Genomic DNA, 57671 nt, shown 5'->3' with positions numbered 1-57671 from the left:
TGACAGAGTTAGAGTTTATGGCTGGCGCACATTTCGGATTTGGAATGTGGATGAGAAATAACTGGGGACTCTGGGGAGGTTCAAGGCTTTCCGCATATTTCGCCAAACGGGGAATAAGACATCCTGACGACATGTCCGGTATCATATTAACGAGTTATTATCGGAAATTAAAGGGGAAAGATCCCGATGTAAAATCACAGCTAAAATATTATAAAAAGTATTGGACTCCATAAATATTGACTAATTAGAAAAATGCTCGGAATAAAGCTGACAAAATAATACTTCTTCGATCAATTATTAATACGCGTTAATACAGTATCACAATCCTTATATATCCATGCACGTAGACCTCCTTGTTATCAACTAAAATAGTTAATATTTACTAAAGGTCCTGCTATTTTCAAACAATTTTAGATATTTCAATAAGCTAGTTGAGGAATTTTGATAGTGACGATATTGAATACAAAGCCTTGATGGCAAAAGTCCAGAATATTTACAAAAATTTCTGTAATTTCATCATCAAGCATAGGGTTTTCTTGTAACTGAGTCCCGAAAGCAGGATTTAGTGATTACTACCTTTGTTCAAAATTTTGAAAATGAAAAAAACGTTTGTTTTACCAGTACTTGCTGTAGGATTTTTAATTTGGTTTTTGGCAACGTTGGCTTTTCGTCTTGCGGGACAGTTCTTTTTTATCACAGATTCAACAGCCATACTTACTAGTTTATATATAGTTGTAATCCCTGCATTGATTTTGATTTCAGTCTTAACTTTTAAAAGATTTAAACTTTCAGGTCTTGAAAATATAGTCGCTGGCGTGCTATTGGTATTACCAGGAATGGTTCTCGATACGTTCGTTATTCAATTTTTTGAACAAATCTACCCCAACATGCCGTCAGGCCAAGCTGCAACATTTGGTTCTTGGCTAATGTGGGCATACAGCGTAGTATTACTAACATCAGTCTTTATTGGGTTGCGACAAAATAAAAATATTGACAAAGGTTAAAAACACAGACATGGGCTATGGAAAATATTGACTATAGTGAAGGAGCAGAAAGAAAAGACACAGGAGAAAAATGTATTCGAATTTATACAGAAAGCCATTTTTGATCAAACGGCTTTCTGTATAAAATTGAAACTAGTAAAATTGTATTATACAACTATAGTTTCCATTTTGTAAATTTCAATGTACTATTATTGGGATAATCTATCCAAAAGGCGAAAAGCTCCTTATTCTGAACAAGGAGTTTTTGATAAGCACCCAGATATTCTTTAAAAGTACTCGATACTACCGGCTTTGCTAAATACATTTCCTTCGCCACGGAATAGTTATCGTTTAGTGCTCTGTAGTTAACAGAAAACTTTTGGTCACTGAAATCCGAATAGATACAATGGATACCGCCATCATTGCTAAAGGCAGTAGAAAGAAGATTTCCAGTGGAAGTGATCAGATGTGGGCTAGACCACGACTCTCCTGCATTTTGACTCATGGATAACCATACCTCATTTCGCTGATGTGGATTTTGCCAGCTTAATACAAAATCATTGCCCCGGGTCGTTAATTCCGTCATTTTCAGTCGCTCTTATTTATTTTTTTGCCTTTAATAGATGACTCAGGATAAAAAAAGTGAACACAAACATAATTGCCTGAATGACAAATACCGGGTAAAGTAGGTTCCCTTCGACATAACGATATCCAAAACTTACAATAGTTACCGGAAATGTAAATACAAGACCAACAAGAAACTATTCGTTATAAAACGGGTCGTCAGGATAAATCGAACATACAGATAAAGTACCTATACTGACATAGGCCAGAGCAATAAAAAATGATAATTTTCTTTCTTTTGTGTACCACATATGGTATATCCGCTCAATACTTAAGTCGCTAAAATAGCATCACAGGATTCAACTTTGATCATCCCTTGCGTCGCTGTCATTTCTGACCATAACCAATTGAAATAGACTATCACCTGCTTAGCGGGGATCATTGTTCTGTCCGCCGTCGTATGTCCATCAGAAACTACGGTGATAAAATAATCTCTTGTTAGCGCTGATTTTATCGTGGCATCCACACAGAAATCTGTCGCACATCCGGTCACGATCAGTTCCTTCACTCCCCTACTCTTCAATATCGTCTGAAGATCAGTTTTATAAAATGAATTATTCGTTGTCTTAGAAACAAATATATCTTCAGGACCTCTGATCAATTCAGGCAATAAAGACCAATCTTCTGTACCAGGAAGGAAGCTGTTCTCCTTTGTGCCATCATGTTGTATAAAAATAACTGGGTCACCGCTCTTTCTAAACTGTTGAGATAGTTCGTTGATCCGATCAATGACACCAAAGGTATCATACCGCAGCGTATAGGGCTTAAAACTGCCCTGTTGCATATCTATAATTAATAAGGCCTTCATCCTAAACTCATTTAACGATAATTTGATGGATAAATATAACAAATGTTCATTATCAAACAGCACATTAGATCACAAACGAGATGCAAAACGTTATATATGCGGTTCTATTTCTTATCCTATGCCAAGTCGGTCGAAGAACAAATCTGTTAGATTTGTAAGACTGTAAATGATCAAAATTCAGATAGAATGAAATAGAGGAGTATCAATTATAGGCGATACTGAAAAAGAAAAAAATAACCAAAAAATATAAAGCTATGCAAAAGATAATTCCAAACCTTTGGTTTGACAGCAATGCACAGGAAGCCGCAGAATATTATCTATCGGTTTTCAAAGATGGAAAAATAATCAATATTACTTATTACCCAAATTCAGAACCCGAAGGACTGGCTGATTTCCAGAAGGATTTTGCCGGAAAAGTACTTACCGTAGAGTTTGAGATTTTGGGAATGCGTCTTATCGGGATCAATGCAGGACCGATATTCAAATTTAACGAGGCTATTTCGTTGATGATCCCCTGTAAAGATCAGACTGAAATAGACTACTACTGGGAAGCACTTACATCAGGCGGAGGACAGGAGAGCGTCTGTGGATGGCTGAAAGACAAATACGGATTAAGCTGGCAGGTTTCTCCTGAAAATTGGGAGGAACTGAACAAAAGACCAGGCGCATTCAAAAAAATGATGGGAATGAAAAAGATCATTATTGCTGATTTCTAAAACTAGGTAACGATAAAGTACATGTTCCAGCACTCGTGTAAACTGGAAAAAGTAAACCTCCCGGCAACGCAGCAAACGTCCGGGAGGTTTCACCCATAGATTCAGGATTCCTTACAAATTCAGTAAATCCGTCTCTGATTATTGCGCCAGCCTTTGTCTCATATATTTGGATATAGTCGCCCCCCAACTGATAACTGGAGTTTCAACGGGATCGTTAATCATGAGTCAAGACCTTCTTCAACATGGTTAGGAAGACCCAACGATTCATAAATCTCATCAAGCGAATTGTAAATCTTTTCATAAACAAGACACAAATCTATATATATTTAAATTTAAGATGACGATGTTGAAAAATTATCAATTCAGTAAAAATCCGCTGCATTATGTTTATGCGCTGATCTGGTTGGGCGTGTTCATGACCTTTGCCTTCTACCTTTTCTCAGGGGCGATGTTCAGGCCGGAGAACGGCAAGATCCATATTGTTGCAATTCTTATTGGTTGGGTGGTGCAATATCTTGGCCTAACACTGACTTGCCTGATCATCCTACTTTTAGGAATATACAAGACATTACGAACTGTGTTGGATAAAAAAGAAAATTGATTCCCTATAATCTTTGTATAACATGACAACAGAATAATTCAAGTATAGCCGTATTCACTCAAAATGAAATTGATTATATTAATATGACTGTCTCTTTTGCTCGATTTGATGATATATTAGAAAAGTTTTCATGTATTTTTAGTATTGAAAATAGAACAAGAGTTGAGCAATAATTTATTCAGAAAATGGGATATAGAAGTTATTTATATCTGAGAAAAACCGGCAGAAATTTATACCTCTTTGAGGCAAACAATTCATTGCCATTTTTTTGGATTACACTTATAGACAAAACAATATTAAAAAAATATTTTCAGGATTGGCAAAAGTCTCTAGCGCATCAAGAAGCCTATAATCAACAGAAATTTGAACAATTTTCAGAACTAAATCCCAATAGTATTACAATAAGCGAACAAGCTTTAAATATGAACTCGTCAAAAAGCAGGATATTTTTACAAAAGCATTTTCCAGAAACAATTCCACTATTTGATGATTTTATTACGTATATCAAAGCACAATTTGAAACCGATGACAAGCTGGAAATTGACATAACTCAATTGTCCGCATTTTACAATTCGCTAAATAATTTCTACAACATACTTGACAATGAATTGAATGCAATAGAAGCAGATAATCCGGCCGACATAAAATTTTTAGTAATTAAAGATCTAATCGGACAAGGAACTGGATTTGCGATGGGTGAAAACAAAGAATTTTCATCATTTTTGTCTTATCAGAAAGAACTAAAAAACAGGAATATCGCAGTTATTGTAGAAAAACAAAAATTCAACAAGAAATCATTAATAATTGCCATTATCTTATTTCTGTTATGTCCTGTTTTTTCAATAATTGCATACAAAATGTATAAAGACGAAGGGCTTACAGCTATGATTGCATTGATAGGAATTTTAAATCTAGGGTTTTATTATTTTTCGATTTGGTCTCTAAATAAAGAAATCAATAACTTTCTCGAAAAAAGGACTTGACTTAACCAAATAATGGTTGACCATAGAGGGAGCAGATATTGACCTCTCCCCGAATTTAGGAGTGTTCTAAATAGAAAATCCGTCTGTTTTTCGGGGAGAGGTCAAATTATAATTTACGACAGAAAACACCCAAAAATATACTACTGATTCAATAATCCAGAGACGAATATATTAGTGAAATTCTGTAATTTTATTAAACCATGTAGTAGATCCAGTAAAAATAGGTTCTTTAGGGAAGGGATTGACATGAACTAGACTACCTGAAAGGATTGAATTAACGCAACTTTTTATAACAGTACTATATAAAATATTTATGTTGATAAACAGGAATGAAATGTTAAGGCTGTCCGATGAAATTTCAGACATGCTAATAAAGGAAAACTATAATCATACTCAAGTTATGGCAATGTCACACGAGAAGCTAATTTCATACTCAGAAAAGCTTGCATTGCTTTATGATATGGATGAGTCTATCCGTGATGCTTTCCATGAGGAAGATACATTAGATTATTTTAAGATATTGCTGAAATTTGACGTTGCCTATAAAACCAGATTTCAGAAATAGGATCCCTCAATTTGGCAAGTTTTATTTTTTACAAACGCCAATTAAAATAATACCAACTAATTCTGAATATTGGGTCGGAAATCATTAATTCCTCCTACATGAAAAGCCGTTCAAAAAAAGCTCGTAGCTACATAGTAGATTTCAAACGCCCTTCGTCCGATAAAAGCTGATCCACATATACCCTAATCTCCTTTGGTAACATCAGATATACTGATGTTTTTAAATTCTCCTTTTGCTCGCCCTTCTCAGTAAAAAGACCTTTAAACCCTTCATTAAGCCATTTTCCTTCGTCTTCCAAATAGGCGCTATATCTATTATCCAAAATTTCAATAATGTTTTTACTATTTTTCATTTGTTCGGTTGTTTATTCTATTTATTTATCGTCTTTTTTTCTCGAGTCGGTGGTCTCCTTAGCTACTGTTTTAGCATTGTTAATTGGTAAGGGATCTTTCTTTTCTTTTTGCTTTTCTTTTTGGATTTTTTTTAAATGTAGAATAATGGTGGAAGCGGGAACCTCATATTTCTCTACGGCCTCATGTAAAAATAAATAACCCTTCATTATATCTGAAATTGCACATTGGACCCTCGCTTTATTCGAGATTCTCTTGCCATCATTATTATCTTTTTCCATTGCAGTTTATTTTGGGTTATAACTTATTGTCTACTTCGGATGATGAAATATCTCAAGCAAATGTGGTTCTTTTTATAAAAAAAAAGTATTTTATCTGCCTCTCATTACAAGCTTGTAGACGCCCAATTACAACATGTAGATTTATTTCTACATAGTCATGATTAAAACACACACATTCACACTTCACACATCGGACAATGTTTAATAAAAGTGCAAACATACATGTGTTAACATTAATATTTTTAATGTTAAAATATGCTATATATCTAAATTTGAAATATTAAGTATAAATGAAAAATACAACACTTTGTAGCCATTGCGCTACACTATAGTAGTTTGACAACTACACACAAAACATAACACACTACAAAACAATGATTTTTAACATTTATGGATATAGTTTTGCTCACGTAATAATGACTATGCCAAATAAATCACAATTATCATTAATTAAAAAATTTTAAGTATGAAAAAACAACAAAAACACAAACCTTATGTGGTACCAAGAGTAACCGCTACGGTTGTTGAATTAGAACAAGGTATTGCTGCAGGATCTGCTTCGGTCAACCCAGGTGGCACGTCTAATCCTTCCAGTCCTAAAACTGAAGATTGGTTTGATAACGGCAGTCAGAATTCAGACTTTGATATTTAATCTTAAACAAAAAAAGACAAGATGAAAAGTATAATATCAAATAAATTAAGAAGAAACATTTCCGGAGCGGCCGTATTTTACTTATTACTAGCCAGTTTCACATCCTGCTCTTCGAAAGAAGAACAGATGGCACCAACCGGAGATGGTGCTGTACTGAAAGTTGGTGTGAAAGGAATAGAAGAAGCAATAATCGGTGGAACAGGAAATAACGTAAAAATGTCCAACAAAGGAAATAGCGGCATTAATAAACAATCATTAGTATCATTTGGAAGCGTGGACGCTTTTGTGGACTTTGGTGAAGGTACACTTGGTAACGACGTTCCGGTTGTAACAAAGGCCAGCTCAACTGATACATTGAGCAAAAAAGCCGCATCAGGAACAACGAAAGCGGTGGCATCATCTCAAATGGAAAATGGCACTAAATTCCGTCTTCTGATCTACGATGCTGCTAACGCTCTAGTCGTTAATCAAGTTGTTACTTCAGGAGTGGATCCACAGATCAAGGTGGACGCCAATAAGAAATATACTTGGTATGCCGTATCTGTAAATGAAAAGAATGCAAGTGTTCCTGATGTAAATGGTGCCGGAGTGGTCTCCCGTAGTGGGCTAGAGAACAAAGATGTATTGTATGCTTCGGGCAGTGTCAATACAGTAAATGGTGAGAATTATTTAGAGATAACATTTAAACGCATGACCGCTAGAATTCAGGTGAAATTGAATGTTAGAGGGCTTTTTGCCAGAATAGAAAATAGTACGAGCATTTCATTAGTTAAAAACAGTACAAATACGACTGTTTTGCAAATGGGTGATTTGAATATGCTAACGGGGCAGTTTAATAATGTGGTAAATGTAGACAAAGCGGTATTAGGCTCTTCGATGGTAGAGGAAAGTGGAAATCCTGCTGCTACAGTTAAAGTAGCAAGCTTCTTCACATTGAGCACGGAAACAATTCCTGCCAATAGTTTCAAGATGAAGTTTAATACGTTGAAAGTTACATTGGATGATTCGCGTGTAAGAACATTTACACCATTAACTTACACTTATCCTGGCGCCTACACTCCGACAATAGGCAGTACCTATGGATTGAATATCCGCCTTATTGAATCTCCAGTTAAAGTTAAAGGTGTTTTATGGGCACGATCCAACCTGGTATATAACGCTGCTGAGATGGACAAATATAGATTAAAATCCAATCCAGGAGGATCAACTCCTGCTACTAAGGACACAGAATTCTGGAACTGGAAATCTTCTACACCAACGGGGGCTGCAGGCAGCACGGATCCTTGTGCTTCGGTTTATCCGGAAGGAACATGGCGTATGTCAACAAAACAAGAATGGGAATCCATCGGACAACCTGATGATAAGCAAGAGGTGTTGGGATTATTCTGGGGTGCGCAATATGCATACAAATGGAATAGAGACAGTGATTACCCTAGTAATCCGGCATATGACGACAATGACCTTACCTTATCTTTTGGTGGATACCGTACTAAACCGAGTGCAATTGGTGGCGGAACATCAGTAATAGGGAGCCCGGGCGGTATCGCTTTAGGTGCTTTTGCCTCTGGGGAATGTCATTATTGGACTTCCGACAATAGAGACTCCAATACAGCATTTGCTGTGAAGTCAGCATTTACAAGGGTTGCCTGGCTATTCTCTTGGGGAAATGTAACTTACCCTAATCTCAATAAAGCCGAGGGGAGAAACATCCGTTGTGTAAGACAGATTGTTAATAATTAAATTAATAAAAGCTTTAAATCTATAAGCTTTTGAAATGGCATAAATAGTCACTTGAATTATACCCCGAGAAATAAAATTCCCGGGGTATAATTATTTAAATTAGATCCGAAAATATTCTTTATTGACCTATTTACCTTTGTAGGCCAACAGATTATTCAAATATATAATGAAAATAAGGGACTGTCCTTTGAAAAAATTAGAGGAGAAATAGCAATACCATTGAACTAATAGGTTTTTGGGAAAATATGTATAACCCCAATTTTAAACCCGTCGAATTCGATGGGTTTAAAAACAAGCCAGCCTCAATAGCTTTGTAATGATGATCACTCTCTAAAGGATCTGTTTGATCTTGACTATGGTGAAGAAGCAGAAAGAAAGACTCTAGGGAAAAATGGACACGAAGCAGTTTTGAAAATGAGGAAAAAGAATAAAATAATTTGGTCCTTTAAAAATTTATTAATTTCAGTTCAGAAAATACAAAAGCACATGCCAGTAAAACTTTCTTGCAAATATTGAATTTAGTTATCATTCGATTGCTATTTAATAATTTTGCTCAATTCCTTTTCAATGTCCTCTCCACGCAGGTCTTTTGCGATAATAACTCCTTCCGGATTGATCAGAAAATTACGTGGTATTGCCATGACCCCATATTTTAGGGCCGCGTCATTTTTATACCCTTTTAAATCGCTCAACTGAACCCAGGACATTTTGTCTTCTTTAATCGCTTTTAGCCAATGCTCTTTCTTGCTATCTATTGAAACCGCAACAACTTCGAAATTTTTGTCTTTATACTTTTGGTAAATTTCATTAATAAATGGCATTTCAGCACGGCAGGGACCGCACCAACTGGCCCAAAAATCAAGCAATACGTACTTGCCTTTGAAGGAAGAAAAGGAAACAGGTTGCCCTTTGTCATTGTCCATCACAAAATCAATGGCATGCTTTCCAATGTCAACAGTTTTTTGGGCATTTAACTGTTCTTGAAGAGCCTTCGCTAATGACAAACTGCGGACACCTGTGCTCAACTTATTGAAACGTTCTTCAAACTTTGGGTTTTCAACCCCCATTTGATTGCTGACAATAAGGAGACTGGCAAAAGAATTTGGGTGCGTATCAAGGAACTTGATCTCAGCGTCTTCTACAGCTTTAGCCATGCTGCTGTATTTTGGCCCGAGTTCTTTGTTGGCCTCCGAGTGACCAGCAGCAGCATTTTCCATCATCTGTTTTGAAATCAAATCTGCTTTTTGCTGAAGCGGCTTTACAATATCCGATAAAACCAAATAATCGGTCTGAACAGGGCCACCGGTAATACGGGCTTGCTTGATATCGGGTCCGGTAACATGGAATTCAGCATTTTGAAGCATAAATTCCTGTTGATCCAGTTTATGATAATTTTTCCAGTCTAGCGGATCCAGCTCCTTTCCGACGGCAGTCATATGCAATTTAGCACTTACCATATCACTGGCAAGTATGCCTTTCAATATAAAATTGCCATTTATGACATAGGTCGAATCTACAATAAACTCTTTAAGGCCATTCGGATTCATATAGCGCAAAAAGACTTTATGGCCTTCGTAATTACCCGACAATTTTCCTTTAATAAGGTAAGCGTCTTGAGCGTAACCGTAGAGCCCAATTAGGCTCATGATGGTAAATAATACAATCTTTATCATATGTTTTTATTTGTCGTGTTAAATGCTGAATGCATTATTTTACATCCAAGACCTCAGCAAGTCTTTTGTCAAGTGCTTCTCCTTTTAGTTCTTTGCCAATAATAACACCATCGGGATCTATAAAAAAGTTTTGTGGAATTGCTGTAATGCCGTAAAGAATCCCTGCCTGATTTTTAAGACCTTTTAAATCACTTAGCTGTATCCAGGGAATACCATCTTGTTTAATCGCTTTAAGCCAAGCTTCTTTTTTGCTATCCATGGATACTGCAACGATCTCAAAATTTTTATTTTTATATTTTTCGTATACTTTGATCATATGGGGGTGAAGATCCCGGCAGGGACTGCACCAGCTTGCCCAAAAATCAAGCAATACATACTTACCTTTGAAAGACGATAATGAGATCGGTTGTCCCTGTGTGCTATTTAGGGTAAAGTCCGATGCCCTGTTGCCGACAGCAACAACTCTGGTTGCATTCAATGTGGAAACCAATGTTTTTCCAAGGTCTGAATTTTGAACGCGTGGGCTTAACGCATTAAATTGAGATTCAAAATCTGGATGATCAATACCACCTTTCATTGCAATCAGATAGAGACTAACAAAGGAATCGGGGTGGCTAATTCTAAAGTTATTTTCTATGTTTTCTATTTCGGCAGTAATTGGCTTCATTTGTGGTCGAAGTGCCTCCGCAGCCTTCTCCTGCCCGCTTCTACTAAGTTTTAAAGACTGTTGAGAGAGCAACTGCATCCTCTCCCTCCAGGGTTTTAGTTGTTCATTGAGCAAGTTAAAATCCACTTGTACTTTACCACCTGTTATATGGGCTTTTTTGATCGTTGAGCCTGATAATTGAAAGCTGTCGTTTTCGAGCATAATATATTGCAGGTCTCTTTCATAATATTTCCAATACTCAGAGAGATCTACATTTTCATTGGGCTCACTCAGAATCAATATGGCCTGTTCTACGTCTTTAAATAGCTTTCCTTCAAATTTGAACGTGCCGTTTTTGACAAAAGTGGAGTCTTTTATCAGGTCTTTCAACCCCTCTGGATTAGGATACTGTAAGAGCACTTTTTTCCCGTCATGATGGCCAGAAAGTTGGCCTTGTATGGAGAAAGATTGCTTCGCATTGGCGCAAAGCACAGCCAGGCTAGCTAATGTAGCGATTGTAATTTTTATCATTTTTCAATTATTTAAATGAAACTTATATCTTTTTTTTAAGGGTTATTTTCCATCCCGGGGTTTTGATCCATTACCTTTATGGACTTCGCATAAGAATAGACCGCATCATCACACTCTTTGGAAAAATAGGTGCAGCCCATGATGAATATAGTGCTTATGCGGACGCTTGTATGGATTGTACCGGCGGTTATTCAAAAGAAGAACTGGAGGACATGTAGGCCAGTTATATACTCCAAGGACTAACCAAAGTAGAGTTAAAAAATCATTTTCATAAGTTACTTCTAAAGTATTTTTGTGCCATAAATCAATAGTTCCGAGGCGTGAAAATTCAGTATCCAATCAAACCCAGAAAAAATTCATTAAATTCTTCACCGATGTATTGGTACTTTTACCGATTAAAACAAGCACTTCACCTAAATAACACCAAGATAAGAAATTGGAATTAACTAAGTTAGATGCAGAAAATAATAGTGCACCATTAACATTTAAGCAACATAACTTTAAAAATAGATCCCCAATGCAAAAACACTTATGTATAGCTTATTCTTATCGTAAATCATTAGCTCACTATGCGAAAGAGAGATTACATATAAGCGTAATTTTACTCTTACTTTTTCTATTACTTACTACAACCAACATAATCGCTCAAACTACAGCATACACAGTAAAAGATATAAAATTTAAAAGTAAAGGGATTGAATTGTCAGGGACAATTTTCAATGCTTTAAATTCGAAAATTGGAATTGTTCTGGTTCATGGATCTGGACAAGAACTTAGATATAGTGAGTTTGCAGCGCAGTTGGCAAAAAAAGGAATATCTGTTCTAACTTATGATAAGAGAGGCGTGGGTGAATCAGGAGGGGAATATGCGGGTCCCGAAGTTGGCACGAATAATATTGACTCCGCAAACCTCAATCTTCTAGCAGAGGATGCTAACGCAGCAGTTTTAACTCTCAAAAATTATTTTGGGCAAAAATTAACATATACTGGTCTCCTGGGTTTCAGCCAGGCTGGCTGGATTATCCCTTTGGCATCAATTAAATCAAACAAGGTGGATTTTACGGTCATTTTTAGTGGGGCGGTAGTTCCTACATTAGAACAGCTCCGTTTTCAATTTTTTACTGAAGGAAAGGCAAATTTCTGGACGGATCACACCGAGCAAGAGGTCAGAGATCATATCCGAAACGCGCCCGATAAATATAAATTTATTACAACCGATCCGCAGGTATCCCTTAGCAGCACAGATACACCTGGACTCTGGCTTTTTGGTGGACAGGATGTGCAAATTCCTGTCGGCTTATCAATTGACCATCTCAATTTACTTAAAATTGAAGGAAAACCATTTGAATATTGTCTATTTCCAGAAATGGGACACTTTCTAACAGCTTCGGATTCTTCAGCCCCTATTAAAATAGCCCTAAACTGGATCAAAAATCTAAACGAAAAAACGAGATAAAAGAGGGTGCACTAAAAAGTAAAATTCATGAAATACTAAAATGAACCTGAGAACGCTCTGTTTCAGAAACTTTATATAGCCCAGGGGCGCTTATTGAATTGACCATCTTAATTGCACTACCTAGTTTATATCATTCACTTGCCTTTCATTCAGATCTTCTACAGGTAGCTCTTCCAATTCAGCTATATAATATTTTAGATCCACCACCATATCTTGATGAGGTTTGGCAAATTTTTTAAAAAAGTAGTGATGCACGAAATAGAAAATTAGCCCATAGAGAACAAACCTAAAAAGGACCACAGCGTCGAATATTGAAGCAAGATTAAAGGAATGAATATTCTTTAAAGAGAGTGCCATGATCAGTATGAAATACAGCACTATTCCTGTCAATCTATTGAACCTCAAATAAGCTGAGATAAGCTGTTGTATATTCTTGAAGCGATCAATTAAGGGTAAGTCTTCCTCATAACTCTGAAGAATATTTTTTCGTAATTTGTAGGTTACATAAATCATCGCCGATTCAACCAATGAGCCAAGAACAAAATAGTAGCCCCAGAAAGCGCTGTCATAGTAATACAGAACAATACCAATAGCAAGGATGACAAGCATTGAGCGATACTGCATATTCTTCCCTGAGTTCCGATCGATCAGATCAAGCAAGCTTGCTGATTTTTGTGTTGTTATTTTTTCAATAGTATTTTCAGGTAAGTTAATCACTGTCGATTGGCCATCAATACTATTTTTTTGCATTTTATATTTCAGTTGATCTAGTTCCATGGTGATAGTTGTTTACTTAGTTCCTTCAATTTTGTTTTGATTCTCGATATTTTTACGGCTACATGATTGGGCGTCATACCCATAGTCTCAGCGATATCATTGTAACTATAGTCTTCAAGATAGAGTGCTACCAAGGCTTTCTCCACCTTATTCAACTTACTTATTGCCTGATACATAAGCAAAATTTCCTCATCCTCGCTGTAAATAATTTCGCAGTAGCTTTCTTGATCAAACTGTAATTCTGCGAGATTGTGCCGGCGATCCCGCTTGATATATGTAATAGCCGTATTCAATCCCACTCTATATAGCCAAGTTTGAAATTTGGTATCACCTCTAAAGCTTTTGAATGATTTCCAAGCCTGTAATACGATTTCTTGAAATAAATCTTCCCGATCGGCTTTATTGTCTACATACATGCAGCATATACGATGTACGATCGTCTGATTGGAAGCTATCAACCTTATAAAGTCTCTTTCAATATCCATACTTTTCTGAGGATGTTTTATTTTGTTTCACTTGTTTGTTAGTCTCTAAAAAATTAAAAACATTACAGCACAAGTAAAAAAATCATGCTGATCGTATTCTTTAAAATATCGGATACATTGTACCGCAACTCATTGTGTTTAAAGGATTCTTATTGCTGTTATCCACAAACGATCTTTTGAGAGCTCTGTACAAAAAAAGTATCTTGGGTGTGATTATTTCGCAGTGAAAACTATCACTTGTCCCAATAATTATCCACAATATGTTTTAAAAAGGCTGTGTAAAAATTTAAATGCGAGGGTTGGCTAAATGCAGTGAATTGATCGTGGGTAGTATGGAATCCCATATAGAAAAGCCAAAATCCCAATGAAAGATAGGGCACTGCAGCTAATTCCTCATCCCTAATAGGGCGATTGAGACGATAACCATCTATAAAAATACGATATGATTCATTAGCAGCATGCTGTGTCATCCTTCCGGTGTATACATCTAAGATGAGATGTTGCCAAAAGGTCATGATATCATTCACCAGCCAACCGGAACCCATGAAATCAAAATCAAAGAAAGTCACCGAATCATTCTCGAAATGAAAATTTTTGGGCAGAAAATCAAAATGGCAATAGCCCTTTGAAAACCTCACTATATCAATTTGCGACAATTTTTGTTCAACACGATGAGCCATTTCACAAAGCCAGCTATGTCCTTCGACGTTTTCATTAAATATGGACCTTAGTTTTTCCAGAGGTTTAAAAACTGTTGTTTCAAGATCAAAACTCCATCTTGCTTCTCCCAAACTAATTGTGGATGCGATATTGTGAAAACGTGCCATTTCGCTTCCCAAAACACGGAGCTGATTTTCACTCAATAACTGGACGACTCGACCTCGCGCAAAACTGAACAACACCGCATAACGCTCCCCTTCTACTGCTTCGAGTTTCTGTATTGCTTCTCCAAAAACATCAGTGATTGGATAGGATACGGAGACCTTTGCCTGCTCTAAAGCGTGCAACAATTTCACTTCCTCCCTTATCTGCGGTAAACTTCGATGCGATGAACGATAAATCCGCAATATAAATTTGGCTTCAGAAGCTTCTATGAGATAGGTATCCCCTACCCCGCGAAGCAGAAATTTACATTGAACATTTTCAAGTCTATATTTCTCTGAAATCAGCGAAGATAATGCAGTTGGACATAGTGTCGAATAAGTAGCAGTAAAAACGGATTTCATTTCATAAAGATATCTGAATATTTAGCAGATTACAAATACACATCCATTCCAAAACCAAATATTCCAAAGCACTCATAGCTCTAATATTAGTTTTGGTTATCTATAATTTTACAAGAAAATTCCCCTTTTTTAAATTCCACAGCGTAAATTTATATAAAAGAACACTATAAAGAAGATGGCATCGATTCTACGAAACAGGCAAGTGAAAAAATACTTTTTTTTCCTGGCTTGTATTTTACTCAGTTTTTGTACCTCATGTAAGGATATTGGCGAACTGGCTGATAAGCAAAAATCGAGTTCCTATTTTATCGATTCCAAAGGACAGGTAGTCTATTGTCAGAATGGGAATTGGTTTAGCTTGGGCGTATTGCAAATGCAGGCTGATGCAAAATCGTTTGAGGTTTTGGCAGAAGATATAGGCAAAGACAAAGACTCGGTTTACTTTCGTAATATGACACAGAAACTGGTAGACAAGAATTCCTTTTATGTCGACAATCAAGTTCCTAAAGATCGTTTTCACGTATATTATATTGATCAGGTCTTGGGCTTTAATATCATTGAAGGAGCAGATCCAAAAACGTATGAAATAATAAGCAATCATATCAACTGGGCTCGGGACAAAGACCATTACTTCTACTCTAATGATATGATACAGGCCGATCGGGAAACTTTTGCATTCGTCAATGACTTTTTTCTGAAGGATAAAGATTCTGTTTATGTTTCGCCTAATATCGGAAACTTTAGATCAGTCATGCCTAACACCGGAAATGTTGAAGCCATAAACAAGTATTATATGAGAATCGCAAATACAATATGCTATCCCCCTTTTCAGCAGGGCTCTACTGCCATAACGAAATCATTTGATTCCATACATACCATTCGCATGCTTGATCAGGATATAATTTGTGTGAACAATAAAACCATCCTATTCCGAGGCAAAGATTTTAAATACACAGATGTTGATGCCACCTCTTTTCAGTTATTTCCCGTGGATGAAAAAGGTGGAATATATGAAGACAACCCTTATTCAAAAGACAAGAACCATATATATTATAATCAGGAACTAGTTCCAAATGCGGATGTAAAGACATTTATACCCATCGGTCATGATTTCGGAAAGGACACTAAAAATGTATATTATCGAAAACAACGGCTAGAAGGTGTAGATGCAGCAAGCTTTAAAAAAGACGGTGATTTTTATAAAGACAAACGAGGTAATAAATTCAGCGCTTTGACAGGAAATAAAGTGTAAATAAATATCTCCTCCGAAAGGAGCTCGCTGGAGGAGATATAAGTTACCCGACACAGCACCAGCAGTAGTAAATTGTACTCCTTTCACCTTAATTTATTCGTACAGATGCATATGACCTTGTAATACAAGCTTTAAATTGTGTTCTTTAGAAAGATCAAATACTTGTTTCTAATTTGCAAAGGTATCAAAGAAAGTATAATGTCCCTCCAGCACAAGTTACTTAAAGCTAAACTGTTGCAGCATCTATATTTGAAAAGTCTCCACTAATTCCGAAGTAACATATTGTATGTGGCCAAATAAAACTCATCGATCAGTTGCTTAATTAAAGCATCTTTTTTGCTATCTACGGCCAGTCCGACCCAATTTTTTGTTGGAAGATATTTACTTCGAATCCATTGAACAGACAATTCCACTTGCTTTTCCGTGCGCAGCCATTCTAATCCACACTCGTTAAAATAGATCTTTTCATTAAATAAATCCATAACAACGAATGGTCTTTTCTTAAAATAGAAAATACTCATATCAAGATCAGCAAGCTCATTGAAGCTGATATATTTTTTTAGATGCATATAGGCATTTATTTCGGTCAACATAATGGTCTATTTGTTTTATCGGTTCGTAAAATTATCCATTGGTCCAGATCATTAATCACACCTGATTGATTCGTTTATCAGTTGAAATTAGCTACCAGTTCCCTTCTTGAAATTTGGTTTATAAGTTAGTTACGAATCAAATCTAGGTGAATCGGGGTTGCTCGTTGGGGTAAATTTTGGTCTAATAGGTGGAAAAACGCAATTTTATATTGCCAATTGGTTTTTTAACTGAAATGCATTTGAATATCTTGGCATTTGAAATAGGTAGGATGACAACATCCATTCTAATATGAAAAGCGATGGTGGTATTCTTTAATTCAATTTTTCAGTACAAATTTAAAAAAAATGAATCTCCGCAATCCAAGCAATCCAAAAAGTCGTAAATGCTTATAAGTACAGAAAAATTATAAACTAAAAGACTTTTGTTATGAAAAAGATAACACCACACAATGAGCTACTATTGACCTCCGATAGTGAATTTGAAAAGAGAGATCTCAGACGTAGAGATTTTCTAAAATTTGCAGGCGCCAGTGCTGCCTCACTTGCCATTCTTGGAGTGGCAAGTTGTAAAAAAGACCGTGATGACGATATGGATAATGGTGGTAAAGGCATGTACTTCGGTAGTGGGGATATTGCCATCTTAAACTATGCATACGCACTTGAACAGCTTGAAGCTGCGTTTTACATCCAGTTAGTCAATAATCCTTATTCTGGTATTTCCGATATGGAAAAAGCTTTCTTTACAGATATCCGTGACCACGAGATTGCCCATCGCGAGTTTTTTAAAGTGGCTTTGGGAGCGAAAGCGATATCTAGTCTTGAATTCAATTTGTCAGGTATTAATTTTAGCAGTCGAGCATCCGTCTTAGCCACCGCCAAAACATTTGAAGATCTTGGTGTTTCAGCTTATAACGGTGCCGGTTGGTTGATTAAAGATCCGAACTATCTCCTTTTAGCAGGTAAAATCGTATCGGTTGAGGCCAGGCATGCTGCCTGGGTGCGGGATATGATCGACAATGGTAGTTTTGCTAACCAAGAAGTTGTCGATTCAAATGGGCTTGACCTGGCCAAGAGCCCTAGCGTAGTTTTGAGCGCTGCGGCACCATTTATCAAATCAAAAATAGATGTAAAGGATCTACCCACCTATTAATTCACTTAAAATCTGATTATCATGAATCTCTTAAACGTTTTTGAACAAATAAATGCTGTAGATCCTGAATTTAGTGATCGCATCAGCCCACGTCGTGAAGTTATTAAAAACCTGGCTTCTATGAGCAAAAAAGTAACGTTAGCGGCGCTCCCTTTTTTTATCAGCGAGCTTTTTAAAAAGGCTTATGGTGCCACTGCACCCACTGATGTCAATGGTGTGCTTAACTATGCCTTGACCTTGGAATATCTCGAAGCAGAATACTATACGATGGGTGTTGCCAAAGCTGGTCTTATTCCATCGGGTAGGCCACTTGGTGCCATCACCACCATCCGCGACCATGAAGTTGCTCATGTCAATTTCCTCAAACAGGTACTTGGCAATAAAGCTGTTTCCAAGCCTACATTTGATTTTACCGCTGGTGGTACCTTTGGTAATGTCTTTAGCAATTACGACACCTTTTTAGCTATCGCACAAGCTTTTGAAGATACTGGAGTACGAGCATACAAAGGACAGGCCGGAATACTCCTTGGTAATCGGGTTGTACTTACAGCAGCTTTACAGATCCATTCGGTAGAAGCGAGACATGCTTCCCACATCCGCCAAATGCGACGTGCCCGCGGCGGCGGCGCAGCTGATCAAAAACCATGGATCACAGGAAGCAACGACTCCGGCATCGGTGCAGTTGTAGACCCTATATATGCTGGTGAAAACAATATTACACAAGCTGGAGTGGACATCACAGGCCTCTCTGGCGCTATGGGAAAAATATCAACAAATGCGGCTACCCAGTCTTTTGATGAACCTCTTTCTGCAGAAGCTGTACTTAATATCGCAGGTTTATTTATTAAAGCGTAACAAAAAAAACGTAGTTTATCTGTTTAGCATGTCCTGGTTTGTTTATCGAATCAGGGCATTTTTTTAGATGCCGCCCATCACATAGAGCCAACTAAGCGTAGGCACATCTTTGCCGCCCTCATCCTCGAGCGTAATAGCAAAAGCTTGTGCTTTGGGGATGTCTAGCATTTTGCTTGTACCATCTACGTTTGCATCCAATGAAAATACACCAGCATTCACTGGTTTACCATCAACCATGGCCCACAATTGATATTGCTTACCTTTAGGTGCAACAGGCATCTGCTCAAGATTTAGGTAAACAGCTTTCGAGAGCTGATCCCAAAATAACAAAGCATGGAGATCTGGCTTAGTTTTGGATAATAATTACACAAAGTTTTATTAGTGAATGTAATAAAGGAAAAATTATGCTACCTAAAGTTCTTATTTTGAGTTTAGGGATCTATAGCCTAGTAAGTTGTACTTCCCAAAAGAATGTTAACACATATGGAAAAGAGGCAGAAGGCATAGATCTATTTGAGGGACAACAAAAACTATTGAAAAAGTATCCGTTGCAGATTAAGTTCAACCGTATTATAGAAGAAAGCCGTTGCCCTGAAGGAGTTGATTGTATATGGGCTGGGGTTGCTGTTGCCGAAATTGAAATAACGAGAAAAGCGGCCAAACCTGTCATTTTGAATCTCGCTACCATGGATATGCAAACAAGAGGTTATCAGAAATCTACTAATTTCAACGGATATACCATTGAATTACAAAATGTTGCTCCCTATCCCACTACAGAACGCAGGGCACAAGATTTAAAAGGAAACTACAAGATTTCCATTTCTGTACAAAAAAGTAAAATAAATGATGTTTAATAAGAGAATGATGATCAAAGCACTGTGGAGTAAAAATAAAAAAAACTGTACTCTTTCAAGCTATAATACATATGCGTAAAGAAAATTCGACCAATGCCATCAATGAAAAAGCACTACAACAATATTGCAGTGCTTTTAAAACACTATCATTAATTAGTGGGCGATGGAAGCTTTCCATTTTATTCAAATTGCTTAAAACTGAGACGAGCTATTCGGAGTTCAAACTCCTTCTGCCTGAAATAAGCGACCGGACGCTTTCTAAACAATTGAATGAATTAGTGGATGATGGATTGATTTTAAAGAATAAGAGTAAAGTTTCGTCAATGTATACATTGACAAATAAAGGCCTGAAACTCGAGAAAATTTTAATCGATCTTTCTGCATTTCATGGTCAAGATTAAGATTAACCAAAATCTATTTTTTCCAGAAACTCTATCACTTCCCCATTAGGACTGTATACCAAACTATTTCTCACAGAAACAGTTTTGGTACCATTTGATAAATCCAACTCAAACAAGCCTTGACTTAGGTCTTTGGCTCCATATTCAAGAGCTTGTTTTCTTGCCATATCCGCATCTTTTACAACGAAACATATATGAAGCAAAGCATTTTCAATGTATTCGTCATCCGGTTTTCTTTTTCTACCCTGTGTAGGTATAGCTCCATTTTCATCACATATCTCTAAATAATAATTGATAGCTCTATTATGAAGCATCACACATTTTTCTAAATTGAAATCCGGTAAAGACCAGCTATGTACTATTTCGAAGCCAAAATTCTTATAAAAATCTACAGTATGCTCAAAGTCTTTAGCTTTAATAGATATATGATGAAAACCGATGATATTATTTCTTAAATCCATATTTCTAAGTTTTATATTTCCAAAGGTACCTATCAATAGATAGCAATAAAAGGGGTTACAAAATTGTTAGTATATGTAGTATATGAAAAGAAACAATAAAACATAGCAATCTTTACTTGCTTGGTCGGGGGAGTTCTTTGATCCAGATATTTTTAAAATCTACCGGTTGCCCTTCACTCTGCAAGGCGATAAATCCGCTACTCAACAATTTACCATCAATCTTAATTTTGGGATCATACCCATTTGCTGTCCCCCCTCCGATCTGCGGTTTTGCGTATTCAAGAACGGTATCACCGTTAATAATATGTTTGATCAGTGAATCACCTAATACAATCAATTCACCTTTAACCCATTGATCACCATCATAAGTCTTGGAAGTCGAATTTAAACAGTGTGAAGAAGCGATCTTACCTTGGTAAACCACATTAGTCCCTGGGGAACACATATTACCTGTAGGCCGTGGCTGGCCATCACTTAAACCACCCAAAAGTTGCATTTCCACAGAGATGGGCCAATCTTGCTCTTTCAACATTGTTCGGGGATCTTGTGAATGAAACATGACACCACTATTGCGTAATGTGTATGAAGGTGCTCCTTTATGAAGATCACCCACAAATCTGTATTCAAATTTCAGGTGATAATAAGAAAATGGTGTTTTATAATATAAATGACCAAACTGATCATTGAAATCACCGTATTGATCGTACCTGATCTTAATAATTCCGTCTTCAACCCTAAAGGTATTCCCGTAATTCTCACCAACTTCGTGGTGATGAATTTTGACAAACCAATCATTAATATCCTTTCCGTCAAATAATGGTTTCCAACCTGTCTTATCGGAATTTCCCCTCATTCCTGCACAGCTACCAAACATCAGAGCAGCGGCTAGAATTATATAAATACATTTTTTCATTTGATACTTATTTGGTTTAAATCGAATAGCAATATACGATATATTCCATTAAGCTTCATTGAACAAACCTCCTATCTTCTATAACCTAAGTTCACTTCTATCTTTTCAAACCTCAAATCAGATTTCCCTATAGCCTCTTTTCAAAGATTCTTTTCTTGGAAGGTTTACTTTTTTTGGGACCTAGGAAACTATGGTAAAAATCATAGCCGAACAACTTCTAATAAGAGATACTCCCGAGGTTTTAATCCCGGGAGTTTTTTGCATTAATAAGCGACCAACTTCTCTTCGATTTCTTTGATGGCCTTCACTGTTTTCATAAAGGAATCGGGTGTAACGGAAATTGAATCTATGCCCTCTTCGACCAGAAACTGGGCAAAATCAGGATAATCGGATGGACCTTGCCCGCAGATACCAACTTTGACTCCCTGTCTCTTTGCAGCGCGAATAAGATTCGCAATCATTATTTTGACCGCAGCATTGCGCTCATTATATAAACCGGAAACTAAGGCTGAATCGCGATCCACTCCAAGTACCAACTGAGTAAGATCATTCGATCCAATGGAGAACCCGTCGATATGACGAGCGAACTCTTCAGCGAGGATGACATTGGAAGGAATTTCTGCCATCAGATAAACTTCCATTCCATTATCGCCCCGTTGAAGGCCATATTCCTCCATCACCTGATAAACCCGCAGCAACTCATCCACTGTACGGCAAAAGGGGATCATGACGACGACATTGTCGAGCCCCATTATTTCCCGGACCTTTTTTATCGCTTTACATTCCATCCCAAAAGCCTCCTTATAGGCCGCTGAATAATATCTCGAAGCTCCCCTCCAACCAATCATTGGATTTTCCTCTCTAGGTTCAAAGTGCTTTCCACCGGGCATATTATAGTATTCATTGGTTTTAAAATCTGAAAAACGAACGATTACCTTATTTGGATAATAGGCCGAAGCGATTTTACCAATTCCGTAGGATAGCTTTTCAATGAAATATTGCTGTTCATCTGCATAGCCTGCAATAAGTGAACTAATGTGGTTACTCAGCTCGATATCATTCAATTCCCGATGTTTTAAGAGCGCCATCGGGTGAATCTTGATATAGTTGTTGATAATAAATTCCTCCCGAGCCAAACCTACCCCCTTTGCTGGATACTCCGCATACTGAAAGGCGATATCTGGTGATCCAATATTCATCATTACTGGTGTACTCACCTCGGGTAGGTCAGAAAGGTCATGCTCGTGCTTACTATAAGGAATGCTTCCCTGGTAAATTAACCCTGTATCACCTTCGGCACATGAAACAGTAACTTCCAGTCCAGTAAGCAGTATTTCTGTCGCTCCATCACAGCCTACAATAGCGGGTACACCCAATTCACGTGCAACAATAGCAGCATGACATGTCCGCCCCCCTTTGTTGGTAATTATTGCAGCTGCCTTTTTCATAATCGGTTCCCAGTTGGGATCAGTTATCTCCGCAACCATGATATCACCTGTGTTAAAGTCGATCTCCTGTATATTTTGCTTATTGATTCCCTTGAAATTATGAATTCTCCCAGAGGCAATCTTGTCTCCCACTGCAATGCCTTTTAGCAGAACCTGCGATGACCTGTTTTTCGCATTGATTTTATATTCTGTAATACAATTGGATTTTTTTAGTGAATGAATGGTCTCAGGTCTTGCCTGAACAATGTATAAATCACCTTTCAAACCGTCAAGGGCCCATTCTACGTCCATAGGGCACCATTTTCTTTTGAGAGCAGTATAATACTCTTCAATAATACACACCCATTTGGATAGCTGAAGGATTTGCGCATCGCTTAGACAAAATCGCTTCGTGCTTTCTACTGGTGTATCTATTATCGTTACTGTTTCACTTCCTGAAACACTGTAAATCATCTGTAATTGTTTGCTCCCGAGCTTCTTTTCTACAATTGATGCGTACCCTTTTTTTAACAAGGGTTTGTATACAATAAATTCATCCGGATTCACCATCCCTTGCACAAGAAGTTCGCCCAATCCATAAGATCCATTCATAATCACAGCATCTTTGAAACCACTTTCCGTATCAATAGAAAAAGCGACTCCCGAAGCTCCTAAGTCGGATCGTACCATCTGTTGTATGCAGACAGAAAGTCCTATATTAAAATGTCCAAAATTAAATGCTTCTCTATAACTGATTGCTCGATCCGTGAAAAGTGAGGCAAAACAATTTTTAATCGCTACCAACAGATCTTGCCGTCCCCTAATATTTAAATAGGTATCCTGCTGACCGGCAAATGAGGCATCAGGGAGATCTTCTGCTGTAGCGGAAGAACGGACCGCAACACCAAAGTCCTGTATATTCTCCAAACCGATAAGCTCTTCGTAGGCGGCTAGGATCTCCTGTTCCATTGCCGGTGTGAAAATACCTTGCTGAATCAATGTTCTTATCCTACCCCCACAACTGGTCAGCTCCCGCAGGTTTGTACTGTCAACACCTTTCAGTATATCTTTGATCTTCTGATCCAGTTGATTGTCGGTGATAAACTGAAAGTAGGCCTTACTGGTCACAATAAATCCATCTGGAATATTTACTCCTAAAGGTTTCAAATGCTGTAACATTTCTCCTAAGGAAGCACTCTTCCCTCCTACCAAATCAATATCCTCAATAGAGGCTTCAATCAGGCGCATTGTAAATCTGTTATCGTTCATTATACAATTATTTTACACGAAGTTAGGCTGCATTTTTTGAAGTCATTTGTTAAATATTAAGACAAACTGATATTATTTTAATAACTTTATTTACATCATAAACATATTTATATTTATATTATATAAATGGAAAACTATTTTGGACAGACCATCCTAACGAAAAATTCGATGTTTACCTTGGCAACTGCTGATGTTTACCATGCAGCAAACAGCTTCCACAGCCATCGTGAACTCGAGCTGATTTATATCTGTTCGGGGCAGGGAACTTTTTCAATAGGTCAATCTTCCAAAAGAATTTCCAGCGGTACGATCATCCTAATTGGGGCTAATGCGCCACACATGTTCAAATTCGAAACGAATCGCTATTATGACTATGCAATGAAGCACGGCAGGACACCAGTACCTCTCAAGCTGTTGACATTACATTTTGACCCCAACAAATTAGGGCAAGATTTTCTCAATCTCCCTGAAAACAATTTATTAAGCAAGCTACTAACAGCTTCAAAGGTCGGATTACAGCTAGAAGGACGAACAAAAACGCTTGCGATAAGGAAACTCAAGAAGCTAGAAAGCTGTGAAAGCTACGAACAGCTACCTTTGCTACTATTGCTAATAAATGAAATCAGCGCAAGCCAAGATATTCCCCAGAGCTGCGAAAATGACGATATCAAACCCTTTAAGAAAATAGACGAAACACGTTTGAGCAGGATCTACTTGTACACCATGGACAATTTTTACAAAGACATCAAGCTAAGTGACATTGCAGGCATAGTATATATGGTTCCGAATGCCTTTTGCCACTATTTTAAGTCTCGTACAGGAAGAAGCTATTTTGACTTTCTCATTGAAGTCAGAATCGAACATGCCTGTAAACTATTGCGTGACGGAAATGAGAGTGTTTCTGCAATCTGTACGAGCTCAGGATTTAACAATCTATCAAACTTCAACCGCTATTTTAAACAGCAAACCGGAAAATCTCCGATTGCCTATCGGCAGGAACATCGACAATAAGTAGTATTGTCATAAATAGTTTACTCTAAACATCCATAGGCAAATCAAAATAAGGATTGCAAGGGAAAAACTACCTAAGCCTCATAAGAAAACCTGGAAGTTTGTTCTTCCCTCCAGACATTCTTATATAAAAATACGACAGCTATTTCGTTGAATTGTCTCCAAATAACTTATACGGGCTTATTTTAAGAGGAAAAATTCACTATTCTAGGATAATTTCTAGTTCATCAAATTATTTTAGACAAAAATTAGCACCATCTGATCAAGGGGTAAAGGAACTATTTTGAAAATATCTGGTTCATTCTCTGCCCTGTACAACGAATGTAAGCAGAATACTTGCAAGATATTGCTTAGGTTTATATATTTGCGACATCAAAAGAAATCCTAATGCGGAAGTGGCGTAATTGGTAGCCGCACCAGACTTAGGATCTGGCGCCGCAAGGCGTGGGGGTTCGAGTCCCTTCTTCCGCACTGAAATCCTCCTGAGTTTAAGATCTCAGGAGGATTTTTTTATTTTAAAATATCCTAGAACTATCCGAGCTCCCCCTATACCCGTAGTCTATGTCTTATTCGACCAGATATTTTGAGGTACCATAACACCTGGAGCGCAAACAATTACACAAATAATTCATGATATTAGGATTAAACGGGTGCCCAAAACATAGAAATGCCACTAGGCGAACAGTTTTTCGCTGAATTATTTGCATCCTTTCAGGATAAATTCGACATCGCTTGGATGATCCACTTTGAAGGAAATAAAAAAATGGGAGCTTAAGGAAGCTCTTCAAACAAACCAGCTAAATATATACTGTCTATACTCTATTTCCTGCAAATATATCGCTTGTGGGGAATGGAGTACCAGTTGCTTCGTACCTATTTCGAGATTTAAGATGTCGTCAGACTTTTCTCTGGGCTGTTCCATCAATAAAACCAATATTCTGCAGGCCAAAGAAGATCGGATATGGCGTTCGGCGATGGAGATCTACAAGTCTGAAACTTCTGATGAATATTTTATCGAACGAAGTGGTGGTGATCATCACAAATATTTCGGGAAGGTAACAGCATATTCAGACTATGTCTTTATCATAATGAACAGCAATACATTTATCCGCCAGCGGCATTTTATTTCAAGAATAAAAGACATCAATGAAAAGCTTAAAAACCCAGAATATAAGCTCTTTGAATTGCATTTTATAAGTACATGTATCAGCTTTAATCAGGAACCAATTGCACTATTTGAGATCTTTCAAAAAGCAGAAAGAAAGACGTTTATCTCCGATTCAATCAGCTTCCCAATTGACAGCGATGAAATTCCTCAATCTATTTTAAGGCAGCTTGAAGATACAGACGCAAACAGAATAGATTACAGATAGGTATTAGGAGGGATTCTCGGGTACAAGTTTTTGAACTTTTTGAAACTGCACTAATTAACGTTTGTATCAAAATTGGCATACCAATATATTTTGATATCTAGAAGGTAAAGCCTCAAATTAATGTTCAATACCCTTCTAAAAAAATCAGCATGGAAAATTCCATGCTGATTTTTTTTCAATCATCAATCGCTGCGAGTGTTAGCTCTACAGACTCAAAATTGTTGTTATAATTTAAGCTGACCAGTCGAATGGTTTTGTACAGGGGTCGCACTCAAATTTTAATACCTTACCTAGGCTCTTTGCTTTTTTACCTTTTTTCACAAACACATAAGCTAGGTCTAAATATTCTTCAACTTCCTTTCCACTTTCATCTCTACCTTTTAATATGACAGAATAATATTTTCCTTCACTATCTTTTTTATAAAACACCTCGTTAACGGTAACTTTTTTCGGTGTTTCATTATCACAACAGCTGCACCACAAAACAACAACTGCTTCCTTCTTGAGATATCCAACGGCTTTCTCTGCCTGCACCTGTGTTAATGCAGAAAGTTGATCTGCTTTTGAAAAAAAAGCAGTGCAGAGCAATACAAAAAGTAAAATGGTCTTTTTCATCTATTTAAATTTGTTTTTTTAATTGTGTAGAAAGTTTTCAATTTTTAAAGAATAAGTTAAGCAAATACTATGCCCTTTAATAGTAAAAACTCTTACCCTCTCCCACAAATTAAATATGCATTATTATAATTATTTTTCCCAAACCAAAGCACTCGCTCCGAGAATGGCTGCATCTGCTTCCTCCAGTTCACTGAAAACCAGTTTCACCTTATTTCTAAATAAGGGAAAAAGATTTCTTTCCATGTGCAATTTCGCAGGTTTTAAAATAAAATCACCAGCTTTAATTACACCACCAAACAGCAGAATGGCTTCCGGAGAGGAGAACATCACAAAATTTGCCAATGCTTCACCCAGTTTCTGACCAGTATACCTAAAGACTTCAATGGCAATGGGGTCACCTTTTTCCGCACATTCATGAACAGTTTTGGAATTGATGGCATCTTCGGGGTATTGATTCAGCATTGACTCCGGAAATTCAGCCCTCATTTTCTTCGCAGTAATTGTGATTCCCGTTGCAGAAGCATAGGCTTCCAAACTTCCCTCATAACCTGTGCTCCAATGCTTTCTTCCTCCCGGTTTGACGATCGTATGTCCCAGTTCTCCAGCAAACCCATCATGTCCATAAATAAGCTTTCCTCCAGCAACAATGCCGCTTCCTACACCTGTTCCTAAAGTGATCATAATAAAATCCTTCATTCCTCGTGCTGCACCAAAAAGCATTTCACCATATGCTGCGGCATTTGCATCGTTGGTTATTGTACAGGGAATATTGAATTTGGCAGTCATTAAATCACCAAATCGAATCACGCCTTTCCAGGGAAGATTGGGGGCATGGTCTATTGTCCCAGTATAATAATTTGCATCAGGAGCACCAACTCCAATTCCATCAAAATTCTCTTCACCGCCAAACATTTCGATGAGAGGATAAGCTTTCTCATACAAAGCATCTATAAACTCTTCAACATGCTCATAATCATCCGTCCTTATGCTTCCTTTTTCAAGAACTTCACCCCGATGATTGACTACTCCGAATTTCGTATTGGTACCTCCGATATCTATTCCCAGCGCTACACGTTTTGATAAATCTATTAATGACATTATTATTCTTTGTTTCTAAGTTTTAAAATTATAAAAAAGATAGCATTTTATAGTGAATTAAACAAGGGATTAGTGTACCAGTTTGGATACTGACTGTGCAACAATACAATACAATACAATACAATACAATACAATACAATACAATACAATACAATACAATACAATACAATACAATACAATACAATACAATACAATACAACCATGATCTATTTAAACCGATATTGCAATGACAGCCTGCAATAACGATGTTAGTTCAATTATTGAAGATCATGAGCCCGATTTTATCCGTTCGAATTTGATCAGGTAAAAATCGGGCTCATGTGAAGATCGTGCCTCATGTCTTTAGTTCGTATTTTCTGCATAGTATAGATCTGAAAAGATCTTTGTTAGTTTAGAAGGATCTTCTCGCCAAGTATTATACATCCCTTGTCCCATCTCATCAGGTACAATGTCGAGTTTACCCTCGGCTATATATTCCAATATCTTTAGAGCTATACTATCCGGATCCGGCATATCCCAATCACTTCCTTTGTTCATATCAGTATCAATTGCCCCTGGATTTACAGCATAAACAGCAATTCCTTCTCTTGCCAATTCGATTCTGACAGATTGTGTTGCAGAGAAGAGGGCTGCTTTTGAAGCAGCATATCCGGCAATAGTTGGTAAAGGTGAATAAGCTGCAATTGAAACAATATTGATCATTTTCGATGGTTTATTTTTTATCAGAATAGGTGCAAACGCGCGCATCATCTTTATTGTTCCAAAATAATTTACCTTCATATCGTTATCCATTCCCAATAGGTCGCCTTCCAAAATATTTCCTGCACTTAAAACTCCAGCATTATTGATGAGGATTTCAGTATCCTGCGTGGCTTCGGCAACCATTGCGATTTGCTTATCCTCCGTAATATCCAAAGTCAATGTTACAACCCGATCATCATCAAATATTGGCATTGCACTCAAATCCCTACAGGTAGCATAAATCTTTCTTGCTCCATTGTTTAGTAAAGCTTTTACGAGTGCCCGGCCTATTCCCCTGTTAGCTCCTGTAATCAGGATAACCTTATCTTTAAAAATCTGCATATCACTTGATTTATTAGTTAATACAAATTTATTTGGTTAGCTAAAAAGATAAAATCCGAAACTTGCTACATTTGTCATTCTTCACTTTGAAGTCAATAAAAATTCCTCCCAGAAAAATCTATCATTAAAGATTACAGCACTGATTTTGGTCATTTGCATTTTGTGACCCTATTTTTTAAAAGTCCAAACCTGCGTTTTTTTATCATATTGACCTGCTTTATCATTTTGCTTCAATTCCGTTAGTTTATAATCTCTGCAGGGATCACCTTCATCAATTTTAGCTATATAGCTTATTCTGTCTATTACACCGGGTTTGAGTTGTATATAAAACGTTCCATTTTCCATTTTTTCTAAATTAACGGCAATAAACTTTTGCGCTCTGTTTATCGTAAAAGAAAGGGAAATATGTTGGTCGTTTGGCGCTATTTTATATATTTCGATTCCTTCTACAGGATAAAGTGGGCTGTCACTAAATATTAAATCCTTTCCATTTTCATTTAGGTAATTAATGTTACCCACCATCGGAATATAAATCTCGGCACAGAATACGTTATCGTCATTGCTTTTACAAGCTCCAAGGGTAATAAAAAGCATGGATAGGACGAATAATTTTAAATATTTTTTCATAATTTATCTACTTGATTAGCATAATATCGAACGCCAATCCTCGTTGATTCGCTACATCATGAAGTAACTGACAGATTGCCTATTTAATTAAGGGTAGCTTTTTTAGAATGGATCAGGTGGCACATTCGGAATAGTCTTCGTTATGAAAAAAATAAAATAATAGAGCCGCAGCTTAGTAGCTATTAGCTTCTAATCCCATGTGTAGGATCGGATATTTTTTACCTTGTCCGTCCAATGCGGATCTTTTAAGAACTTTAAATCCCATATGCTTGTAGAAATTCACGGCTTGGATATTTTGCTCATTTACATCTACGTTAGTCACTTCTAAATGTTTTATTGCATGATCAATGAGTTGTTTTCCAATTCCTTTACCACGAAAATCATTGTGAATAAATAACATTTCTAGGTTCTCTCCAGAAATCCCCATAAACGCAACTAATCCCCCATTTTCCTCATACCCCAACAACGTAACATGTTCAAAATAGGTTGGAATTTGCGCCTTATAATAATTAAAATCCTCCTCTTTCAGAAAATCATGTGTATTCAACACAGCACTCTCCCATATTAGAATCAGATTTCGATAATCACTCGTTTCAATTTTTCTAATCATACCTGTAAATTTTGAAGGGCAAAGGCCAGATTTTATTTGTGCAATATACCGCCCAAGTAAAAAAGCACCCCGTACGTTCATTATAATTTAAAATAAAATTTTATAGAATAAAATTACAATTATAGCTATATTTCCTAAAATAAATTATTTCTATGGCAAGATCCACAATATTCTTTCATAAAAAAACTTTATTTTTTAGCTTTTTAACATTTGTTTTTAGCCTAAACACATTTGCGCAACAAGTATCCAAAAACTATTATACCACGCTGTCTGAGGGGTGAAACTTATGAAAGCCCCAGCGAACAAGCAAATATCCTAACGACCGTTACCTAGGGTTCTAAAGTGACCTTCAATAATTCGGATGCAGAAAAGTTGACCATGCTAGACAATTCAGTGGTCGTAAATGGAGCAAGAACTTTTTGGATGAAAGCAACACATAATAATGTCAGTCTACATTCTTCGCTAGGGCAACTTACACCTATAGAATTTTTAATGAAATATGGAAAACAGGAGAATTTCCCAACATTCCAACGAGATAATAACAATAAATTCGATTGGAATTATTTAGTTTTGAATATAGCTAGTTAGAGTGAGAATACATCTGCACTCAAAAAAATGACACTTGGTTATGTGACATTAATTCTATATTTTGAAATATGATAAACCTGAATTACACTATTTTTCCCTTTCTCATCGGTATTTTAGCATACTTTAGCCCAGTAATGGGGAAAGCTCAAATGATATCTTTTTATCAGGTTACACCAGTTGAGATCCCAGGCTATTTTACAAAGACAATATTCCCATTCAATCCAACATTTATGAAGGGGAATAGGGTAAAAAGTGTAACCCTCAAAAGTCAAGAAAATGGAATTTCCAATCATTATACATTTGATTCCAACGGTCTTCTGGAGAACATAACCATGAGCCGATACAATCAAGAAAAAATAGATACAGTTTTTTATACCGCATATCACTATCAGACAAATGGACTTGTTACTAGAGAAGCAAGGATTGATTATCATAGTGGCATCGTAACAATAAAGGTATATGGATATGATGAAAAGAAACGAATTGACAATATCAGAATCTTTTCGTTGAACGCACAAATACCCAATAGAACACAAAATAATGATTGGATGGGAGAACCAGTTCCTGGTTTGGATCAAATCATTCTCAAAGGATCATGGCCTGATGAAAATCTGTTAAATAACATGATCAATGAAAATAAGTTTTCCTCCTGGCGGTATCGTTACTTTACAGAAAACAATTTTGAAGCTGAGGAACGTACGGAATTCTTCGATTTTGTAAAAAATGGAGGTGGTCAAGATACCTGCCACCAAAAGATAACATATTATTATTTTAATAATCATCCTATTGTTCAATTTCTCCATTCTGGTTGCGCAGCTAAGACCATCCCCTCCGAACAATACGAATTTAAAGATGGACTGCTATTAGCAATCAATGAAACCGATGCTAGTGTTGAGCCTAGAAGTGAAAAATATACCTATGACAACAACAAAAATCTGATATTGATGCAAAATAGCTGGAATGGGCAAAAAGTAAGTGAACTGATCATGACCTATAATAAAAAAGGTTTTCTAACAACAATACAACGAAAATCTGAAACGGCTAAAATGGCTCATTATTTTGAAGATCGTAGCCTCGATCTGAATTACACCTTCTTTTGAAAACTTGTACCGATATTCTGGGAATTCTATTTATCGAATTGTAAAAGGGATATCACGGATTGTAAATAGATAAGATTTAATTTTATAGTAGTCATTAATTTTAGACCTATAAAGGCTGATGCTATTTGTTCAGCCCTTTAAACCTTAGGCAAAATGACAACAGCAAACAACGTTCAGGCAATTGCAGAAAAAATTAAATCCTTCGCAATGGGATTTATTGGCGCATTTTTTTTGGCTCTTGGAGTCAGTTATTTTAGTGAGCAATCATCTTATAGAATCCCAAGAATATTACTTCCTGTTTATGAATTTTTAGGAAATATAGGTTTAGCAATCGGCTTACTTATATTGGGAGGTATACTTTTATATAGTGCTTACATCAAATTTAAAAAATACGGTGGCAGACCGGTTATCATGCTGATTGTTCTACCCCTGTTTACACTACTAGCTTTTGGTTTAAATACATTCTTCAACAATAATCAGTCTGGCAAAAAAGGGTACAGTGCGCAAAATAGACAAGCGACAGAACAGGTAGGAAATGCAAATCGTCCCGAGTTAAACAATGAGAAAGCAGAAAAATATTTGGATAAACTGGAAAACCTATTCGCTGAAATGACCAAGGCTAAAGAGGGTGCTGATGAAAATAGGTTTAAGCTCCTGGAGACACAGTTTTTAGATCTGGGTACTGAATTAGCTATTATTATCCCAGAAATGGCTAAAACAGATCAATATCCAAGCTTCATACAGTATAACGCCTATGTATCAAACAAGATCCATAAGATGCGAATGAACTAACAGACTCCTAGCATAGTGATTGAAACGAATAATGTTTCAAACAAAAGTTCTAGCGCTTTCAGTTTAAGATATACATTTTCCTATGCTCCCGACCAGGATGAGAGAAATGATAAATACAGGGATCTTACATTAAAATTAGAACCAGTGTAGGATCTTTTTCGCTAGATGGGATTGAACGACAGATAGACCATGAATTGATCATTGATTAAAACAATACATAAACAAAACCTTCATGCTCTTATAAGCACCAACAGCCATGAAAATCAACTGAAGGTCCTTTCTGACCAATAGAAAACAGACACTTTCACAAAAAAAGGTTTTCAAACGGGGAGAATGAAAACCTTTAAATAACCAATTATAAACCTAAATTATGATAGTACAAATATAAAGATCTAAAATCATAAAAACAAAATATCTACTAAAATAGTAGACATTTTGTTTTCTTTCTGTTTTCATTCATTTACACGCATGCTGTTTTCGAGCTAAAAAGAACAAAAAGCTACGACAGACAGAATAAACGGTTTACATTAAAATATTATTTTCAGCAACAATAGGTTGCGGTAGCGAAGTCTCATCCAACATATCACGCATATCAATTTCGATCATTCGGCTAATTTGCGTAATCGGTATATCATTGGCACTACCTTCAAATGGGTTGACTGAGCTCTCTCCTATGGTATCCAAAACATGAAATGCCCATGCTACGATTGTAGAAAACAAAACATTAAGCCAAATGCTATATCCTTCCAGAAACGTCCCCTCGCCCAATTTATCATACTCCCGGAGCAAACCAAAAGGCAATAATAAAATAAACACAAACATCAGATAAGTCGTAACCGATGCGAAATTGCGCGGATAAGGAAAGTTTTTGATACGCTCGGCTTTTCCCTGATCATCGATCAGCCTGATGATCCCCTGTTGCAGCTCCAACCATTGAATATCATTGATATGCCCCTCTTTTTTTAGGGCTGCAACTTGTTCCGACTGTAATGCCAACAATTGGGTTGCCCTATTCTTTTTGGACAGAATATAAGTGAGTTCCTTTTCTTCCAGGTAGCCCCCCAACACTTCCTCCAACTTGCCATCCCATTCAGGAATACGATAATGTGTACGCAGAAATTCTTGATTGCTCTTACGGCTGGTATTTTCCCAATTACGTGGTTCCCTAAGTTGGTATCGCAATGCGGTAAGCCAGGCAAAGTGCCGGTAGAACACTTGTTTTACAATCGGATCCTGCTTTCCACCGGCTGTATCACGTACCAGAAATGCTAAATTACGACTGTCGTTAATCACGCTGCCATAGATCTGCCTCGCTTCCCAAATACGCCCATAACTCGCATTATTTTTAAATCCGACAATGAAAGCCAACCCTGTTCCCAACAGGGCAAGGGGTTGCCAGGGTAATGCAAGAAAATGCCAGCCAAAATAATATAAAGCGGTAGGGACTGTAGCTATTAAAAGTATCCACAAGGTATCGCGGAAAGTCCATTTGAAAAATTCCTGGGGACTGTATCTTCTTCCAGTATGCATAGTCTATTTGATAATATGTTCTCTTGAAAATACGAAATATTATGCATTAATCAACTGTCATTCATTAAGATCCACTGTCCTTCTACAGCATACTTTATTGAATACAGTTGTACCCGATTCAAGTATTATGATCTATCCGTATAACAGTATAGACGGTTGAAACAACCAATTGTCCCTGTCTTTTTCTTTCGTCCGATAGGATTATTCAGCTGTAAACAGGAACAGCTCGATGCTTGACCGGTATATATTGATCTTATCCTGTTATAAACTCAATCCCAGTGTAAACGCGACACCTTTTGATTGTAAGTCCACATTCCCATATCCTATTCCCGTTAGAGGTATCTTAACAAAAGGTTTTATGCCTATATTGATCTTGTTGCTGATTTTCTTTTCAATCGATATCGAAAAGTCTGCTACACCAAAAATATGCTGGTTCTCTCCATTGACCTCATAGCTTACACTTTTTTTATCTCCGTAACTGCTTTTGGCTTCATAGACTGCCCCCTTTTTGCCTCCATAACTAGCTTCACCTTCATAGTCAAATGTATATTTTTCCTTTAGCATAAAATAACTGGACAGACCAGCACTGACATTAAACTTTACCTTTTTACTTTTCAATACCGTATAATTTGCTGTCAGGGGGACATCGATCACATCACATACGGCACTGACCTGGCTAGGCAACTGTGTCAGTTGTGGTGGATTCGAAGGAGAATAAAAGCTGTATGCTGACTTATAATTCTTCTTGGCATAGATAGCGCCAACAGAAACACTCACCCCTTTAATTAGTGGATAGGAATAAGCCAAACCAACGTTCTGACTTAAGGAAGATTTACCAGCACCTTTTACACTCGTTAGATCAGGTCCTGCCAGAAGTGTTAACACCGACGGTTCTCTTTTTGGCACACTGGGCTCCTCAATCTGCTTCTGATTATACAACGCTGCTAACCGATCTCCTGTTGTTTCAACCGGATCTATGGATAAGTTAAAACGTGGTAGTTTCCCAACTTTAAATTTCATTTTCGGAACTGTAAAATCGGTTTTTGTATCGATCCGCCGCATGATACCATGATTTGTTTCTGGGAGCGCTGCTATCGTATTATTTTGTATCAGCTCCCCACCAGTTTTTTCCCCCAGACTAAAATCAATATCTTCTTTCAAGCCGGATTTTATATTTTCCGTTTTTCCCAGAGGTGTTCTCCGTGAAAGATCATGCTGAATAATCGTATCCCCTACCTGCTTCTCAGATTTATTTATAGCAGCGGATTGACCAGAATTATCCATTTTTTTGCTTTCTACTGGTAGATCCTTATTCCAAATAAAAAAAAGAGCGAGAACTGCGGCGGCTGCCGTAGATAATGCTATAAGGAAATACAATGTTGACTTTCTTTTATTTCGATCATTGTTCAATCGAGACTCCATCTCCTCCCAATGCGATTCATTAAAGTCAAAATTGGCTTCATCGAGACCTTCTCTAAAGATCTCATCAATCTTGTTCTTGTCCTTTTCCATTATGTATTCTCCCCAGTTTTACCTTTTGTCTCCTCTTGACTTTTCACCATTTCAGCAAGTCGTCCACGGGCCTTATGCAAATTGGATTTTGAAGTTCCAACCGCAATACCCAACATGTCACTGATCTCTTCATGTCCATACCCATCAATCGCATAAAGATTAAACACTGTACGATAGGCCGGCGGAAGCTGATGTATCATCAGTAGCAAATCCTCGTAATTCAATTTTTGAGTTATCGTATCATTATCGGCAATAGCATGTTCAACCACAGCAATATCGACCAGGTAACCCTGTCTAATTTTCGCGCGATAGAAATCTATTGCCGTGTTTGTCATGATTTTTTTTATCCAGGCAGATAAAGGCTTTTGATAATCATATTTGATTATATTTTTAAATACTTTAAAAAATCCCTCGTTTAAAATACCTATTGCATCTTCTTTATTATCGGCATATCGTAAACATATACCCAGTGCCAGCGCATAATATGTGGTATAAAGATCTTTTTGAGATCTACGGTCCTCATTTATGCATCCCTTAATAATATGGATAGATTTTTCGTCAACTTCTTTTATCGCCACTCGATATTGTTGCTTTTCTTTTGATAAATATAGTATAAAATGTAGTACGATGAGATAATAGGAAAGGTTGCCTGCAATTAAAAAAAATATTTTTTTAATTGCAGGCAACCTTTTCCAGAGCATGGTCGTAATGCCTAGTATCAACAATTAAAATTTAGTATTATGGAACTCAACCCAAAAAATGTAAAAACAGCCCTAGTGGCCGTCCTCATGTTATCCCTATTTTCGTCTTGTTCTAAAGATGACGATAAAGCTCCTGAGGATAAAAAGAAAGGAATACAGACAGCTGAAAATGTTCAATTTGGTACCATTCTGACTGATGCTAATGGGAAAACGCTCTATTTCTTTTCAAATGATACAAAAGGCCAGTCAACATGTACAGGAAATTGTCTATCCACATGGCCGGTTTATCATAACAATGAGACAAGTTCGGATATGAAGATCGATAAAAGTCTTCTAGGTGAAATTACGAGAGCTGATGGTAGCAAACAAAGTACTTACAAAGGTTGGCCACTATATTATTATGCTGGAGACAGCCAATCTGATGCCGTAAAAGGGGATGCTGTAAATAAAATCTGGTATGTCGCAAAGCCCGATTATCTGCTCATGGTTGCCAATGCACAACTTATCGGGCATGATGGGAAAAACTATTTGGGAGATTACACAGAAGGTACGGGCAGCACCTTGTATTTAACCGACGATAAAGGCCGAACACTTTATGCCTTTAACCCCGACAAATTCAATAAAAATACGTTTACCAAACCCGATTTCAGCAATGATGTGGTCTGGCCGATCTATCAAATGGACAAAGGAGCCTTACCGTCCCTCATAAAATCGGCAGATATTTCGGTTATCGATGTTTTTGGCAAAAAACAATTGACTTTCAAAGGATGGCCTATGTACTATTTTGGTCAAGATCAACAACGTGGTGACAACAAAGGAATTAGCTTTCCTCGCCCCGCAGTATGGCCAATCTTGAATGACAAAACAACTATTGCACCTGCTAGCTAAATTCTAGTTTATGAAGCTACAATGATTTATTCGAATACACGGCCAGGTGAACTGGGTCCGAAGCATTCGGACGAGTCCCTGAATAGCAATAGCAGATAAAAACATGTAAAAAATAAAGCTGATAGCTTCATCAACTTCGAGAAAAAAATGATACAGATGAAAAAACTAAAAATAGCTAGACCACTCATCCCGAACAATAAGTTCACGTTTACTATTGCGACTATTGTTGTAATAGCGATTGCACTTACAGGATGTACAAAAAAACAAGCCGAGGAATTATCTCCTGAACCTCCGGGGCCGGAAGAAGTCACCGTGAACAATGTATCCTATACAAATTTTGCAAAAGCACTTTTTGAAACCAAATGCAGGTCATGCCATACCGCAGGACGACCTGCCAGTGCACGTTGGGAATTTAACGGATATAACTCGGTCAAAGATCATATTACAAAAATTAACAACGTCGTATTGGTGACCAAAACGATGCCCATCGGGGGCACCTTGACAGCCAAAGAAATAGAATTGCTGGATGCCTGGATCAAACGCAATACGCCGGAAAACTAATGCAAAACTCATATGAATAAGATACATATATACAGTATACTCCTGTTTTTGCTCGGGAGTAAGGCGACATTTGCTCAGCAGACAAATTCCTTAGTCTCCAAAGCTGCAACTATTTCTTTTTTCAGCAGCGCCCCCCTGGAAGATATAGAAGCGAAAAGCAGTTTAGCGGGGTCCGCCCTAAATATCAAAACAGGAGAGATTATCTTTCGGGTAAAAATTACTTCATTCCAATTTGATAAAAAACTGATGCAGGAGCATTTTAATGAAAACTATATGGAGAGCGATAAATATCCGCTCTCTGAATTTAAAGGTAAGATCGATGAATGTGAAAAATTAGCCAAAGACGGCACCTACAAATTGAATGTTTCAGGTACTTTACAAATCCATGGTGTCGGTAAACCCTATTCTACCGCTGCGATTTTCAATGTGAAGAATGGTGCAATAAAAGCTATCGCAGCCTTTGATGTCAGACTGGCAGACCATAAAATCAGTATTCCCTCAATCGTCGGAAAGAAAATTGCAGAGGTCGTGAAAGTAAAAATAGAAGCTGCTTATAACTAATAATTATTCCATTCAATTATGAAAAGTATACTAGGCATAGTGCTATCTATTATTTCGCTGAAAGTAGTTGCACAGGAAGATCTCGATAAAATGATCAAGCTTGAAGGGCCAAAGAACGAAAAAGTTACTGCGACATTTAAATCGGGCAACTTAATAAATCTAAAAACTACTGAAACCATTCATCGAAATGAAATGGACTTCAGAGTAGATCACCGGTTTGGAGATATTGGAGGAAGTGCCGGTGGAGCGAAAAATTTCTTCGGTCTTGACAATTCAACAGATATCAGGATCGGTTTTGATTATGGTTTAACAGATAATATCAACATTGGAATCGCTAGAGCGAAAGGCGCCACAGAAGTCAGACAGCTCTATGAAGGTAATATCAAATACCGCTTTGTTGAACAGACTATAGACAATAGTGTGCCTGTTTCGATCGCCTTTTTTGGAAGCACAGTCGTATCCGCGATGGAGGCTTCGGAAGAAAAACATTCGCTGGCAAGTTTCGAACGATTCAGCGACCGTCTGAGCTATGTGACGCAATTGATAATTGCCAGAAAATTCAGTTCGAATTTTTCTCTTACGGTTGTCCCTTCCTACCTTCACCGTAATTATACAGCCTATAATGACCAGAATAATATGTTTGCAATCGGTATTGGTGGTAGGGCGAAAGTCAGTAAACGGATAGCATTCGTTGCCGACTATTTTCTTCCCTTCCGTCAATCCTCGAAAAAGAAATACCGCGAAGAGCTAACTGGCCAACGCTACTACAATGCTTTAGGAGTTGGTTTGGAAATGGACACAGGTGGGCATATTTTTCATCTCAATTTTACAAATGCTACAGCGATACAAGAATCACAGTTTATCAGCGAGACCAACAGTTCATGGCGGAAAGGGCAATTTAGATGGGGATTTAGTATTGCAAGACGTTTTAATTTTAACAAAAAAGAGAAAGGATAAAATCGGTAAACACGCTGTACTATTGTCTGCCATCAACGACATTAGTTTAAAGCTGAAATATTATCCCCCAGACGATAGCGATCTAGGGGATAATATCAATTAGAAACTATTCGACTATTCAATGCAGATGAGAGGCATTCCTTTGAACAGCTACTTAAATATTTTTAAGTGTGGTGTACCATTGGTAGCCACCATTTAGTCTGATTTTTATTTTCTCGGGTTTCGCAGAGCGTATGGTATACTTGATCAATTTACTGTCTTTCCATTTCATGTCGACCGTGTAATTGCCTCTCGCTTTGAGCCCTTTCACTTCGCCATTTTTCCATGCATCGGGCAAAGCAGGCAACAGATCTATACAGCCATCGTGACTCTGCAAAAGCATTTCCGCAATACCAGCTGTAGCGCCGAAATTGCCATCGATCTGAAAGGGAGGATGTGCAGAAAATAGATTCGGATAAACACCTCCACCACCTCCCATATTATTAGGGTCAGCTACGGGTTTTAGCATTTCCCGGATCAATTTGAACGCTCTGTTTCCATTATGGAGTCTTGCCCAAAACAAGGTCTTATAAGCGATAGACCAGCTCGTACTATTATCTCCTCTTACCTCAAGCGTCTTCTTTGCAGCTTCCGCAAGTTCGGGAGTAGATAAAGGCGTGATTAATGGTGCTGGATAAACCCCATATAAATGGGAAACATGGCGATGGGTCGGTTCGATCTCCTTATAATCCTGCAACCACTCCTGTATACGTCCATCTTTGCTGATCACTCCAGAAGGAGGTATCGCCTGTAGCAAATTTTCCAAATCCTGTCTAAACGCATGATCAATTTTCAGCTTTTTAGAGGCTGTGATCACATTAGTAAACAGCTCCCGCACAATCTGATTATCAATGGTTGGTCCCATACAGATGCTCGCTGTCTTTCCGTTAGCCATATAGAAAGTGTTCTCCGGCGAAACTGAAGGGGAAGTAACCATCCAACCTGTTTTAGGGTCTTTCACTAACACGCTTTTATAAAATTCCGCAGAACCTTTCAGCACAGTATAGATATCTTTTAGATAGTTTAAATCATTTGTAAACGCATAATGACCCCATAAATTGCTACATAGCCATCCTGAACCCGCATTTGATGCTCCCCATGACGCACTCTCGCCGGGCTCTGTAAATCCCCAGACATTGGTAATGACATGCGCAATCCAGCCATCAGCATTATAGTAAGCCTTGGCGGTTTTCTTTCCCGGTTCAACGAGACTTTTCACCAATTCAGCAAGTGGCAGATTCAGCTCAGATAGATTGACCACCTCTAGCGGCCAATGATTCATCTGTACATTCACATCCAGGTGATAATCCCCATTCCATGGTGTGTTGATCTCCTGTGCCCACAGCCCCTGTAAATTGGGGGGCAGCAATCCTACCCGGGTGCTGCTGATGCTCAGGTATCTCCCATACTGAAAAAACAAAGTGGCAAGTGACGGATCATTATTGAAATTGTTGTAGAAATTGGCTATCCGACGGTCTGTTGGCAAATCTGCAGCTGTCCCTTCCCCAAGATCAATATAAGCGCGTCTAAAGAGTTTGCTGAATGCAGCTATATGACTGCGTTTTTGCAGATCATAACTTTTTTTCATCGCTGCGGACAAAAACTGACCTGTCTTTTCTTCAAAGGCAAAGCCCTTGAAATCAGTTCCAGCAGAGACGTAAATCAACACCTCAGTAGCATCCTCAATAACCAGATTATTATTTTCCGGACGGATAGTTCCGTCTTTCAATTTCGCCTGTACCCGAGCCAGATACTTCATCCCCTTACCATCGGTACCATTATTGAGCTGGCCGGACATCTGCAATTCGTTGCCCACCGTATTAACCTGATAACGCTCAGGTCTATTCATCGCAATACGACAATTGAGCTGTCTGGGCTTGTCTGCTGTCAACCGAATGACATCGACATCATCGTCAAAACTTGTAAAATACTCTCGTTTATAATTTACACCATTACGTGTAAATGTACAGTTCGCAATGGCTTGGTCCAATAGGAGCTCGCGACGGTAGTTCTCAACTTTTTGTACCTCTCCATGATCCCCCTTATAGGTGAAATCGATTTGCAATGCACCCATTGTTTGAAATTTACCCCACCTTTCTCCTGCTGAGCCTTCGCCTTTACAGACAAAATTGCTGTTTACCAATGCTTGCGCCTCATCATTTTTGCCCTGTAAAATAAGTTGCCGGATAGCCGGAAGACTTTTATAGGCCTCATAATTATTGGCATCCTGTGGACTTCCAGACCATAAAGTAATATCGTTCAAGACTATGCGCTCCTTTATAATACCACCATCAGGTGTCATTCCCAATCTGCCATTGCCCAGCGGTAATGTGGCCTCCCAAATTTCCGCTGGTTTATCATACCACAATTTTAAGGGCTTTTGCTGGGCAGATACAGTTGTAAGAGCGAAGCAGCAAAAATAAAATACAGTTAACAGTTTCTTCATGATATATAGTGTTTCAGATCCCTCATTTTGTTGTAAAAAGCTAGTTAATCTCCATAAACCTTAAATTCATAGATATTGGCAATAGTCTTGTCTTTTGCAGGTAAAACTGTCAATCGTACCCATCTTGCTTTGATATTGCCCTCATCAACAAAACAAGGAATAGATATTTTAGCGTTGTTGGTTTTATCTGCAAAAACAGACCATTTTACATTATCGGCGGAATACTCAATTTTGTATTGTGCACCTTTCTCTACGAAATCCGTAAAGGTTTCACATCTTTTGATTTTCTGTACAGCACCAAGATCTACAACCAGATGCTGCTCGGTACCATCAGCTTTTGGACTCCACTTGGAAAGACTATTGCCATCAAATGCACCAATCAAGCTATGTCCTACCGGATCAGCAGGTGATGTAGCAGGCATCCATCCGGACAGCAATTGACCTGAGGCCGGAGTGTAATTGAGGACAAGGTTGTCGAATCCAGCAAAATTAAAGCCCGATACGTAACCTGCCGCGCCAATTGAATAGGTATCATCCTGTACGTCAACAACGAGTTGGCCGTCTATGTAACCTTTGATATTGCTTCCTTTTCCGGTCAGCTTCAATTTATGCCATTTACTGGCATCCACATTTCCACTTGCAAGTATATTTTTCTTTGTCTGAAGTTTCCATGTGCCATCTTTATAGATATTAAAACGATAGCCGAATGGAATATTTGATTGGTTAGCTTTATCGTAGGCTCCTCTCAAAATTAGCCCGGCATAACCTACTCCATTAAAGGCATCATTTTCTACAAAAACATCAGAGGATATCTCGCCCTGCTCCCATTCCGTATTTTGTGCAACAAACGTATAGGCACATTCATCCGGAATCCAGTGCGTGATATCGTTTACGAGCAGTTGTCTTAAGTATTTATTATTCCCTTCAGATTGCGCCAATTCAAAAGCACCCGAGTTGTCATAAAAGTATTTTGGCGAAAGCGGAGCTCTTTCTAAAGAGTAATTATCAAAATTATCACTGTACTTTGTTGGGAAGGCTTTTTCTTTAGGAATATTGTGCGCTCCCTTTTGCTGACCTGTCGTCGTCGTAATTGTATAAATACTCTCCGGATCAACAGCTAATGTAACTTCTCCGTTGACTACTGAAACATCTTCCTGTTGTACAAACTGGTTTTTGCTGTCCGACTTCCACACATGCAGCTTGTCCTTAGGAAGATCAGCGATATTGAATGTTAATTTCTGCTCCTCTGAACCACTGACCACGACTATACTATAGTCATTGCTGCCATCCATATTTTTATAAGTACAATAAGCACCGTCACCACTGAATTCACCGCAGCCGCTATCTAGGTATTTCCATCCCGGTTTGGCAAACTGGTTAAAATGTGCTACTGCCCAGATCGTTGGCCACACCTCATAATATCCTGACCAAGGTGTAGTCCCTTTCATCAAACCTACATTCGAAAAACAGGAAATATCGGGCATTGAAGCAATCGGACACCACATATTTACTTTCACAATTTTCCATTTGATGTAACACCTTAAAATGTTTTTGGCTAAATAGGTCGTATTTCTCCATGATGCTCCGGGCAATGAAAAGTCTTCACCAGACCATAAGGGTAATTCTGTCAAAACCGAATTCGGATTTGGTTCCTCACCTCTATGTCCCCACATATAGGAGTCCGGATAATGATAGCTGATCGATGAAATTGTATTTCTGAACACCGAGTCTTTGACCAACAGATCACTAATCTCCCATGCTTTGCCAGCACCTTCGGGTGCATTTATTTTAATATCTTTAAAGCCATTTCGATCGAGTGTAGGTCTTAAAACATTGACAATCCAATCTCTGTTATAATCGCGTTCATTCCAACAACCTGAAATATACTTCATCTTGAGTCCCCAGTGTTTTGCACCTTCAATAAACTTGACCAAGTAGTCTGCGTTATCCTGTGACCATACCCCTTTAAACCATCCGGGCATACTCCATTCTAGGGCGTCAAGTTCTATATTCGGATTTCGATTTGCTGCTTCACGCATTAGCCAGTACTCAAATCCACGATTATAATGAGGCTTTTCCATTTCTGCCCTTGTTCGTGCAAAACTAGGCTCCGAGCCACAGGTTGTATTACCATCTCCCCCAATTTCTGTCTTAAGGTAAGTAAAGCCAGCACCGAAATTTGGTTTGAACAGGTAATCTAATATATCGCTTTTGGATTTATCGGCATAATCTATTAACAGCCTTGAGGAGGAGCCTGCACTGACAGCGCCGACCCCGTCAAAAAGCCGTCCGCTACCTTTTCCGTCGACCTTAATTAGTTTAGATGAACCAGCATTCGTCTGTGCTAAAGCGGCACTGACTGCAAGAGCTAAGTAAAGTGTTGTAAGTGTGTTTTTAAACATAGTTGGTTTCATTGTATTACCTGTTTGAATTTTATGTAAGTTTCAGGGCAAAATCTGACGGTTTCACCCTGAATATTCTTGTAATAGCGCATGCTAAAAAATGGTTATTATTTTGAGACCCGATCACTTGTCCAGAATGTCAATTCACCCATTGTGATAAATGTGCCTCCGCCCCAAGTGTCCAGTACTTTAATTCGGATATATCGCGCTTTAGGCGTTTCCGGTGGAAGTTTAAATTCTTCGCCTGCTTTTGCATAGTTGATATCACCTTCTGTTGTTTGTCCGACCGGTAATCCTGAGGGTTTTATGGATTGACATTCGGCCAGTTTTGTCCAGCTTGCCCAAGAACCATCCGAAGCAGGATTATTGCTGCCCCAGATTTCGAATTTCTTCACATTCTCAGCCCTAAAGATACGGTCTGCAGCCTGCCAGGTTCTAAAGCGGCTGATAGAAACAGATTCCCCCATATCAAAAGTAAACCATTGTGAAGGACCCTCAGTGGACGCGAAGCCTGTACCATCGTAGTTTTTATTCCAAAGATATTCCATCAGCCAACCCCAATTATCCCGAACATCTGTAGGAAGCGAATAGACCTTAAAGTTTGCCTTATCTACTTCTCGCTCAAATACTGGAAGTGCTACCTCACTCGGTGTTATAGAGAACTCATCTATTGCCTTGGGTTCGGGTAAAAATATAGATTTGTAAATAAGCTTAGTACCGTTCTTAAAGCCCGAAATCTCTGTTTTTAAACTTCCTCCCGGAATCACCACGGTTTGGGTAGTACCAGTTTCAGTAGTATATTTTAACTCAATGGACTTTTCACCCTCCAATGGAGAATTCCAGTCAATAAAGAGCTTGCTTCCATCCAATGAATAACTTAGCGTTTTCAACGTTCGGTTAGATAATACCTTTAGGTAATTATCCCCATACACCATACCAGTTCCTTGTTTTACTATTGATTTAGCTTTAGGCCCGGTGTATGTATATACATCAAAAGAATAGGTACCCTGAGAAAGATTATTAATCAACAGATCAACAGTATCTTTGCCAGTTGTTTTTATAACGTCTACTTCTGTCGAGTCTGCATGATTATTCCAGAAGGCCTTAACTTTGGTTATCAGTGGATCATTTCCCAAAACAACTTGTAATTTAATTCTGTTATTACCACCATGGACGAGCACAGTATCTGCTCTCCCTGGGTAGTAAATTTCGCCATCCTTTGTAATTTTTTTATACGCATCTTCTTTGGTACAGGAACTCATATATAATCCTACAGTGACAAGGAAGAAACAAGTCAGATATTTAGTCATTTTCATATTTTAACTATTAATTATTATTACACTAAATTTCTATTGTGGATTCCCCCACAGCGCTAATTCTGTAAAATTCACATAAACTCCATCTGACCAATTCCGCAAGGTTTTAAAGCGGATATACCTTACTGCGGGAGCATCTACAGGAATGCTGATGGTCTCCCCCTCTAGTGCAGCTTCAATATCAGCATTAGAATTCTGTCCCGGTGGCAAACCTGATGGTTTTATCTGTTCGTGTTCGGCTAATAATATCCAGTTGGTGAAACTGCCATCAGGGCTCGGATTGTTGGAACCCCATATTTCCACTTTTCTTGGATTATGAAGATGAAAATACCACCCTTGTCTCATAAACCAGACTAAACGGCTCAACTTAGCAGTTTGCCCCATATCAAAGGTAAACCATTGTGGCATACTTACCGGGTCAATGGTATGATAAGCTGTTTTATTACTTACATCACCATCAAAAAGATATTCGACTTCATTTCCAGGATAATTTTTCGCATCTGTACCATTAATATTTAATCCTTTCATTTTTGTTCTATCCAATTGTGCTTCAAAGAAAGGCTTTAAAGTTACATAGGTAGTATCGGATAAATTACCCCAACGATCCCGTACCATCAATCCAAATCGGGTTTCTATTGCAGCGAGATTTCTTGCACCGAAAGTTCCTGTTTTTAGCTTCGTATTCAGCGTTTTCAATGGCGCAAAATTGCCCAGTTTATCATTTGCTAAAATAACTATGGCTACATCCGATTCAGTCACATTCTGATAACCAACATCCAACCCTCCAAAAGCAGCACTAGCTACTAGTTTTTGTTTAACAAGCTCAAAAGGTGGTGTTTTGGGGTGCACTTTTACAAGCAATGGTACAGAGACATTTTCACTTTTATCCACGGCATATAACCTTGCTTCGTAAACATCCGTATCGGCAAACCCTTGTAAAACAACACTATCCAAATACCTACTAACCTTGGTGTTCCGAACGATCCCTTGTTTCGTCGTATACTCGGCCCTTATATACAACAAATCATCATCTTGTGGCAAGCTATAGGTTATTTTGGCCGCCCCATTTAAATTTTCCACCTGCGCGTTGCTCACAGGCCCTGGAGCCTGCTTATCACTTTTATCCATTGTCCCCACCTCCGTTTTACGACAGGATCCGATCGTTCCGACGAACAACAATCCTGCATATAACATATATATTAATCGATTCATTTTTGTTCTTTTCTAATGATTGATTTTGAATAGTAAGTTTTACCTAGCTTTTGTTACCAGCCTCCATTTTGAACCAGATTCGGATTTACTAGGATATTATCGTCTTTTATCGGCCAAAAATAATCCCTCGGACTGTTAAAACTTTGATTGAATAATAATATCCTTCGGTTATAATCGGCATATTCTGACCGAATCACATCCCAGCCATAAATGGGCTGGTTCAGAATCTCTCCAGCCTTTTTCCAGCGTCTGAGATCCCAGAAGCGGCTGCCCTCAAAGGCCATTTCAATTAGACGTTCCTGTTGTACAATCTCTCTTAAACCATTTTTATCGGCGTATTTATTTGGATTCTTAGAAAAGTTAGTCCAAGAAGACTCAACGGATTTAAGCCCCGCCCGGTCTCTTACCATGTTAAGGTATTCTAATGCAAGCGCCTTATCGTCTGTCTCATTTAATGCTTCAGCATAGAGCAAATAAAGATCCCCTAGCCGCACCACAGGCCATGGATAGCGTTCAACAACTACATTTATCGGAGTTGCAACCATTTTCCAGTTCACCAGTTTCTTGGTATAATAACCTGTTACCGAATAAATACGGGTTTGTTTTTTCCCAGAATGTTGTCCTGATTTGGCCTTAATGTTAAAATTTGCATTTTCCATATACCATGTCGATCCATCAAATGCCATATCCGCATAAAAGCGAGGCTCTCTGTCAAAATGCAGACTAACAGACTGATAACCATTCTGTATCCCAAGATTTGCAGCTGTTGCAGTCCGCAGTTGGAATCTATTGGCATAGTCCCAGGTTTTATCTTCTGTAATAGGTACACCATTTTCTGTATAAAATAATTCAGCCATTTTCAAGGTAGGTGCGAGTTGCCCCTTTAAGCTTGGATTAGCTACATTTGGATCTAGTTGTGGACTGGCATAGAGTTGTAAGGTCCAGGTGTCATCTGGCTTAGTCGTTGTCCCCCAAATCAGCTCTGTATTCCATCTTTCACATACAGCGTTACGGATGCTCATTTCCGTTTTCGTGAAATCATCTACCGGCTTTCCCGGTGAATTAAAGCGATACAAATCTATATCCGCTTTTTTAGCTGCCGCGATGGCTAGTTTACATGCCTCTGCTGCTCGTTCCCATTTTTTCTGATCATAGGTTGCATTAAATAATGCTCTTCCATCCCGATTCTTGATATTGGCAAAATCTGGATTTCCATTGAACAAAGGACTTGCCGCAGTAACAAGTACTCTGGCTTTAATTGCCAGGGCGATAGGTTTGGTTATTCTACCCAGTTCTGTACTTTGGTCTAATATTTTTTCCGGTAGCCCCACACTTCCCTCACCTGCAGCAGCCTCATCGAGTAGATTAACAATATAGTTTACAACGGAGTCTGTAGACTGTCGGCTTACCTTTACCTCATCCGGCAAGGCATTAATTGGCAAATTTTTATCAACAACCGGAATAGGACCATACATTCTGAATAAATACCAGTGAAAATAAGCCTTCAAAAATTTGGCTTCAGCAATCCAGCGGTCTTTCATATATGGCTCCACGTCTTTAACCCTATCAACATTTTCTAAAAATATATTACAGTTCCGAATACCATTCCACATGGATTTACCGTCAAAACTATCCCAATAATTCATTTCGGGCTTATTTCTATTTTGAAGTCCTCTAGCAATATTATACGGAGATAAGGTCGAATAATCTTCTCCGGTGGGCATTGGCCAATAAATCCAAAACTCGTCTCCAGTGTTCATACCTGGATTCATTTCCGGATGGCCTTCCCGAGGCAGACCATCATAACAGGTAAATAAAAACTTCTCTGCTTCATTGCGGTTGGCAAAAGCGTGATCAATGGTAGAGACATTGTCTGGAACCACATCAAGAAAATTTTTCTTACAGGAATTCATCATAAATAACAGCAAAGCCGCCGAAAGAGTAAAACAAATCGTATATCTTTTCATATTGAATTTCTTTTTTTGTGTTAGAATTGGACGTTTAATCCGAAATTGTATACTTTTTGAAGCGGATATCTTAGACCATTCCCCCCCATCTCTGGATCCCAGAGATCAAAACTACTTTTGACGAACAGGTTACTGGCATTTAGATAAAGTCTGATTGGTCCCACTCCCATTTTATCAAGCATCTTGCTCGAGAGATTATAGCCCAATTCCACTGTTTTTAGCCGTAAAAACGAACCTTTACGCATCCACCAGCTGGAAGATTCAAGATTATTCCGGTTCAGATTCGGGCTTAAGCGAGGCCAAAAGGCATATATATTACCGTTCTCCTCGGACCAGTGATCATCGGCAATAGCTTGTAACAAACCATGTTGATAGGCACCATTCATAACAAAAGGACTGGTTTTATCGGGGTCGATCCAGAAAGAAGACCGGCCGGACCCCTGAAAGAATCCACTAAGATCAAAGTTCTTATAGCCTACTGACAATCCAAAACCATAAATAATTTCAGGTACCGTCGGCAAGCCCAATGGGACATAGTCCTGTGATGTGATAATTCCATCTCCGTTCATATCTCGATATTTAATATCGCCTCCCATGACCTCACCGAAAGTCTGAACAGGAGAATTTTTCACCTCTTCATTATCGACAAATAGCCGCTCAGCGATCAGCCCATACCCTTGACTAAGAGAACGACCGACCTTAGAAAGATAAGCTAAATTGGATGGGTAATTAGGTTCTTCATTTACAATCAATTTGCTGGTTGCATAGGTAAACGTTCCTCTAGCCTGTATCCACATATCACCAAAATTCTTACTGTAATCTATAGAAAGGTCGATACCTTTTCCTTCAGCCTCCCCCACATTAGCCCGTATGCCTGCAGATAATCCCATTGTTGTAGGAATATAAGACCTATTCATTAGAATATTATTTCTACGTGTCTTGTAGGCATCCAAAATAATATTGACACTGTTAAACAGACTGATATCCATCCCTAGGTTGACCGTCGACGCTTGTTCCCAGGTAATCGCTTCGTTTGCGTATCTGGAAATTGTCACCCCCGGTTTACTATATATATAATTTGTACCAAAAGCTGATCCGTGACTACCATCTTTTAGATTCACATCTGATAAATAAAAGAAACGATCATCTGGATCACCAATCTGATCATTACCGATCAAACCGTAAGTTGCTCTAAATTTTAGTTTCGTTATAGTCTGTCTTAATGGTCTAAAAAACTCCTCATTCGATGCATTCCAGGCAGCCCCAATTGAAGGGAAGAAGCCATAACGATGATTCTTTGCAAAACGTTCAGAACCATTTAGTCCAAAATTTGCTTCAAACAGATATCTGTTATCGTAGCCATACGTAAATCTCCCCGATAGTCCCTGATTTCTATAAGGGAGAGAAGTCTGAAGCTTATCTGCATCACCAGTTACAAAACTCCGTAGTTGGGTAACCAACAAACCTCCTACACTATGTTTTTCGGAGAAGGTGTGATTGTAGTTAATAGCAGCCTCCAGATAAGAAACTGTATTTGCAACTTTAGCTCCTCGCTTAAAATCCAAATACTCCGTGGCATCTTTCTCATTGAGCAATTCCAATGAATATTTGTCACCTTCTGTACTAGTTGCATTTGCCCGATAATAAAAAGGAGTATATCTCCTACTCAGATCAAAATAAGAATAGCGCTGTGTATAAGCCATAAGCCTTGCACTCAGGCCTTCTGTAAGGAATTTAAAATCTTGCTTAATTTCAAGTTGTACATTTAATGTTGATGAATTTGATTGCTGAAATCCTGAAACCATTTCTGCATACGGATTGAAATACATCGCCTCCGTCTGCCCGTTGATTCTGGCATTCCCAAATAATGGATGTTCGGCATAAGGCATATCAGATGCCGGAAAAACAGCCGGAAAATTAACAGGATTTGCAGCTATTGCTCCCTGAAAGATATTTCCCCCTCCACCAATTGGTCCTTGATAGTCATCAAAGCTTCCCGAAGTTCGTACAATTCCCTCTGTTGTAGGTGTCAGTTTAACATTGACATTTGAACGGATCTGATAACTTTTCAGGTTAATATTATTATCGAATTTATTTCCATGGTCAGACTTTAACACACCATTATCTACGTTATAAGTTCCTGCAATATAAAATTGTGCGTTTTTCCCCCCACCACTCATATTCATATTAAATCGCTGGTTGATCGTGTAATCTTTGATCAACAAACCAATCCAGTCATTATTGGGGTAAAGAAAAGGGTTTTCCCCTGCTATTGTGCGATCTATCTTATTCTGGCTGTAAGGTAGGTCTTCAAGTGCATTTCTAGTCAATACAGCTTCATTCGCCAGCTTCATATAGGTGATATTGTCCGCCAATTTGAAATTTTGTGTATTCGATGAAATCGAATTCTCTGCCCTCACATTGAATTTTGTTTTTCCTGTGATACCGGATTTCGTAGTCACCAACACCACACCATTAGCTCCCCTAGCCCCATACAGCGACGATGCTGCTGCATCTTTTAAGACGGAAAAACCGGAGATATCATCGGGTTGTAATCTCGCCAATGCGTTAGAAGTGGATTCCATACCATCAATCAAAATCAATGGATCTACCTTCCCACTTCCAAATGTCGTGATCCCGCGAATAAAAAACTGTGCATTATCAGCGCCGGGTTCACCGCTCCGTTGAAAGGCTACAACGCCAGACAGCCTTCCCGCAAGCATCGTTGTCAGATTGCTGGTCGGTCCTTTCAATTCTTTCGGATTAATTGTTGTAATGGAACTGACCATACTCTCTTTTTTCTGATGACCATAAGCGACTACAACCACCTCATCCAGTTCGCTCTTATCTTCTGTTAACTGCACATCTATCTGTTGAAGCCCATCAATCGGCACTTCCTTTTTTGCATAACCAACGATAGAGAAAACAAGAATTCCCTTAGGATTCGACACTTTGAGACTATAATTCCCCTCAACGTCTGTCGTAGTTCCATTGCTTGTCCCCTTTTCCACAACAGAAACTCCCTGTAATTTTTTATCCCCTTCCCCTGAAACAATACCTTTAATCGAATGCTGAATGATCCGGTTCTCTTTACTTTTGGAGATAATAATCATTCTTTCCTCTATCGCATACTCCAGCCCTAAGTTAGCTGTAACTTCCTTCAACGCCTCGTCAACTGTGGCATTCTTAACTCGAAAATTTGTCTTTTTTAACGGGTTGATCAAATCTATATTATAGAACATGTCGTACCCAGATTGTTTCTTGATCTCTTTCAGCACAGTTTCTACAGCTGCATTTTTCAGCTCGGGATTGATACGTTGGCCATAGCCCTCCGCAAATGCCGAAATTGAAAATAAAAATGTAATTACAAATGTTAGCTTCATTATGATTAGATGCTTGCGAGTACATATTACAATCCCAAATAGGCGCTGTAATAAACAATACAAATGCTTGTATTGAACTTTTAAATTCATACTTTTGTGATGTTAGGTTTTTAGAAAATTTTGTATTACCCTAATGTTCGCCGACGGTATGGCAGTACTGTCGGTTTTTTTTGATTAAGTTTCTTTCCCCATTTATTTTTCAAATTTTAGTGTAGTTCCCGTTCGGTTAATCTTGATATTTGCTGTGCGCGCGATCACATTCAGCGCTTTGTCCAGCTCATAATTTCTTGGTATAGTTCCACTAAACGTAAGTGCAGGAAGGGTTTCAAGATCCACATCAATATTGTACCATCTGGCGAAATCCTTCATAATTTCCTTTAATGTTGCATTATCATAAACAAATACACCATTCTTCCAGCCCAATACCTGCTCCTCGTTTTCAGTCTTATCTTGTTTCAAAGCTTTGGATTTTTTATCGAGGACAATTTGTTCACCAGGTTTAAGGATATACTCCTTCTGGGGTGATGATCCGATCAGATTCTGTACAGACACTTTACCATGAAACAAAGTGGTTTTAGTCGTTTGTTCATTTTCATAATTGTTGACATTAAACTTGGTTCCGTATACCTTAATCCGTTGATCGTGTGTTTTAACTATAAATGGCTTACGCTTATTGGTTTCTACGTCAAAAAATCCCTCTCCTTGAAGTTCGACCTCCCGTTGATCCTCTGCATAAAAAAGTGGAAATTTAAGTTGAGAATCAGAATTTAGAACCACAACACTACCATCAGTAAGATAAATGCGAGATTGTCTGCCTTTGGCTGTCCGGATTGTTTGATAAATGACTTGAGGCTTAAGATTAGGCATACTATCCAGTACTTTAACATGGATATCCCCTAAACTATCCTGTAGAATCACAGTTCCATTTTCCCGCAATAACTCAACATTGGAAGTACCATCCAGCTTTATCTCTTTACCATTACTTGTTATCAATGTGCTTCGGTTATCTGCTATTCTTATACCGCCAGACTCATCGTCAACACGTGTGTACCATAGCACTGAAATTGCACAGATTATTGAAGCTGCAGCAGCAATTGATATCCATGCGAATAGTTTCTTGTTGTTCTTTTTTCGGTTCTGATAAAAATATTCACGGTCGAAATATTCATCAAGCTGCTGAATAGCCATTCTAGCCTGATCATCTAACTCAATTTCCTCTTCATGCTCCAAATCTTCCAAAATCAGTTCCTTGAGAAGTTTTGCATACTCCTTCTGGCGCATGTAATGCATTAACAAATGGATTTCTTCATCCGTGCACTGTTTAGCAAGATATCTTCTATATAAGTTTATTAATTTGGTTTGTTCCACAGTATAATTGGTCTTACTTTAACTCTATATACGTAAGCCAAAAAAATATCAACTATGCCAAATAAAAAAAAATTGAAATACCTGCAAATATATCCTACGTCTTGCTCCTCTTGAGATCCCTAAGGGATATTTACCAATTTTAATATATAATGATTTGTAGCAGGACTGTGCTGATGTAGGTGAGAAATACAAGCTGGTGTTCCGCAAATAATATTACAAGAAAACAAAAGTAGTTGCGATTCTTAAGTGGGAAATATAGGGCGATATTGTAAATAATATTATAAAAAACAGTGGTTTCAGTTCCTAGGTGAGAAATGTAGGGTAGTATTCTGCGAATAGCATCATAAGAAAACAACAGTAGTTCCAATTCCAATGCGATTTAATGATACCAGTAGCTTTAACAATATGATTGTTGATTGTCGCTGTAGAAATATTCAACAATTTGGACACCTCATCATAGCTTCGGCCTTCGAGTTTACAGAGTACATATACTTCCCGACATCGTTCGGGAATAATGTCCAAGATATCATTGAGGTATTTCTCCATTTCTTTATAAGAGACCTCCGCTTCAATATCATTTACACATTTGCCTTTGGATAGAATCATCAACTGTTCACTCTTAGCTTGATCCGAAGCAATTTTCCGAAAATAGTCGTAAACTGTGCTCTGTGCAATTGTATAGAGATAGGATTTAAAATTTTTTGAAACATCAATCTGTGCTCTATTCTGCCAGACCTTTACAAATACGTCCTGAACGATATCCTGTGCAAACTCCACCGATCTTACCTGCTTTAATATACGGCCAAAGATCTGTGCTCTATAGCCGTAATAGAGTTTCTCGAATGCCTGTTGATTTCCCTCAGCCAGTTGTAAGAGCAATATCGCGTTGTCCTCTAAACTCATAATTCTATTTCTATCGAAGTTCAATAATCCATGGTTTTTCAATTGCATTACGATGTGCGGAAAAATAATTCATACTTTCTTCACATGTGCTTTTCTAGGTACTTGACGAGTTGAAAATGGCAGCAAAATTTCGTTGGGCCACCTGACAGTCGCCTGACAATTGATCTTTAAACAAAAGAAATAATATAAATTAAATCAGAGATGTATAAAACACGCAAAAACATGTAAAATATTACGATATAACCGATGTGTTTTTCTTTTTAAAAAAAGGAAGTGTCAAATCGGTACATGCCTTACAAAATGAGTGTACTATTTTTCTCAGAGCACGAGCTGTTTCACTTCGAGAATAGTATCATGAAAATAGGTTTGCAATTGAGCCTGCCGCGTCGAAATGTTGAAGGTAAAAAGCTCAAAACTGGCACGAAATTCGATATCATTTGACCAGACATAATTAATTAAATACTTAAAAAAACATAAAAACTACAAAATCATTTTGAGTTGTAAACTAATCTAAAACCTATGATCGTATCATTAAGTACTTATTTAATTATTATTGGAATATTTTGTCTTTTAATAGTTATCAAACCCTTATATACCCGATTTATCAAAAAAGAGGAAAGTAAAAATGATGCCGTATTGTTACTGCTTCTCCTAACTATTCCGATCAATTGGTTTACACCAACGATCTTAACAGTTACAGACTGCAATAATTACACAAAAGAGGTTGTGCTGTTCCCAACAACAAAAGATGGCTTTAAAATTAACTATGGAAGGGCGACTTATATCTTGAATAAATCGGATCGGAATTTAACGTTTGAATATTACTATTATGGAGATAACACACCAGCCAAAGGAGAGGAAAACAAGGAAATTGAACCGAAGCAAAATGCGAAAGTAAATGTTATTTCGATCGATTATATCCTCTCAGAACCCGCCGAGAGTGTATCCACAAAATCGGCCGGTGCGACAAAAACTGTATTGAGATGTAAATAAATAGGATACAGCGCATTCGTTATTCTTGCTGTATCCAGGCAAATTTCCCTTTGTTTAAATAGATAATACCTCCACCACAAGATTCAGCCTGGTGAATGAAAATACCATCGTTTACCAATTTGATCTTATCCGCTTCCTTTACTTCTTCATCTGTAATTATTTCGCCATCGTCATTTACGTTGTTCCAATAAACTGCTTCTTTGGGCGCCTTTTCAAAAATACCTACCCAATCTATATCATCAAAACCTTGGCCCAGGATATCAGTACCCATCCCTAGGTATTTAATCTTTTTGTTCCCAAAAATAAATCTTAAGCCATATTTCTCATTTTTTGTATTTTGGACAATCTGCACTGTATCCGTCAAATTGTCTCCGTCCAAATCACAGTGTACCGTACTCGGTTTATGTGTGCGGGATAAGACTATCGTGTCTGGAACCGTCCGGTCTACGGTATTCCGAGGGGGCTCATCATTATTTAATTCAATCCTATTTTCGACCTGTTTGGACCTGGAACTTTCAGTACTTTTATCTTGACACCCCAGTACCATGCACACTGCCAAAATGAGAGGAACTATAAAACGATTTCTTGTCATCATGTATATCTTAAGAAGAAATGATCCAAATTAGATTAGTTATCACAATTCGCAATAAATATGGGTTTCGGCAATATTTTTACAGCTGTCTGGGGTTCTGACGTTCCCTTGATCTGGTCAAACTTCATTAATATGCCATCATAATGGTAGTCTGTGCTTTTATAGTCCAGTTCCTTTGCAGGTATCGCCCGATTGAGATATAGATTTTTGTCGGTATCATATCTGTAAGCTGCTAACTCTATTTCCTGATCCATATCATCATGGGTATTGTACCCATTATTTACCAGCTTGAAATCCGCATCAAAGGCGCTATCAAAAGATTGGTCTAAAAATTTCAGTTCCTCGAGCATAGAAAATTCTTCCTCTTTAGTAGATTTGCGAATAGGCGTATCCGACTGATCACTGACTGCATATAATCCTTCTTTGCCTATTTTGAGAATAAAGTCATTGTGATACAAACTACTTTGCATATGTTGCACAATAAAATCATTAAAATCACCACTGGCAAAATGATACATCAATTTGGGTATCTCAATACCACGATCATTGTCCAGGTTTTCTCGCTCCAATAAGGTAATCCTATCCATCTTTTCATTAAACAGATGAACACTAGGAAAGTCTTTACAATTTGCATCCTCATTAAAAAGTGGCTGCATCTTATCTGGAAACTTTCCCACCAAAATCGCACTACTCAAACGATCCCCCATGAAACAAACACGCATCCCGCCTTTGATAGTCGGATTTTTCCGCGCATAAACATAAAATTGAGCGTCAGGATTTTTAGGTTGTAAATAAATAAGATCATTTTCGATCTTCCAGGTACCTTTTATTAATGTTCCGTACGCTATTATCAAAAATGTCTTGTTTTTGTTTATAACAAAGGCTGCATCTGAAGATTTATATACCCCGTCAATATGTTGTTCGCTTTGTTGTGCACAGACAAGATTAACGCATAATGTCAATAACAGCACAATTAGTTTATTAAATTTCAATTGCATAGATTCAATATTTAGTTAAATATTGCAAAAATGTCAAAAGATAAATTGGTTATTAACAATTAAGTGGTGGGAGAATAAATTTTCGAAGGTCTTTCACCAATATTTGATTCTCCCAATCGCTAGGTCATAAATCAAAATGATCAATAAAGATCATATGAAAACGATATACTAAA

The 57671-nt window shown here is 37.9% G+C and carries 56 protein-coding genes and 1 tRNA gene (1 of these 57 cut by a window edge); 25 read left to right on the top strand and 32 right to left on the bottom strand.

The genetic code is table 11. From position 1 onward, the window contains the following. Positions 1-233, top strand: partial view of a DUF6794 domain-containing protein gene (locus tag AC07UV_RS11205; RefSeq protein ID WP_495183792.1) — the final stretch only. It extends 520 nt beyond the left edge of the window; 233 of the gene's 753 nt are visible here — the last part of the coding sequence; the start codon falls outside the window, past its left edge; its stop codon occupies positions 231-233. 363 nt (positions 234-596) lie between these two features. Next, positions 597-1004, top strand: a complete 408-nt coding sequence (locus AC07UV_RS11200; protein WP_495183791.1) for a DUF5367 domain-containing protein — start codon at positions 597-599, stop codon at positions 1002-1004. A gap of 154 nt (positions 1005-1158) precedes the next feature. Here the strand turns inward: AC07UV_RS11200 and AC07UV_RS11195 are convergent, their stop codons facing one another. Together AC07UV_RS11195 and AC07UV_RS11190 are read right to left on the bottom strand one after the other, a co-directional pair. After that, on the bottom strand, positions 1159-1569 hold the full coding sequence (locus tag AC07UV_RS11195; RefSeq protein ID WP_495183790.1) for a hypothetical protein: 411 nt from the start codon (positions 1567-1569) through the stop codon (positions 1159-1161). Between the two features lie 309 nt (positions 1570-1878). Then, positions 1879-2415 carry a cysteine hydrolase family protein gene (locus AC07UV_RS11190; protein WP_495183789.1) on the bottom strand — a complete coding sequence of 179 codons (537 nt, stop codon included), beginning with the start codon at positions 2413-2415 and terminating at the stop codon, positions 1879-1881. A gap of 254 nt (positions 2416-2669) precedes the next feature. Here AC07UV_RS11190 and AC07UV_RS11185 point away from each other — a divergent pair, with 254 nt between their 5' ends. The 4 genes from AC07UV_RS11185 to AC07UV_RS11170 all read left to right on the top strand — a co-directional run bounded on the left by AC07UV_RS11185 (position 2670) and on the right by AC07UV_RS11170 (position 5280). Beyond that, positions 2670-3131 carry a VOC family protein gene (locus AC07UV_RS11185; RefSeq protein ID WP_495183788.1) on the top strand — a complete coding sequence of 154 codons (462 nt, stop codon included), beginning with the start codon at positions 2670-2672 and terminating at the stop codon, positions 3129-3131. Positions 3132-3474: 343 nt separating this feature from the next. After that, the gene (locus tag AC07UV_RS11180; protein ID WP_495183787.1) at positions 3475-3732 is read left to right on the top strand and encodes a hypothetical protein; all 258 of its coding nucleotides are present in this window, start codon (positions 3475-3477) and stop codon (positions 3730-3732) included. A 185-nt stretch (positions 3733-3917) separates the two neighbouring features. Next, positions 3918-4715 carry a hypothetical protein gene (locus AC07UV_RS11175; RefSeq protein WP_495183786.1) on the top strand — a complete coding sequence of 266 codons (798 nt, stop codon included), beginning with the start codon at positions 3918-3920 and terminating at the stop codon, positions 4713-4715. A gap of 334 nt (positions 4716-5049) precedes the next feature. Then, entirely contained in the window at positions 5050-5280 is a 231-nt protein-coding gene (locus tag AC07UV_RS11170; RefSeq protein WP_335994991.1) for a hypothetical protein, read from the top strand. 127 nt (positions 5281-5407) lie between these two features. Here the strand turns inward: AC07UV_RS11170 and AC07UV_RS11165 are convergent, their stop codons facing one another. Further along, positions 5408-5632 carry a hypothetical protein gene (locus AC07UV_RS11165; RefSeq protein ID WP_495183785.1) on the bottom strand — a complete coding sequence of 75 codons (225 nt, stop codon included), beginning with the start codon at positions 5630-5632 and terminating at the stop codon, positions 5408-5410. A 21-nt stretch (positions 5633-5653) separates the two neighbouring features. Next, positions 5654-5911, bottom strand: a complete 258-nt coding sequence (locus AC07UV_RS11160; protein ID WP_495183784.1) for a hypothetical protein — start codon at positions 5909-5911, stop codon at positions 5654-5656. A gap of 466 nt (positions 5912-6377) precedes the next feature. Here AC07UV_RS11160 and AC07UV_RS11155 point away from each other — a divergent pair, with 466 nt between their 5' ends. Together AC07UV_RS11155 and AC07UV_RS11150 are read left to right on the top strand one after the other, a co-directional pair. Then, positions 6378-6563 carry a hypothetical protein gene (locus AC07UV_RS11155; RefSeq protein WP_495183783.1) on the top strand — a complete coding sequence of 62 codons (186 nt, stop codon included), beginning with the start codon at positions 6378-6380 and terminating at the stop codon, positions 6561-6563. 21 nt (positions 6564-6584) lie between these two features. Continuing rightward, a complete protein-coding gene (locus AC07UV_RS11150) occupies positions 6585-8303 on the top strand; it encodes a hypothetical protein (RefSeq protein WP_495183782.1) in 1719 nt (572 codons plus the stop codon). Positions 8304-8839: 536 nt separating this feature from the next. Here AC07UV_RS11150 and AC07UV_RS11145 read toward each other — a convergent pair. Continuing rightward, positions 8840-9976, bottom strand: a complete 1137-nt coding sequence (locus tag AC07UV_RS11145; RefSeq protein ID WP_495183781.1) for a redoxin domain-containing protein — start codon at positions 9974-9976, stop codon at positions 8840-8842. 34 nt (positions 9977-10010) lie between these two features. Then, the gene (locus AC07UV_RS11140) at positions 10011-11153 is read right to left on the bottom strand and encodes a redoxin domain-containing protein (protein ID WP_495183780.1); all 1143 of its coding nucleotides are present in this window, start codon (positions 11151-11153) and stop codon (positions 10011-10013) included. A gap of 62 nt (positions 11154-11215) precedes the next feature. Between AC07UV_RS11140 and AC07UV_RS11135 the strand changes: the two genes are divergently transcribed. Both AC07UV_RS11135 and AC07UV_RS11130 read left to right on the top strand, forming a co-directional pair. Continuing rightward, positions 11216-11371 (top strand): hypothetical protein, encoded by a 156-nt coding sequence (locus AC07UV_RS11135; RefSeq protein ID WP_495183779.1) that lies wholly within the window; start codon positions 11216-11218, stop codon positions 11369-11371. 218 nt (positions 11372-11589) lie between these two features. Further along, on the top strand, positions 11590-12609 hold the full coding sequence (locus AC07UV_RS11130) for an alpha/beta hydrolase family protein (protein WP_495183778.1): 1020 nt from the start codon (positions 11590-11592) through the stop codon (positions 12607-12609). A 120-nt stretch (positions 12610-12729) separates the two neighbouring features. Here the strand turns inward: AC07UV_RS11130 and AC07UV_RS11125 are convergent, their stop codons facing one another. The 3 genes from AC07UV_RS11125 to AC07UV_RS11115 form a co-directional block, all read right to left on the bottom strand. After that, positions 12730-13386 carry a succinate dehydrogenase/fumarate reductase transmembrane subunit gene (locus AC07UV_RS11125; protein WP_282255986.1) on the bottom strand — a complete coding sequence of 219 codons (657 nt, stop codon included), beginning with the start codon at positions 13384-13386 and terminating at the stop codon, positions 12730-12732. Further along, positions 13377-13871 (bottom strand): RNA polymerase sigma factor, encoded by a 495-nt coding sequence (locus tag AC07UV_RS11120; RefSeq protein WP_495183777.1) that lies wholly within the window; start codon positions 13869-13871, stop codon positions 13377-13379. Before AC07UV_RS11120 ends, AC07UV_RS11125 begins: the two co-directional genes overlap by 10 nt. A 233-nt stretch (positions 13872-14104) precedes the next feature. Continuing rightward, complete coding sequence (locus tag AC07UV_RS11115; protein WP_495183776.1) at positions 14105-15097, bottom strand: phosphotransferase enzyme family protein; 993 nt, start codon at positions 15095-15097, stop codon at positions 14105-14107. A gap of 175 nt (positions 15098-15272) precedes the next feature. Here AC07UV_RS11115 and AC07UV_RS11110 point away from each other — a divergent pair, with 175 nt between their 5' ends. Next, positions 15273-16349, top strand: coding sequence for a DKNYY domain-containing protein (locus tag AC07UV_RS11110; RefSeq protein ID WP_495183775.1), 1077 nt, complete (start codon positions 15273-15275; stop codon positions 16347-16349). A gap of 263 nt (positions 16350-16612) precedes the next feature. Here AC07UV_RS11110 and AC07UV_RS11105 read toward each other — a convergent pair whose 3' ends face one another. Next, entirely contained in the window at positions 16613-16942 is a 330-nt protein-coding gene (locus AC07UV_RS11105) for a hypothetical protein (protein ID WP_282255991.1), read from the bottom strand. Positions 16943-17369: 427 nt separating this feature from the next. Here AC07UV_RS11105 and AC07UV_RS11100 point away from each other — a divergent pair, with 427 nt between their 5' ends. Next, entirely contained in the window at positions 17370-18092 is a 723-nt protein-coding gene (locus tag AC07UV_RS11100; protein WP_495183774.1) for a ferritin-like domain-containing protein, read from the top strand. A 21-nt stretch (positions 18093-18113) separates the two neighbouring features. Continuing rightward, positions 18114-18947: a ferritin-like domain-containing protein gene (locus AC07UV_RS11095; protein ID WP_495183773.1), complete on the top strand. Its 834-nt coding sequence runs from the start codon at positions 18114-18116 to the stop codon at positions 18945-18947. A gap of 63 nt (positions 18948-19010) precedes the next feature. On the opposite strand, the gene AC07UV_RS11090 is transcribed toward AC07UV_RS11095, so the two are convergent. Continuing rightward, a complete protein-coding gene (locus tag AC07UV_RS11090; RefSeq protein ID WP_495183772.1) occupies positions 19011-19277 on the bottom strand; it encodes an anti-sigma factor domain-containing protein in 267 nt (88 codons plus the stop codon). A gap of 74 nt (positions 19278-19351) precedes the next feature. Between AC07UV_RS11090 and AC07UV_RS11085 the strand changes: the two genes are divergently transcribed. Further along, entirely contained in the window at positions 19352-19801 is a 450-nt protein-coding gene (locus tag AC07UV_RS11085) for a hypothetical protein (RefSeq protein WP_495183771.1), read from the top strand. Positions 19802-19872: 71 nt separating this feature from the next. After that, complete coding sequence (locus AC07UV_RS11080) at positions 19873-20202, top strand: winged helix-turn-helix transcriptional regulator (RefSeq protein ID WP_495183770.1); 330 nt, start codon at positions 19873-19875, stop codon at positions 20200-20202. Between the two features lie 2 nt (positions 20203-20204). Here the strand turns inward: AC07UV_RS11080 and AC07UV_RS11075 are convergent, their stop codons facing one another. From AC07UV_RS11075 to ppsA, 3 genes are all read right to left on the bottom strand, one after another. Then, positions 20205-20663, bottom strand: coding sequence for a VOC family protein (locus AC07UV_RS11075; RefSeq protein WP_495183769.1), 459 nt, complete (start codon positions 20661-20663; stop codon positions 20205-20207). A 112-nt stretch (positions 20664-20775) separates the two neighbouring features. Next, a complete protein-coding gene (locus AC07UV_RS11070) occupies positions 20776-21576 on the bottom strand; it encodes a 3-keto-disaccharide hydrolase (protein WP_495183768.1) in 801 nt (266 codons plus the stop codon). A 263-nt stretch (positions 21577-21839) separates the two neighbouring features. Further along, a complete protein-coding gene (ppsA, locus tag AC07UV_RS11065; RefSeq protein ID WP_495183767.1) occupies positions 21840-24272 on the bottom strand; it encodes a phosphoenolpyruvate synthase in 2433 nt (810 codons plus the stop codon). Between the two features lie 126 nt (positions 24273-24398). Here ppsA and AC07UV_RS11060 point away from each other — a divergent pair, with 126 nt between their 5' ends. The 3 genes from AC07UV_RS11060 to AC07UV_RS11050 all read left to right on the top strand — a co-directional run bounded on the left by AC07UV_RS11060 (position 24399) and on the right by AC07UV_RS11050 (position 26656). Beyond that, positions 24399-25283: an AraC family transcriptional regulator gene (locus AC07UV_RS11060; RefSeq protein WP_495183766.1), complete on the top strand. Its 885-nt coding sequence runs from the start codon at positions 24399-24401 to the stop codon at positions 25281-25283. A gap of 389 nt (positions 25284-25672) precedes the next feature. Continuing rightward, positions 25673-25754, top strand: a tRNA-Leu gene (locus AC07UV_RS11055). 419 nt (positions 25755-26173) lie between these two features. Beyond that, the gene (locus tag AC07UV_RS11050) at positions 26174-26656 is read left to right on the top strand and encodes a hypothetical protein (RefSeq protein ID WP_495183765.1); all 483 of its coding nucleotides are present in this window, start codon (positions 26174-26176) and stop codon (positions 26654-26656) included. Between the two features lie 231 nt (positions 26657-26887). On the opposite strand, the gene AC07UV_RS11045 is transcribed toward AC07UV_RS11050, so the two are convergent. The 5 genes from AC07UV_RS11045 to AC07UV_RS11025 all read right to left on the bottom strand — a co-directional run bounded on the left by AC07UV_RS11045 (position 26888) and on the right by AC07UV_RS11025 (position 30689). Then, positions 26888-27271 (bottom strand): hypothetical protein, encoded by a 384-nt coding sequence (locus AC07UV_RS11045; protein ID WP_282256003.1) that lies wholly within the window; start codon positions 27269-27271, stop codon positions 26888-26890. Positions 27272-27400: 129 nt separating this feature from the next. After that, complete coding sequence (locus AC07UV_RS11040) at positions 27401-28369, bottom strand: ROK family protein (protein ID WP_495183764.1); 969 nt, start codon at positions 28367-28369, stop codon at positions 27401-27403. A 342-nt stretch (positions 28370-28711) separates the two neighbouring features. Then, positions 28712-29452 carry an SDR family oxidoreductase gene (locus AC07UV_RS11035; RefSeq protein WP_495183763.1) on the bottom strand — a complete coding sequence of 247 codons (741 nt, stop codon included), beginning with the start codon at positions 29450-29452 and terminating at the stop codon, positions 28712-28714. Between the two features lie 168 nt (positions 29453-29620). Then, positions 29621-30079: a hypothetical protein gene (locus AC07UV_RS11030; protein WP_495183762.1), complete on the bottom strand. Its 459-nt coding sequence runs from the start codon at positions 30077-30079 to the stop codon at positions 29621-29623. 172 nt (positions 30080-30251) lie between these two features. After that, on the bottom strand, positions 30252-30689 hold the full coding sequence (locus AC07UV_RS11025) for a GNAT family N-acetyltransferase (protein ID WP_495183761.1): 438 nt from the start codon (positions 30687-30689) through the stop codon (positions 30252-30254). A gap of 656 nt (positions 30690-31345) precedes the next feature. Here AC07UV_RS11025 and AC07UV_RS11020 point away from each other — a divergent pair. Then, complete coding sequence (locus AC07UV_RS11020; RefSeq protein ID WP_495183760.1) at positions 31346-32377, top strand: hypothetical protein; 1032 nt, start codon at positions 31346-31348, stop codon at positions 32375-32377. 153 nt (positions 32378-32530) lie between these two features. Continuing rightward, complete coding sequence (locus AC07UV_RS11015) at positions 32531-33169, top strand: hypothetical protein (protein ID WP_495183759.1); 639 nt, start codon at positions 32531-32533, stop codon at positions 33167-33169. 522 nt (positions 33170-33691) lie between these two features. Here the strand turns inward: AC07UV_RS11015 and AC07UV_RS11010 are convergent. The 3 genes from AC07UV_RS11010 to AC07UV_RS11000 form a co-directional block, all read right to left on the bottom strand. Further along, complete coding sequence (locus tag AC07UV_RS11010; RefSeq protein WP_495183758.1) at positions 33692-34699, bottom strand: bestrophin family protein; 1008 nt, start codon at positions 34697-34699, stop codon at positions 33692-33694. A gap of 261 nt (positions 34700-34960) precedes the next feature. Beyond that, positions 34961-36211 carry an outer membrane beta-barrel protein gene (locus AC07UV_RS11005; RefSeq protein ID WP_495183757.1) on the bottom strand — a complete coding sequence of 417 codons (1251 nt, stop codon included), beginning with the start codon at positions 36209-36211 and terminating at the stop codon, positions 34961-34963. Beyond that, on the bottom strand, positions 36211-36933 hold the full coding sequence (locus AC07UV_RS11000; protein ID WP_495183756.1) for an RNA polymerase sigma factor: 723 nt from the start codon (positions 36931-36933) through the stop codon (positions 36211-36213). Before AC07UV_RS11000 ends, AC07UV_RS11005 begins: the two co-directional genes overlap by 1 nt. A gap of 18 nt (positions 36934-36951) precedes the next feature. On the opposite strand from AC07UV_RS11000, the gene AC07UV_RS10995 reads away from it, so the two are divergent. The 4 genes from AC07UV_RS10995 (at position 36952) to AC07UV_RS10980 (ending at position 39879) form a co-directional block, all read left to right on the top strand. Next, entirely contained in the window at positions 36952-37800 is an 849-nt protein-coding gene (locus AC07UV_RS10995; RefSeq protein ID WP_495183755.1) for a hypothetical protein, read from the top strand. Between the two features lie 156 nt (positions 37801-37956). Then, complete coding sequence (locus AC07UV_RS10990; protein ID WP_282256018.1) at positions 37957-38361, top strand: c-type cytochrome; 405 nt, start codon at positions 37957-37959, stop codon at positions 38359-38361. Positions 38362-38373: 12 nt separating this feature from the next. Beyond that, positions 38374-38922 carry a YceI family protein gene (locus AC07UV_RS10985; RefSeq protein WP_495183754.1) on the top strand — a complete coding sequence of 183 codons (549 nt, stop codon included), beginning with the start codon at positions 38374-38376 and terminating at the stop codon, positions 38920-38922. A gap of 18 nt (positions 38923-38940) precedes the next feature. After that, positions 38941-39879, top strand: a complete 939-nt coding sequence (locus AC07UV_RS10980) for a DUF5777 family beta-barrel protein (RefSeq protein WP_495183753.1) — start codon at positions 38941-38943, stop codon at positions 39877-39879. A gap of 154 nt (positions 39880-40033) precedes the next feature. On the opposite strand, the gene AC07UV_RS10975 is transcribed toward AC07UV_RS10980, so the two are convergent. The 8 genes from AC07UV_RS10975 to AC07UV_RS10940 all read right to left on the bottom strand — a co-directional run bounded on the left by AC07UV_RS10975 (position 40034) and on the right by AC07UV_RS10940 (position 54915). Beyond that, positions 40034-42364: a glycoside hydrolase family 95 protein gene (locus tag AC07UV_RS10975; protein WP_495183752.1), complete on the bottom strand. Its 2331-nt coding sequence runs from the start codon at positions 42362-42364 to the stop codon at positions 40034-40036. 44 nt (positions 42365-42408) lie between these two features. Continuing rightward, on the bottom strand, positions 42409-44778 hold the full coding sequence (locus AC07UV_RS10970) for a discoidin domain-containing protein (protein ID WP_495183751.1): 2370 nt from the start codon (positions 44776-44778) through the stop codon (positions 42409-42411). A 95-nt stretch (positions 44779-44873) separates the two neighbouring features. Then, positions 44874-46082, bottom strand: a complete 1209-nt coding sequence (locus AC07UV_RS10965) for a DUF4998 domain-containing protein (protein WP_495183750.1) — start codon at positions 46080-46082, stop codon at positions 44874-44876. A gap of 33 nt (positions 46083-46115) precedes the next feature. Further along, positions 46116-47294: a DUF5000 domain-containing lipoprotein gene (locus AC07UV_RS10960; RefSeq protein WP_495183749.1), complete on the bottom strand. Its 1179-nt coding sequence runs from the start codon at positions 47292-47294 to the stop codon at positions 46116-46118. 53 nt (positions 47295-47347) lie between these two features. After that, positions 47348-49261 carry a RagB/SusD family nutrient uptake outer membrane protein gene (locus AC07UV_RS10955; protein WP_495183748.1) on the bottom strand — a complete coding sequence of 638 codons (1914 nt, stop codon included), beginning with the start codon at positions 49259-49261 and terminating at the stop codon, positions 47348-47350. 20 nt (positions 49262-49281) lie between these two features. Further along, on the bottom strand, positions 49282-52644 hold the full coding sequence (locus tag AC07UV_RS10950; protein WP_495183747.1) for a TonB-dependent receptor: 3363 nt from the start codon (positions 52642-52644) through the stop codon (positions 49282-49284). A gap of 192 nt (positions 52645-52836) precedes the next feature. Continuing rightward, positions 52837-53934 carry a FecR family protein gene (locus tag AC07UV_RS10945; protein WP_495183746.1) on the bottom strand — a complete coding sequence of 366 codons (1098 nt, stop codon included), beginning with the start codon at positions 53932-53934 and terminating at the stop codon, positions 52837-52839. Between the two features lie 381 nt (positions 53935-54315). After that, entirely contained in the window at positions 54316-54915 is a 600-nt protein-coding gene (locus AC07UV_RS10940; protein ID WP_495183745.1) for an RNA polymerase sigma factor, read from the bottom strand. Between the two features lie 519 nt (positions 54916-55434). Here AC07UV_RS10940 and AC07UV_RS10935 point away from each other — a divergent pair. After that, a complete protein-coding gene (locus AC07UV_RS10935; RefSeq protein ID WP_495183744.1) occupies positions 55435-55908 on the top strand; it encodes a hypothetical protein in 474 nt (157 codons plus the stop codon). 19 nt (positions 55909-55927) lie between these two features. Here AC07UV_RS10935 and AC07UV_RS10930 read toward each other — a convergent pair whose 3' ends face one another. Both AC07UV_RS10930 and AC07UV_RS10925 read right to left on the bottom strand, forming a co-directional pair. Further along, positions 55928-56503: a hypothetical protein gene (locus tag AC07UV_RS10930; RefSeq protein WP_495183743.1), complete on the bottom strand. Its 576-nt coding sequence runs from the start codon at positions 56501-56503 to the stop codon at positions 55928-55930. 32 nt (positions 56504-56535) lie between these two features. Then, entirely contained in the window at positions 56536-57498 is a 963-nt protein-coding gene (locus AC07UV_RS10925) for a hypothetical protein (protein WP_495183742.1), read from the bottom strand. Positions 57499-57671 lie beyond the last annotated feature (173 nt).

This window comes from Sphingobacterium sp. GW821-FHT03E03 (genome assembly GCF_059420745.1).
Note: the sequence above shows the minus strand (reverse complement) of the source record. Positions and strands in the feature narration are given on the sequence as shown.

Coding starts and splice junctions, on each gene's coding strand:
- AC07UV_RS10940 (WP_495183745.1), bottom strand. CDS start 54,915: ATGAGTTTAGAGGACAACGCGATATTGCTCTTACAACTGGCTGAGGGA.
- AC07UV_RS10985 (WP_495183754.1), top strand. CDS start 38,374: ATGAATAAGATACATATATACAGTATACTCCTGTTTTTGCTCGGGAGT.
- AC07UV_RS11070 (WP_495183768.1), bottom strand. CDS start 21,576: ATGAAAAAATGTATTTATATAATTCTAGCCGCTGCTCTGATGTTTGGT.
- AC07UV_RS11145 (WP_495183781.1), bottom strand. CDS start 9,976: ATGATAAAGATTGTATTATTTACCATCATGAGCCTAATTGGGCTCTAC.
- AC07UV_RS11110 (WP_495183775.1), top strand. CDS start 15,273: ATGGCATCGATTCTACGAAACAGGCAAGTGAAAAAATACTTTTTTTTC.
- AC07UV_RS11045 (WP_282256003.1), bottom strand. CDS start 27,271: ATGAAAAAGACCATTTTACTTTTTGTATTGCTCTGCACTGCTTTTTTT.
- AC07UV_RS11020 (WP_495183760.1), top strand. CDS start 31,346: ATGATAAACCTGAATTACACTATTTTTCCCTTTCTCATCGGTATTTTA.
- AC07UV_RS11120 (WP_495183777.1), bottom strand. CDS start 13,871: ATGGATATTGAAAGAGACTTTATAAGGTTGATAGCTTCCAATCAGACG.
- AC07UV_RS11170 (WP_335994991.1), top strand. CDS start 5,050: ATGTTAAGGCTGTCCGATGAAATTTCAGACATGCTAATAAAGGAAAAC.
- AC07UV_RS11195 (WP_495183790.1), bottom strand. CDS start 1,569: ATGACGGAATTAACGACCCGGGGCAATGATTTTGTATTAAGCTGGCAA.
- AC07UV_RS10990 (WP_282256018.1), top strand. CDS start 37,957: ATGAAAAAACTAAAAATAGCTAGACCACTCATCCCGAACAATAAGTTC.
- AC07UV_RS11095 (WP_495183773.1), top strand. CDS start 18,114: ATGAATCTCTTAAACGTTTTTGAACAAATAAATGCTGTAGATCCTGAA.
- ppsA (WP_495183767.1), bottom strand. CDS start 24,272: ATGAACGATAACAGATTTACAATGCGCCTGATTGAAGCCTCTATTGAG.
- AC07UV_RS11035 (WP_495183763.1), bottom strand. CDS start 29,452: ATGCAGATTTTTAAAGATAAGGTTATCCTGATTACAGGAGCTAACAGG.
- AC07UV_RS11155 (WP_495183783.1), top strand. CDS start 6,378: ATGAAAAAACAACAAAAACACAAACCTTATGTGGTACCAAGAGTAACC.
- AC07UV_RS11115 (WP_495183776.1), bottom strand. CDS start 15,097: ATGAAATCCGTTTTTACTGCTACTTATTCGACACTATGTCCAACTGCA.
- AC07UV_RS11040 (WP_495183764.1), bottom strand. CDS start 28,369: ATGTCATTAATAGATTTATCAAAACGTGTAGCGCTGGGAATAGATATC.
- AC07UV_RS11005 (WP_495183757.1), bottom strand. CDS start 36,211: ATGGAAAAGGACAAGAACAAGATTGATGAGATCTTTAGAGAAGGTCTC.
- AC07UV_RS11200 (WP_495183791.1), top strand. CDS start 597: ATGAAAAAAACGTTTGTTTTACCAGTACTTGCTGTAGGATTTTTAATT.
- AC07UV_RS10980 (WP_495183753.1), top strand. CDS start 38,941: ATGAAAAGTATACTAGGCATAGTGCTATCTATTATTTCGCTGAAAGTA.
- AC07UV_RS11015 (WP_495183759.1), top strand. CDS start 32,531: ATGACAACAGCAAACAACGTTCAGGCAATTGCAGAAAAAATTAAATCC.
- AC07UV_RS10975 (WP_495183752.1), bottom strand. CDS start 42,364: ATGAAGAAACTGTTAACTGTATTTTATTTTTGCTGCTTCGCTCTTACA.
- AC07UV_RS10965 (WP_495183750.1), bottom strand. CDS start 46,082: ATGAAAATGACTAAATATCTGACTTGTTTCTTCCTTGTCACTGTAGGA.
- AC07UV_RS10935 (WP_495183744.1), top strand. CDS start 55,435: ATGATCGTATCATTAAGTACTTATTTAATTATTATTGGAATATTTTGT.
- AC07UV_RS10970 (WP_495183751.1), bottom strand. CDS start 44,778: ATGAAACCAACTATGTTTAAAAACACACTTACAACACTTTACTTAGCT.
- AC07UV_RS11030 (WP_495183762.1), bottom strand. CDS start 30,079: ATGAAAAAATATTTAAAATTATTCGTCCTATCCATGCTTTTTATTACC.
- AC07UV_RS11100 (WP_495183774.1), top strand. CDS start 17,370: ATGAAAAAGATAACACCACACAATGAGCTACTATTGACCTCCGATAGT.
- AC07UV_RS11140 (WP_495183780.1), bottom strand. CDS start 11,153: ATGATAAAAATTACAATCGCTACATTAGCTAGCCTGGCTGTGCTTTGC.
- AC07UV_RS11185 (WP_495183788.1), top strand. CDS start 2,670: ATGCAAAAGATAATTCCAAACCTTTGGTTTGACAGCAATGCACAGGAA.
- AC07UV_RS10955 (WP_495183748.1), bottom strand. CDS start 49,261: ATGAAAAGATATACGATTTGTTTTACTCTTTCGGCGGCTTTGCTGTTA.
- AC07UV_RS11050 (WP_495183765.1), top strand. CDS start 26,174: ATGTCGTCAGACTTTTCTCTGGGCTGTTCCATCAATAAAACCAATATT.
- AC07UV_RS11160 (WP_495183784.1), bottom strand. CDS start 5,911: ATGGAAAAAGATAATAATGATGGCAAGAGAATCTCGAATAAAGCGAGG.
- AC07UV_RS11010 (WP_495183758.1), bottom strand. CDS start 34,699: ATGCATACTGGAAGAAGATACAGTCCCCAGGAATTTTTCAAATGGACT.
- AC07UV_RS11190 (WP_495183789.1), bottom strand. CDS start 2,415: ATGAAGGCCTTATTAATTATAGATATGCAACAGGGCAGTTTTAAGCCC.
- AC07UV_RS10930 (WP_495183743.1), bottom strand. CDS start 56,503: ATGATGACAAGAAATCGTTTTATAGTTCCTCTCATTTTGGCAGTGTGC.
- AC07UV_RS11105 (WP_282255991.1), bottom strand. CDS start 16,942: ATGTTGACCGAAATAAATGCCTATATGCATCTAAAAAAATATATCAGC.
- AC07UV_RS11025 (WP_495183761.1), bottom strand. CDS start 30,689: ATGATTAGAAAAATTGAAACGAGTGATTATCGAAATCTGATTCTAATA.
- AC07UV_RS11080 (WP_495183770.1), top strand. CDS start 19,873: ATGCGTAAAGAAAATTCGACCAATGCCATCAATGAAAAAGCACTACAA.
- AC07UV_RS11075 (WP_495183769.1), bottom strand. CDS start 20,663: ATGGATTTAAGAAATAATATCATCGGTTTTCATCATATATCTATTAAA.
- AC07UV_RS11180 (WP_495183787.1), top strand. CDS start 3,475: ATGTTGAAAAATTATCAATTCAGTAAAAATCCGCTGCATTATGTTTAT.
- AC07UV_RS11085 (WP_495183771.1), top strand. CDS start 19,352: ATGCTACCTAAAGTTCTTATTTTGAGTTTAGGGATCTATAGCCTAGTA.
- AC07UV_RS11175 (WP_495183786.1), top strand. CDS start 3,918: ATGGGATATAGAAGTTATTTATATCTGAGAAAAACCGGCAGAAATTTA.
- AC07UV_RS10950 (WP_495183747.1), bottom strand. CDS start 52,644: ATGAAGCTAACATTTGTAATTACATTTTTATTTTCAATTTCGGCATTT.
- AC07UV_RS10945 (WP_495183746.1), bottom strand. CDS start 53,934: ATGCATTACATGCGCCAGAAGGAGTATGCAAAACTTCTCAAGGAACTG.
- AC07UV_RS10995 (WP_495183755.1), top strand. CDS start 36,952: ATGGAACTCAACCCAAAAAATGTAAAAACAGCCCTAGTGGCCGTCCTC.
- AC07UV_RS11150 (WP_495183782.1), top strand. CDS start 6,585: ATGAAAAGTATAATATCAAATAAATTAAGAAGAAACATTTCCGGAGCG.
- AC07UV_RS11125 (WP_282255986.1), bottom strand. CDS start 13,386: ATGGAACTAGATCAACTGAAATATAAAATGCAAAAAAATAGTATTGAT.
- AC07UV_RS10960 (WP_495183749.1), bottom strand. CDS start 47,294: ATGAATCGATTAATATATATGTTATATGCAGGATTGTTGTTCGTCGGA.
- AC07UV_RS11060 (WP_495183766.1), top strand. CDS start 24,399: ATGGAAAACTATTTTGGACAGACCATCCTAACGAAAAATTCGATGTTT.
- AC07UV_RS11165 (WP_495183785.1), bottom strand. CDS start 5,632: ATGAAAAATAGTAAAAACATTATTGAAATTTTGGATAATAGATATAGC.
- AC07UV_RS10925 (WP_495183742.1), bottom strand. CDS start 57,498: ATGCAATTGAAATTTAATAAACTAATTGTGCTGTTATTGACATTATGC.